Raw genomic sequence first — 57137 nt, 5'->3', positions numbered from 1 at the left:
GATGCCGGGCTGGAGGTGCTCAAGAGCCTCACGCCGGATCAGGTCGAGGCGGCCAAGGGGCTGCTGCCCACCATAGAGGTGGATGTGAAGGATGTGCCCGACGTGCTCTACGCCGAGGTGCTGGCCGAAGTGGAGGGGCACAGCGCCCGGGTGGTGATCTGTACCGACCACACCCGCATCGTGCTGATGGAGAAGGATGGCGAGGTGCTGATGGTGCAGGACAGCGCCCCCGGGGTGCAGATCCAGCCAGCCAAGGCCGGCAAGCCCGCCATGACCCTGAAGGAGATCGTGGCCTTCGCCCTGGAGGTGCCGCTGGCCGAGATCGACTTCATCCGCGAGGCGGCCACCATGAACCAGGCGCTGGCGGACGAAGGGCTGCAGGGCTATGGCCTGCGCATCGGCAAGATCCTCACCGACCAGGTGGAACGCAAGCTGCTTTCCGACGATCTGATGACCCTGGCGATGCGTTTGTCGTCTGCCGCCTCCGATGCGCGGATGGATGGCGCCATGCTGCCCGCCATGTCCAACTCTGGTTCCGGCAACCAGGGCATTGCCGCCACCATGCCGGTGGTCGCCGCCGCCCGCTTCCTCAAGGCCGATGACGAGCAGCTGGCCCGTGCCCTGGTGATGAGCCACCTGGTGGCCATCTATATCAAGGCCTACCAGAACAAGCTCTCCGCCCTGTGTGCAGCCAGTACCGCCGCCATGGGATCGGGGGCCGCCATCACCTGGCTGCTGGGGGGCCAGTTCGAGCAGATCAGCCACTGCATCAACAACATGATTGGGGATGTTTCCGGCATCATCTGCGACGGCGCCGGCAGCGCCTGCTCCATGAAGGTCTCCACCTCAACCTCGGCGGCGGTGAAATCCTCGCTGATGGCCATCAACAATCTGCGCGTGCCCCAGAGCGAGGGGATCGTCTCGGACGATGTGGACCAGACCATCGCCAACCTGGGTCGCCTCTCCAGGGAGGGGATGCTGGATACCGACATCGAGATCATCAACATCATGCGGGCCAAGCAGCAGGGTAAGCACCAGTGACCCCGGAGTGCCGCCGTCGGCCATAAAAAAACCGGAGCCAGTGGCTCCGGTTTTTCATTGTCCGTTCGCTACTCAGCCGCGACCGAGACGGTTGTCCGGGTAGTTTTTGGCCAGCACTTCTCGGGCATGCTGGGCCAGGGTCGGCATCTTCAGGGTGTCATAGGCGTTGACCATGATCTCCAGCGCCTTCTCGGTTTCCATCGTGTCGGGATAGGTCTCGACGATCAGCTTGGCGCGGTTGGCGGCGGCGATCAGGGCGTCACGCTTGACGTAGTACTCGGCTACCCCCAGGTCATAGCGGGCAAGACGGTTCTTCAGGCCGATCATGCGGGCACGGGCATCGGCTGCATAGCTGCTGTTGGGGTAGTTCTGCAGCAGGGTCTTGAAGTCCTGGAAGGCCTGACGGGCGTAGGAGGGGTCCTTGTCATCCCGATTGATGCCGAGGAAATCCTGGAAGAAGTTGTAATCCGCCGCCATGTTGGTCAGGCCGCGCATATAGAAGACGTAATCGATGTTCTTGTGCGCCGGGTTCAGGCGGATAAAACGGTCGATGTTGGCGATCGCCTGGGCGGTATCATCCTGCTTGTAGTAGGCATAGATGAGATCGAGCTGAACCTGGTTGGAGTAGGCACCGAACGGGTAACGAGAGTCCAGCGCTTCCAGCAGTTCGATGGCATTGAGGTAGTTGCCGGTATCCAGTTTGATGCGGGCTTTCTGGTACAGAACTTCCGGCGGTTCGTCGGGAACCTTGGGTTTGGTGCTGGAACAGCCAGTGATCAGGGTAGCGACCAAGGCGAGCGACATCAGCAGGTGAGACTTCTTTCCCATCAACAACATCCGGTCCATTTCCACGAAATTGGCAAAGTATCCGTTATGCTTGGCTAAAAGAAAAGCTAGAATACCCGGATTATTTCGAATTGATACCCCCGCTCAAGAGACCATACATGAGCCAGCATATTGAACTGACAGGCGAATTTCAGGATCACCAATTCGGGCAACGACTCGACCAGGCCCTGGCCGAATTGTTTCCCGACTACTCCCGGACCCGCATCAAGGAGTGGATTTTACAGGACAGAGTGACCCTGGACGGTCAGGTTGCCAATACCCCGCGCGAGAAAGTGGTGGCCGGGCAGCAGGTACATGTGAATGTGGAACTGGCAGACGACACCCGCTGGGATGCCCAGAACATCGAGCTGAACATCGTCTATGAAGATGAACACATCCTGGTGATCGACAAGCCGGCCGGCCTGGTGGTTCACCCGGGCGCCGGTACGCCGGACGGCACCGTGCTCAATGCCCTGCTGCACCGCTACCCCGGCATCGCCGAGGTCCCCCGCGCCGGCATCGTGCACCGTCTGGACAAAGACACCACGGGGTTGATGGTGGTGGCCAAGACCATTCCCGCCCAGACCCACCTGGTGGAAGCCCTTCAGGCACGCCAGATCACCCGTGAGTACGAGGCGATTGCCATCGGTCACATGACCGCCGGCGGCACCGTCGATGCCCCCATCGGTCGTCATCCGACCCAGCGTACCCACATGGCAGTGGTGCCCAACGGGCGCGAGTCCGTCACCCACTACCGGGTGCACGAGAAGTTCCGTGGTCACACCCGTCTGCGGTTGCGGCTGGAGACCGGCCGTACCCACCAGATCCGTGTCCACATGGCCCACATCAAGCACCCGCTGGTGGGGGATCCCGCTTACGGTGGCCGTCTGCGTCTGCTGCGCAACGCCACCCCCGAGCTGACCGAGGCCCTGCGCGGTTTCCACCGTCAGGCGCTGCACGCCACCATGCTGAAGCTGGCGCACCCCATCACGGGTGAAGTGATGGAGTGGCACTCCCCCACGCCGCAGGATATGGTGGCGCTGATGGAAGTGCTGCGGGCGGATACCCTGGCCAATCCGGACGATCTGGTCTGGAACTGATCCCGGGGGCGGCCTTGCGACGATTCCTGCCGTAACCTGCCCATGATCTGATGCGGGGCCCCTTGACTGGTTGCAGCCAAGGGGCCTCGTTTTCATATGAACGAAAGGAGCCACAGATGAACTGGATCGCACCCGACTGGCCCGCACCGGGCAATGTCAGGGCTCTCTCGACCACCCGGGACGGCGGCATCAGCGAAGGGGTCTTTGCCGGCCTGAACCTCGGGGCCCATGTGGGCGATGCACCGGCCAGGGTCGAGGCCAACCGCGCCCGACTGCAGCAGGTGGCGGGGATCCCCGGCACTCTCAACTGGCTCAACCAGGTACATGGCATCGCCGTCCATCCGGTGAGCGACCGTTATGAGCGCGTACCGGATGCCGATGCCGCCTGTGCGCATGAGGCGGGGCAGGCCTGCATCGTGATGACCGCCGACTGCCTGCCGGTGCTGTTCTGCGATCGGGCAGGCACCGTAGTGGCGGCGGCCCATGCCGGTTGGCGCGGACTGCAGGGGGGCGTATTGGAGGCAAGCATCGCCGCCATGGGCTGCGAGCCTGGCGAGATCCTGGCCTGGCTGGGCCCGGCCATCGGTCCCGCTGCGTTCGAAGTGGGTGGCGAAGTGCGTGAGGCCTTCATGACGGAGCAGGCGGAAGCGGCGACGGCATTCGTGCCATCCCTCAACGAAGGGAAATGGCTGGCGGATATCTACCAGCTGGCCCGGCTGCGCCTCGTCCGCGCCGGTGTCACCGCCATCTATGGCGGCGAATACTGCACCTTCAGCGACAGCGAGCGCTTCTACTCCTATCGCCGCGACGGACAGACGGGTCGCATGGCCTCCCTTGTGTGGCTGGAAAAATAGCCGAAGAGGCGCTCGCGAGTGGCCGCAAGCGCCTCTTCACTCCCTGGTGATGGCCCTTTGGCGGCCATGTCTTGCTGCCGAGCAGGCTCAGGGTGCAGGCTGCCATTGCGAGGTCGTTTTCCCCCGGTCACTGCTATTGAGGAAAAAACAAACAGCCACCCCTTGAAATTGCCCTTCAAGACCACATCTTCCTTGTCAGAAAGCGATGTTGTTGCCGCGCATGCGGCGTCTGTCTTGAAGGGGGAGTGCAATGCGCCTCGATCGCCTGACCAGCAAATTCCAGATTGCCATTTCCGATGCCCAGTCTCTTGCACTGGGTCGTGACCACCAATTCATCGAACCCGTCCATCTGATGAGCGCCTTGCTCAATCAGGACGGCGGATCCATTCGTCCGCTGCTCACCCTGACCGGGCTCGACATCAATACCCTGCGCTCGCGCCTCGGCGAGGAGCTGGATCGCCTGCCCCGCGTCAGCGGGGTGGAAGGGGACGTACAGCTCTCCAACGGCCTCGGCCGCCTGCTCAACGTCTGCGACAAGCTGGCCCAGCAGCGCAAGGATCAGTTCATCTCGTCCGAGCTGTTCGTGCTGGCGGCCCTGGACGAGAAGGGGACGCTGGGCGAGCTGCTGCGTGCCCAGGGGCTGACCAAGGAAAAACTCGAGGCAGCCATCGACAAGGTCCGTGGCGGCAAGAAGGTGGAGGATGCCAACGCCGAGGAGAATCGCCAGGCGCTGGAGAAGTACACCATAGACCTCACCGAGCGGGCCGAACTCGGCAAGCTCGACCCGGTGATCGGCCGGGATGACGAAATTCGCCGCACCATCCAGGTGCTGCAACGCCGCACCAAGAACAACCCGGTGCTGATTGGTGCCCCCGGCGTCGGCAAGACCGCCATCGTCGAGGGTCTGGCCCAGCGCATCATCAATGGCGAAGTGCCGGAAGGGCTCAAGAACAAGCGGGTGCTGTCGCTCGACATGGGGGCCCTGGTGGCCGGAGCCAAGTATCGCGGCGAGTTCGAGGAGCGGCTCAAGGCGGTTCTGAACGATCTGGCCAAGGAGGAGGGCAGCGTCATCCTCTTCGTGGACGAGCTGCACACCATGGTCGGCGCCGGCAAGGGCGAGGGCGCCATGGATGCGGGCAACATGCTCAAGCCCGCCCTGGCCCGCGGCGAGCTGCACTGCGTCGGGGCCACCACCCTCGATGAGTACAGGCAGTACGTGGAGAAGGATGCCGCCCTGGAGCGCCGTTTCCAGAAGGTGCTGGTGGAGGAGCCCTCGGTGGAGGACACCATCGCCATCCTGCGTGGCCTGAAGGAGCGCTACGAGCTGCACCACCATGTACAGATCACCGACCCCGCCATCGTCGCGGCGGCCCAGCTCTCCCACCGCTACATCGCGGATCGCCAGCTGCCTGACAAGGCCATCGACCTCATCGACGAGGCGGCGGCCAGCATCCGGCTCCAGATCGACTCCAAGCCGGAATCCCTGGACCGGCTCGAGCGGCGCATCATCCAGCTCAAGCTGGAGCAGCAGGCGCTGATGAAGGAGGACGATGACGCCAGCCGCAAGCGCCTCGATCTGCTCAATCAGGAGCTGACGGAAAAAGAGCGGGAATACAACGAGCTGGAAGAGGTGTGGAAGGCCGAGAAGGCTGCCCTCGCCGGGACCCAGCACATCAAGGCTGCGCTGGAGCAGGCCCGTCAGGATCTCGAGGTGGCGCGCCGCGCAGGGGACTTGGGCCGCATGTCCGAGCTGCAGTACGGCCGCATCCCGGAGCTGGAGAAACAGCTGGATCTCGCCACCCAGGCCGAGATGCAGGAGACCAGCCTGCTGCGCAACCGGGTCACCGACGTGGAGATCGCCGACGTCCTGGCCCGCTGGACCGGCATTCCGGTGGCCCGCATGCTGGAAGGAGAACGGGAGAAGCTGCTGCGGATGGAGGATCAGCTGCACAGCCGGGTGATCGGCCAGGAAGAGGCGGTGGACGCCGTCTCCAACGCCATTCGCCGCTCTCGTGCCGGGCTGTCCGACCCGAACCGCCCCATCGGCTCCTTCCTCTTCCTCGGCCCCACCGGGGTGGGCAAGACCGAGCTGTGCAAGGCGCTGGCGGAGTTCCTGTTCGATACCCAGGACGCCATGGTGCGGATCGACATGTCCGAGTTCATGGAGAAACACAGCGTGGCCCGTCTGGTGGGGGCGCCTCCGGGATACGTGGGTTATGAAGAAGGCGGTTATCTGACCGAGGCGGTGCGTCGTCGCCCCTACTCGGTGATCCTGCTGGACGAGGTGGAGAAGGCGCATCCCGATGTCTTCAACATCCTGTTGCAGGTGCTAGACGATGGCCGCCTGACCGACGGTCAGGGGCGTACCGTGGACTTCCGCAACACCGTGGTGATCATGACCTCCAACCTCGGGTCTGATCTTATTCAGGAGCACCACTCCGAGAAGGATTACGACGAGATGAAGACCATGCTGATGGAGGTGCTGACCCGCAGCTTCCGGCCGGAGTTCATCAACCGGATCGACGAGACCGTGGTGTTCCACCCGCTCGGTGAGGAGCACATCAAGTCCATCGCCCGTATCCAGCTCAAGAGCCTGATGAGCCGTCTGGAGTCCCAGGGCTTCGAGGTGGAGGTGAGCGAGGAGCTGCTGACCAAGCTGGTTCACGCCGGGTTCGATCCCGTCTACGGGGCGCGCCCCCTCAAGCGGGCGATCCAGCAGAAGGTGGAGAACCCGCTGGCCCAGGCCCTGCTCAGCGGTCGGGTCATCCCGGGCAAGACACTGCGGCTGGGGGCCGACAGCAACGGCCTCACCATGACCCAGTAATGGGATTGTCGATGAAAAACGCAGGCCTCGTGCCTGTGTTTTTTTATGGGCGTTCGCAATTCGTCAGGGGGATCCTGTGCCCTGTTGCGGCATGTCACCCGACCCATTCAATGTGCTCCAGCCTGTTGTGTGGCACGGCGTCGGTCAGCCAGCGGCGCAGGCTGTCGATATGCTTGCGCCGGGTGCTGTGTCTGGGCCACACCAGGTAGTATCCATCCGTGGTGGCGACGGCTTGGTGGAAGGGCAGTGCCAGCAGCCCGTTTGCGATGGCCTCCTGGCTCAGCAGCAGATCCCCGACCGAGACGCCGTGGCCGCTGATGGCGGCCATGTTGCCCTGCTCCAGGGTGTCGAACACCTTGCCACTGGCCAGATTGAGCCCTGGCCTGGCGCCGGTTCCCTTGAGCCACCGCCGCCAGTCACGGCGATCCGGCGAGGGGTGGATCAGTTCGCACGCCGCCAAATTCCTGCGGGCGGTTTCCACCAGGGCCGGGGCACAGAGGGGGATCAGCCACTCTTCGAACAGCAGGTGACACTCGGTGTCATCCCCGAAATGGCCGTTCCCCAGCAAGATGGCGCAGTCATAGGGCTCGCGGTGAAAATCGACGCCGTCTATGTCCATCCAGACGCTGGAGGCCAGGATCCTGGGAGTGGGGTGATGTTCACGGAACGTGCCGAGCACATCCAGCAGCCAGCGCATGGTCAGGGTCGAGGGCGCCTTGAGTCGCAGTTCCTGGCCGTTGCGGCGAAAGGTCTGACACGCCATCGCCAGGCTCTGGAACCCCTCCGTCAACTGTTCCGCCAGGGCGCGGCCGGCTTCCGTCACCTCGACCCTGGGGCCATGGCGGTGAAAGAGTTCGCACTCGAACCAGGCCTCCAGGGTCTGGACATGGCGACTGACGGCGCCCGGCGTCACGTGCAGAGAGGCTGCCGCCTTGCTGAAGGAGCCGAGCCGGGCCGCGGCTTCAAACGCACGCAGCGCGTAGAGAGGAGGAAGGGTCATCGTTCGATATCAATGTGAGCTTTACTCACATTCAATGGGAGTTTTATCCGTTTTTCAAGGGCCGGGCCCCGTTGAATAATGCAGCCAACCCCGGGGCTGGTTGAGCATGACTCATCATGCCAGTCCTGGCTAAAGGCGGACATGGCGGTATCAACGAAGGAGGAAAGACGGAATGAACATGATGTTGCTGGGGGCCTACACCTTGTCGGTCGTGCTCCTGTTGTTGACTCCGGGGCCCGTCGTGGCACTCGTCACCGGCACGGCGGTTCGTCATGGTTATCGCCAGGCCTGGATGACCCTGCTCGGCACCAACGGGGCCTCCCTGGTGCTGATCCTGATGGCGACCCTGATCCTGGCCGGCGTGATCTCTCTGCCACCCTTGTGGCTCTATCTGCTGGGCGGGGCGGGGTCACTCTACATCGGTTATGCGGCCGTGGGCGGTTTGATGGCAGGGGTGAGCCGGGATACCGGGCCCGGTGCGCCTGTCCTTGCAGGTGGTGGCTTTACGCAGGGCTTCATGACCGGCGTGGCCAATCCCAAGGACATTCTCTTCTTCGTCGCCTTCTTCCCGCAGTTCATCGCGGTGACACCGCACTTTGGCACCAGCATTCTGACTCTCTCCATGGTGTGGATCTTCTTCGATCTGCTGGTGCTGAGTCTCTATGTCCTGCTGGTGAAGCGTTGGATGCCGACCCGGCACAGCCAGCATATCGCATTGATTTCATCTTTGTTTTTGCTCGCAGTTTCACTGTTCGGGGTTCTGTACAATGGGGTGAAAGTCACCCTGATGCTGGCGTGACCAGGGGTGAGACAAGGGAGTCAGACATGTTTCTATTCGTGTTCTATCTGGGCGGCAACGCCGGCCAATCCAATATCGAGGTCCACGACATCCAGTTTGTGGCGGCGCAGACCCCCGAGGGGGCCTGGCCTGCACTGCGGGAGGCCTGGTTCGGCGATCCCGACAAGGTGCATATCGACGGTTACGCCAGGCTGCTCTGGGCGGATGGCTATTCGGTGCATCTGCGGGAGACGCCTCCTGAGAAAGAGGCTCCCCGCCTCTACTTTGTGAACATGGGTGGTTATCACCCAGACTCCCTCGCGGAGCTGCATGCCTTCGATTTCTTTGTTGCAAAGGATGCAAAGGAAGCAAAAGCCAGGGGGCTCGCATCCTTGCTAAAGGGGGTCAGGCACCAGTACAAGGACAACCTGAAAGAGGTGGACGACTGCCTGCTGCTGGAGACGGTGAGCGGTCTGTACGTGCACCTTGTGCCCGACTCCGAAGGGAGCCCCTTCAGGCCGCAATGGCAGGGATATCAGCCCATCGGCCGCTGAGCGTGACGGTTGCAGGTGGGAGATAAAAAAAACGGCAATCCGAAGATTGCCGGGAGGAATGTATTCGATGCGATCTGACGTGGGTTGAGCGGATCGCAGGGGCAAGCCCCAGGGTCGGCAGGCACAGTCAGCGACCATGCCCGCCTTACAGTCAGTCGGGATACGCTCTCCACCCCGGCTGACCAGCTTCGCTATCGCGTCTGTCCCGCGCCGTGTTGCCGCGATAGGAGGACAGATGCAATCAAATCAATTCGTTACAGCATGTCTGGGATGGCAGCCTTCATTTCAGATGGCCAGACGCCGACCTGGACCTGACCGATGTGCTCTTTTTGCAGCAGCAGCATGGCCAGACGGGATTGGCCGATGCCACCGCCGATGGTCTGCGGCATCCGTGCAGCCAGCAGATCCTGGTGCCAGTCGTACTGCAGGCGATCCTCGTCGCCGGTGATGGCCAGCTGGCGGCGCAGCGCCTCGGCGTCGACCCGGATCCCCATGGAGGAGATCTCGAAGCTGTCCTGCAGTACCGGGTTCCACACCAGAATGTCACCATTCAGACCCGCCAGCCCCAGCTCGCTCTCGCTGCTCCAGTCGTCGTAGTCCGGGGCACGGACGTCGTGGCGTTCGCCGTGGGAGAGGGCGCCACCGATACCGATGAGGAAGACCGCTCCCAGCTCTTTGGCGATGGCGCGCTCGCGTCCCTTGGCATCGAGGTCCGGGTAGCGGGTCAGCAGCTCTTCACTGTGCAGGAACTGAATATCCGCCGGCAGGAAGGGGGTCAGGTCGTGCTCGGCACAGACCGCGCGCTCGGTGGCCTTGATGGCGACCCAGATGCCGCGCACCGTCTCCTGCAGATAGGTCAGATCCCGGCGCTCGCCCGGCATCACCTTCTCCCAGTCCCACTGGTCGACGTAGACGGAGTGAATGGGGCTGAGACGTTCCTCGTCCGGACGCAGTGCCTTCATGTGGGTGTAGATGCCTTCACCCGGGCCGAAACCGAAGCGACCCAGAGTCTGGCGCTTCCACTTGGCCAGGGAGTGGACCACTTCATAGCTGTGCTCCGGCAGGGTTTTCACCTTGACCTGCACTGCATGCTCGCAGCCGGAGAGGTTGTCCTGGGTGCCGTCACCGACCCGGCTCAGAATGGGGGCTTGTACCTCCATCAGGCCGAGTTGCAGTGCGAGTTGGCGGGAGAACATCTCTTTGACGAAGCTGATCTGCTGTTGGCTGCGGATGTAGTGCTGTTTCATGCTGAATTACCTGTCGTGAATCCGTTGAATGCGGTGATTCTTCAACAGAATGCCAACTAAATTCAATATTCGATAATTGAAATAGGCTTTGTTTGTTTTTTTCTTCAAAATAAGCCATCAATTAATGATGAATCATTAAAAGGAGCGCAAAAAAGTGTCAGAAAATTATCGGATCGATAATCTCGATCAGGCCATCCTCTCCGCCCTGATGGAGAATGCGCGCCTGCCTTACGCCGAGCTGGCCAAACAACTGCTGGTGAGCCCGGGCACCATCCACGTGCGGGTAGAGAAGATGAAGCAGGCGGGCATCATCGAGGGAACGCGGGTGCAGGTGAACCCCAAGAAGCTGGGCTACGACGTCTGCTGCTTCATCGGGATCAACCTCAAGAGCGCCAAGGATTACCCGTCGGCCCTGGCCAAACTGCAGGCGCTGGACGAGGTGGTGGAGGCCTACTACACCACGGGCCACTACAGCATCTTCATGAAGGTGATGACCCGTTCCATCGACGAGTTGCAGACGGTACTGATCCACAAGATCCAGACCATCGACGAGATCCAGTCCACCGAGACGCTGATTTCGCTGCAAAACCCGATCCTGCGGGATGTGAAGCCTTGAGTCGGGTGGTCTGAGGGGGGCGTAGAGACCCCTCTCCCGTGATAGACCCTGTCCGCGCTGCAGAATTCGACCCTGTGGGAGATGACACCCTGACTGGTGGGTCAGGGTTCGATATAGGGGATGCCGTATTTGTCGTAGAGGGCCTTGAGCCGGCCGTCCCGCTTCATGTGCAGCAATTCGGCATCATAGGCGGCCATCAGGGCCGGGGTGTCGGCATCGGCCCGGGAACGGGTCCAGGCATTGAAGTAGGGGCTGGTCTTGAGGGGTTTTGGCAGGTAGTCGAGCTTGCCTTCCAGTCCCTCCTCTCTTATCTGGGTGAAGGCGGTGACCAGGGACATGGGCACCACGTCGATACGACCGGCAATGAGTTTTCGCAGTTGCAGCTGGTTGATGGGGATCTCCTGGAAGTGATAGCTCGGGTCTGTCATGGCTGCCGCGAGCTCGGGGGTATAGGAGAAATCCCGGGTGACACCGATACGCCAGGGTTTGAGATCCGTCAGATGGTCATAGTGGATCAGGCCTGCGGACTCCTTGCGTATGAAGAAGTGCCAGCTATGGAGCATATGGGCCTGTTTGGGGTAGAGCAGATAGGCCTCCCGCTCCGGTTTGTAGGAGTGGGCCAGCAGCAGATCATAGAAGCCGCTTTCGGCATTGCGGGTGAGCCTGGCTCCCGAATCGATGAGCTCAATCCTGATGGGGGTATGGAGCGTGCCGAAGATGGCGGTGACGAGATCCACATCCAGCCCGCGAGGGTGTCCCTGTGCATCCAGCCACTTGAGAGGGGGCTCCTGGATGCCACCAATGACCAACTCCCTAGCTGACAGCCAGCAGGGCAGCAGAAAGCAGAATACGAGCAAGCGTCGCACGTTACATCTCCTGAGCATTGGGGACGGGGTCGCATCCGGCAGGGACTGTGACCGATACCTATCTAACTAGAGACGACCACGGATGGCAAACCCTGAAATGGGGAGGGGACAAACGAACGGTGCCGGTGGGAGGGGGGCGGGCTGCCTCGACAGGCCGCCCCGTGGCAGAGTCGGGCGGGATGGACCAGCCACTCGCCGGCTGTGGGCGGGAGGGTAGTCGGCATGAAACGTGTGCGAGGTGGCCTGCCTCAGGTTGCCTGACACTGTTTCATCTGGGTGTTGAGGGCCTGCATCACCTGACGACGGCTGATGATGCCCGTCACCTTGCCTCCCTCCATTACCGGATAGACCTTGGGTCTGGCCCCGGCCATCTGGCGGGCGAGATCCACGATGTTGTCATCAGGAGAGACGAACAGCGGGGTCCGGCTCATCAGATCTTCGACCAGAGTACGGGTGTCGCAGTGATAGCTGCCCGTGAGCAGGGCGGGAATGCAATCCTGCTCGGAGAGAAATCCGACGAGGTGCTGATGGTCATCCAGTACCGGCAGGCCCCCCAGGTTTGCCCGATGGAGTCTGTCCAGCGCCTCGGCCAGACCGAGGCCGGGGTGCAGTGAGTGGGTCAATGGCTGCATATGATCGCGAATTTGTAGCATGATGGTGGCTCCATGGGGGTCGATGGGGCCACTATGCCCGGTGGCTGTGACACGTGGCCAATGGGTTTTGCCTCGGACATCGATAGGTCATGGCCGATGAATGGGTCCTCCGTGCGATCCTGCATGGATCGGGGAGGGCGACAACCACAAGGAGAGGGTATGCGTGCATTGGTAACGGGCTGTGGCCGTCGCCTGGGATTCTATCTGTGTGAGCGGCTGGTGGCCGCTGGCTGGCAGGTGACGGGCAGCTATCGCAGCGAACGGCCCGAGCTGGATCGTCTGCGAGACGTGGGCGTCGAGCTGGTACAGGCGGACTTCACCCGGGAAGAGGAGGTGGGCGCCGTGGTGACGGCGCTGGCGGCCCATGAGGATCTTGCCCTGATCATCCACAATGCCTCCGCCTTCGAGCCCCAGGCTGCGGATCCTGCGGTGCAGCTGGCCCAGTTTGATCAGTTCTACCGGGTACACATGGCGGCTCCCTTCCAGCTCAACCGGGCGCTGGCCCCCGCCCTTGCCCGCCAGCCCAACGGGGGCATCATCCACATCACCGATATCTACATCCATGCCCCGGCGCCCCAGTTTGCCGCCTACGTGGCCACCAAGGCGGGAGCCCATTCCCTGGCCATGAGCTTTGCCCGCGAACTGGCACCCGCCGTGCGGGTCAACACCATAGAGCCTGGCCCCATCCTGTTTCTCGACGAGCACGGGGATGACTGGCGCCAGCAGGTGCTGGCGAAGACGCCGCTGGCGCGGGAGGGGGGTCTGGAGCCCATCTGGCAGGCGGTACAGATGCTGATGAAGAACGACTACATGACCGGGGCCAGCATCCGGGTGGACGGAGGGCGCGCCCTCGCCGCCATCTAGGGCAAGGCGGGCCGCCATGACATGAGGCGCCTTTGGGCGCCTCATGTGTGTGAACGGCTCAAGGGTGCCGGATGGCGGCGTGCCGGGAAGGGGGGCCGGGGTGGCCGTTGCCGGGAAGCAGGGCCTCGTCTTGCTGGCAGAGATGGATGGGGGCCTGGCCGATGCGCTGTTTCGCAAACACCTTGCTGCCCGGCAGGCCGAGGGTCACCTTGCCGGAGTCCACACTGCCGCCCTGATACATCTCCGCCAGCAGATCCCCCAGGTAGGCATCCACCCCGGCCTCGGCGAAGTCATCCCGTTCGCCGCAGGCCAGTATGTCGATGTCCAGTGGCCTGTCCGCCACCTTGCACAGGGGGTTGTTGCGATCCCGACCATGGGCCAGCTCCATGGTGACAAACTCGGCCTTGAGCTGGACGGGGGAGAGGTCGCTCTGGACGACGAACAGGCAGTTGAGGAAGTCGTGGCGCGAATGCATGCCCACGGGTTTGGTCTGGATGACGGAACTCAGGTGAAGGCGACCAAAGCGGGCCAGCAATTCGGCGACGACCTGACTGACGTGCAGGGCGGGGTCGAGATTGGATCCAATGCTACAGAGGTAAAACATGCTTTCCATTCCTTGGGTTGGGCTCGTCTGAAATATATACGCAGCTCACGGTTATGGGATTCACTATGAATTAACATGTCGTTATCTGTTGTGATCCAACGCTGATTGGCAGAAAGGAGGTTTGCATGAGCGTAGAAATGAAATGGGCACTGTTGGCCGCGTCAGGGGCCCTTGCCATGATCATTGTCATCTGTGTGGCGTCCGTCGGCCTGGCGTGAATCCGGCCTCGGTGAGCAATCAAACCGGCTTTATGGCCGGTTTTGCTTTTTGGGGCAGTGCGGATATGCTGGCTCCCCCATGACGAATCGAGACCGCAGAAGATGACCAAGGTTCGGCCCCGCTCCCTGCTCCAGGTAGTACTGATGGGCTTCGTGCTGGTGCTGATGCCCCTGGGGGGCATGATCTGGCACGACAGTCAGGCGCTCTCCCACCTGGGCCAGCTCACCAGCGACGAGATGGAACGTGCGGTGCGGGACACTCGCCGGGCGACGCTGCTCTCCACCCAGGCCATCGATCTGGAGCGCACCCTGCGCCGCTATGCGGTCCTGGGTGATGACCGCATCCTGGCCAGCTATCGGCAACAGCTGGTGCGCTACCGGGAACTGCTCGCGACCCATCAGGACTCCATTCCGGATGCCGAGGTCTACGGAGATCTCGAGGCGACGCTGGTCTGGCTCGACGGTCTGCAGGATCTGCGCAAGGCCAGGCAGGAGGCGACCAGCCCCCGTTTCACCGACTTCAACGAACTGAACCAGCAACTGGAAGTGGTCACCCGCAGCCAGGTGGATGATCACGTGACCCGCATGCGGGGCGCCATCGTGGAGCTGAAACAGCAGATCTGGTGGGTCAGCGGCTTCGTGGCCGGGCTCAGCCTGCTGCTGGTGTTGCTCTTTACCTACCTCATCATCCACCCGGTACGTCAGATTGAGTCGCGGATCCTGAGTCTGGGCGCAGGTGTCGAGCCGGATCAGCGCCCGGTGGATGGCCCGGCCGAACTGGTGCTGCTGGGGGAGCGGATCAGCTGGCTGCACGACAAGCTCAAGGAGCTGGAACAGCAGAAATACCAGTTCCTGCGCCACGTATCCCACGAGCTGAAAACCCCCCTTGCCGTGCTGCGGGAGGGGGCTGATCTGCTCTCGGAGCAGCTGGTGGGGCCCCTCAACGGGGATCAGCAGGAGATCTGCCAGATGCTGGAGGAGAACAGCCGCCGTCTGCAGACCCTGATCGAGCGGCTGCTCGACTTCAATCGCCTCAGCCAGCAGGAGGTGTTCACCCTGTCCGAGGTGCCCCTGGCGCCCTTGTTGTCAGACTTGTCCGAAGAGTACCGGCTCGCGCTGGAATCCAAGCAAATCAGTGTACACTTGCCGCCCGAGCCCATCAGCCTGCGGGCAGAGCCCTACCGCCTGCGACTCATCCTCGACAATCTCTTTTCCAACGCGGTCAGCTATGGCGCCAGGGGCGGACAGATCTGGATCCGCGCCGGGGCGGGAGCGGGTGGCGGCTGGCTGGAGGTGGCCAACGAAGGGCCTGTCATCCCGCCAGACGAGCGGGAGCGCATCTTCGAGCCCTTTGAACAGGGCAGCATAGTGCGCCAGGGATTGCTGAAAGGCTCCGGCATGGGCCTCTCCATTGCCCGTGAGTCTGCCATGAGTCTGGGCGGCGAGCTCAGGCTGATCGAGGATGCCCAGGCGGATGTCTGTTTCCGGCTGGATTTGAACGTGCGCCCGAGCTGACGGGCGTGGCGGCGACCCCGCAGGTGCGGGTGGCGCCTTGACACCGAATATTGAGAGGAGCGGGCAGGTGCCTGTTCCCCACCAGGATCTGAAGTGACATTCAAGATGAAACGATTTGTGATTCCCGTATTGATGATAGGCCTGCTCGCTGGCTGTTCCCTGCTGCCTTCTACCAGCCTCACCGAGCCTTCCCAGGAGGCGATCGCCAGGCGGATGGAGTTTGCCAACAAGGAGATGCAGGTGCGCCTGCAATACTCGGACTGGCTGCTGGCCAGCCATCCCCAGCAGCGGATGCAGGAGCGCCAGCGACTGGCCGGCGCCACCGACCTCGAGAGCCGGGTCAGCCTGGCCATGGTCAACACCCACCCGTCCGAATCGGTGGCCAGCCGCCGGGCCGGGCTGGATCAGCTGAAGGCTCTGTTGCCGGAGCTCGGTCTCGATGCCCAGGCCTTCCTGCGCAGCTGGATCGCCCTCGGGGAGGAGCTGCTGGTGCGAGACAGCCGCCGCGACGATCAGAGTCAGGAGGTGAAGCGTCTGCGCCAGCAGATAGAGCAGCTCTCCGCCATCGACGAGCAGCTCAACCAGCGTAAGCTCAATGGGGGAGGTCAGCCATGACAGCTCCGGACCGCGCCGCAATGACCGCGTTTTTCGCCAAGAGGGGGTGAGAGCATGAGCCGTATTCTGCTGGTGGACGATGATGCCAGCCTGCTCAAGCTGATGAGCATGCGCCTGCGCAGCCAGGGTTACGAGGTGGATACCGCCGACAGCGCCGAAGGAGCGCTGGACAGGCTGCGCCAGCAGCGGGCCGACCTGGTGCTGAGCGATCTGCGCATGGGGGGCATGGACGGGCTGGCGCTGTTCGAGCGGATCCAGTCCCAGTGGCTCGGCATGCCGGTGATCATCATGACCGCCCACGGCACCATTCCCGACGCCATCCAGGCGACCCGCTCCGGGGTGTTCAGCTTCCTCACCAAGCCCATCGACAAGGACGAGCTGCTGGTCACCATAGAGCATGCTCTCAGCCTGACCCGTCCGAAGCAGCAGCAGGAGTGGCAGTCCCTCATCCAGACCCGCAACCCGCAGATGGAGCAATTGCTGATCCAGGCGAGCAGCATCGCCACCATGGACGTGCCCGTGCTGATCCTGGGTCCCTCCGGCGCCGGCAAGGGGGTGATGACCCAGGCGCTGCACCAGGCCAGCCACCGCCGCGACAAGCCGCTGCATACCATCAACTGTGCGGCTCTGCCCTGGCCCGCGCTGGACTTGCAGCTGTTTGGCGAGGATGGCCAGTCCGGCCTGTTTGCCGAGGCCAAAGGCGGCACCCTCTTCCTCGACGAGATAGGGGATCTGTCGGAGTCACTCCAGGCCAAGTTGCTCCAGGTGCTGGCGGAGTATGGTCAGGGTACCCCCGAGGTGCGGGTCATCAGCTCCAGCCATCAGGATCTGGTGACCGCCATGGAAGAGGGGCGTTTTCGCGAGGATCTCTTCTACCGCCTAAACGTGGCCAACATCACCCTGCCGCCTCTGAGCGCCCGCAGCGAGGACATCCCCCTGCTGGCCCGTCAGGCGCTGGACGATTACCGCAACCGTCACCCCGATTGCGCCGCCCTCGGCTTCTCGCCGGAGGCGCTGGCCCTGCTGGCCGCCGCGGCCTGGCCGGGCAACGTGCGCCAGCTCTGCGGGGTGGTGGAGCAGCTCGCGAGCCTCTGCTGCAGCCCGGTGATAGGCGCGGCCATGGTGGAGTCTGCCCTGAGTGGCGGCGGTGGCGGCATTCCCTCGTTCAACGAGGCGCGGGCCGAGTTTGAAAAGGAGTACCTGATCCGGTTGCTGCGCACCACGGAAGGCAATGTGACCCTGGCGGCCAACATGGCGGGGAGAAACCGCACCGATTTCTACAAGCTGCTGAATCGGCACGGCATCGAGGCGGCCAACTTCAAGTCGAAGGGATAAATGACAGAGGGGCGGCCGTCGATGACGGGCCGCCCCTCTGGTTCCGACCAAATCGGTTACCTTGTCAGGCTCAGGCTCAGGCTCAGGCTCAGGCTCAGGCTCAGGCTCAGGCTCAGGCTCAGGCTCAGGCCGGGTCGCTGACGCCGCCGGTGGAGAGGGTCTTCTGGGAGAGCCAGAGGCCGCTCGCCTTCATCAGATAGCCAAACAGGGCGCCGATGATGAGGGAGGGCAGAATGAGCCGCCACTCGCCTGCGGCGCCGAAGGTGGCACAGCACCCGGCGAAGGTGCCGGGAATGTAGGCGAGCCACTGCTGCCTGGCCTGCACGCACATCAGGGTGGCCACCACCCCTGTCATCAGATAACCCGCCATGCCGGCCCCCCACCAGGTCTCCCCGTGGATCAGCAGGAGTGCCCACAGCATGCCGGTGGTGTTGCACAGCAGGGTCTGCAACAGCGCCTTGTAACCGCCACTCGAGGCGAAGTAGCTGGTGCAGCCGAGGAAGCCGACCCAGGAGATGAGACCGAGTGCGGCGGCCAGTCCACCCCAGACGGCGGAGAGGATCCCGGTCGTGATGGCGATGGCGAACAGTGGGCTCATGGCGTGACTCTCAGTGGTTGAATCCGGAAAAGGAGGCAGCCTACTCCGCGGTAGAGCGGCAGCAAGCGGGGGCCGGATTGTGTGTGATCCCGGTCACTCTTTGCAACTCTGGAATACGCTTGCGCTCGCGAAAAAAATTCATTGGAGGCGCCGCAGACCTTGTTCCATAGTTAGAGGCCCTGTCCTGCTCATGGAGTGAGTCTGATGGTGCCAAACGTGATCGTTCCTCTGCTGGTGTTCGTAGTGCTCTTCCTGGCCGGTACCATGGCCAAGGCACTGCCCCTTTACCAACTCATGTAATTCTGTGTGAAATAAAACTCGGCCGGGGCGGGTCTTATGGTTGTCAACCTCATCGTCCCGGGAGTTTTTTCATGTTGATCAAGCGCCGTACTTCTCATCACCCCACCGAACAGGATGTCACGCCGGAAACCGTCTATCAGGATCGTCGCCGCATCCTGAAAGGGCTGGGCCTGGGCGTCGGTGCCGCCACCCTGGCGTTTCCGGTGAAGGCCAGCCTGCTGGATCTCTTCGCACCGGACAAGCTAGCCACCGTGGCCCCCACCAGACCCCTCGACATCCGTGCCGCGACCCGGCCAGAGGGATTGATCCTCACCCCGGAGGAGAAGGCCACCACCCACAACAATTTCTACGAGCTGGGGACCGACAAGGGGGATCCGGCCCGCAACGGCCATTACCTCAGGCCCGAGCCCTGGACCCTGAAGGTGGAAGGGGAGGTGGCCAAACCCTTCACCCTGGATGTGTGGGATCTCATCAACAAGAGCACGCTGGAGGAGCGCATCTATCGGCTGCGCTGCGTGGAGGCCTGGTCCATGGTATTGCCCTGGAGCGGCATTGCGCTGGCGGATCTGATCCGCCGTGCCGAGCCCACCAGTCGCGCCAAGTTCGTGGCCTTCGAGACGCTCTATGATCCGGAACAGTTGCCGGGGCAGGCCTCCCGAGCCCTGGGGGGCGGCATCGATTATCCCTATGTGGAGGGCTTGCGCCTCGACGAGGCCATGCACCCCCTCTCCTTCCTCGCCATGGGGCTCTATGGCAAGACCCTGCCCGCCCAGAACGGAGCTCCCATCCGGCTGGTGGTGCCCTGGAAGTACGGCTTCAAGAGCATCAAGAGCATCGTCTCCATCCGCCTGGTGGAGGAGATGCCCCCCACCACCTGGAACCTGCTGGCCCCCAACGAATATGGCTTCTACGCCAACGTCAACCCGAGCGTGGATCACCCGCGCTGGAGCCAGGCGAGCGAGCGTTTCATCGGCGAGGGGGGCATCTTCGGGGCCAAGCGCCAGCCGACCCTGATGTTCAATGGCTACGGCGACGAGGTGGCGTCCCTCTATCAGGGGATGGATCTGCGTAAATGGTATTGAGACTGACGCGCTGTCCGACTGATCTCTTGCCCCCTTCTCCCCTGGTGGGAGAGGGGATGAGAAGCGGGAAAAACATGACGGGAACTGCAATATGATGCCGAGACTGAAAACAGCCCATGTCAACGGCTTGCGGGCGCTGGTGCACCTTGGTTCGCTCGGCTTTCTGCTCTGGCTGGGCTATGCTGTGCCAGCCGGGCTGCTGGGGGGGGATCCGGTCCAGGGGCTGACCCATTACCTTGGCAATGGGGCCCTCCACCTGCTGTTGCTGACCCTGCTGGTGTCGCCGCTCGCCAAGCGCTGGCGCCAGGGGCAGCTCATCAAGTTGCGCCGCCCCCTCGGGCTCTGGTGCGCCGCCTGGGCGTCCCTGCACTTCATGGTCTGGCTGGGGCTGGATCTGCAGTTCGACTGGGGGCTGATTGGCGGCGAGCTGGTGAAGCGCAGCTACATAGTGGTGGGCATGGTGGCGCTGCTACTGTTGCTGGCGCTCGGCATCACCTCGATCCCGGCCCTGTTGCGGCGCATGGGGCCTGCCTGGCAGAAGCTGCACAACTGGATCTACGGGGTGGCTCTGCTGGTGCCGGTACACTACTGGTGGTCGGTCAAGAGTGGGTGGCAGGAGCCCCTCATCTATCTGGTGCTGGCCTGCGCCCTGCTGTGGCCCCGTCGGGAGAAACTGCTGCGCCCCTGGCGCAAGCGCCCGCAAGTGGCCAGGAGGGGGGCGGCGCAACAGCCGTCACGCCCATAGCAAAAGAGGCCTATTCGGCCTCTTTTCTGGTGATCTCGCCGGTGTTGGCATCGACCTGCAACTGGACGCGCTGATCGTCGGCATTCAGGGTATCGACCTCGAATTTGTCCCCTTCCAGCTCCACTTCCCGAATGTCGTGATACCCTTGTGCCAGCAACAACTTGACCAGTCCGGCCATGTCGAGACGTGTCTGCGCCGCCCAGCCAAAGGTGGAAAAGAGGCACAAGATCAGCAGGATACTGCGTGGGATCATAATTCCGGATTCATGGCTGGCACACTATAAACGGCATTATGTTAGGTTTTGAGAGATGAATCACCCATGAATAGCGCGCTGCCCCTGCTTGGATTGCTGCTGCCGATGCTGGTTCAGGCGGCCCAGCCGAACGAGGCCTTGCTGCAACAGGCGGTCAGCGAGGGGCGGGTCCGTCCTTTTCATGAGCTGATGGCGGTGGCCTCCCGCCTGCCGGTGCGGGTGCTGCGGGTCGATCTGGGTGAGGAGGATGGCGTCTGGCTCTACGAGCTCAGGCTCATCGACGAGGAGAACAGCGTCATCAAGGTGGGCTACCGGGCTGACAACCTGGAGATGGTGTGGCTCAAGGGCCACCATCTGGAACGCCTGTTCGCTCCGCGCCCGCCCCCGGAAGAGGAGTAACGGCGTGAGTCCGCGAACGTACCGCCATCCGGTTCGTCCCCCCAACCGTTGCCGGTGCTGGCACAACCCTGTTTTGGATACCCATGTATGCGCATTCTGATAGTTGAAGATGAAAAGATCCTCGCGGGCCAGCTGGCGGAACAGCTGCGTCTGTCCGGTTTCGTCACCGATCTCTGCCACGATGGCAACGAGGCGGGCTTTCTCGGCGAGACCGAACCCTATGACGCCATCATCCTGGATCTCGGCCTGCCCGGTCGCGACGGCCTGAGCGTACTGAAGGAGTGGCGCAGCAAGGGGATGGACACCCCGGTGCTGGTGCTGACCGCCCGTGGCCAGTTGCACGAGAAGATTGAAGGGCTCAACGCCGGGGCGGACGACTACCTCACCAAGCCCTTCCAGGTGGCGGAGCTGGTGGCGAGGGTGCAGGCGCTGGTGCGCCGGGCGGCGGGGAACGCCAGCTCCATCCTCGAGATCGGTGGCGTGCGTCTCGATATGGCGGCTTCCCAGGTGTGGTACGAAGGGACCCCCATCAAGCTCACCGCCCACGAGTTCCGGGTGCTGGGCTACCTGATGCAGCACAGGGGCAAGGTGGTGTCGCGCAGCGAGCTGATCGACCACATCTATGCTCAGGATTTCGATCGCGACTCCAACACCGTAGAAGTGTTCATCGGCCGCATTCGCAAGAAGACCCACGCCGATCTCATCGAGACGGTGCGCGGCCTCGGTTACCGGATCAACGAATGACACCCATCGCAACCGATGGCGGGGTGGGTTGAATGAGGTTGGTACGCACCCTGCGAGGTCGGCTGGTGGTGATCGCCATGGTCTGGTGCGGTCTCTTCCTGTTCGCCACCGGCTTCAGCCTGCAGACCATGATGCGCAACTACTGGCAGGAGGCGGAGGCCGATGGCCTGCGCCTGCAGCTCTACGATCTGCTCTCCCGCCTCGAGATCCAGCCGGACGGCATGCCGGTGGTCACCGAGCCCATGGCCGACCCCCGTTATCGCCAGCCCTACTCCGGCTACTACTGGCAACTGGAGCTGGGGGAGACGGTGGTCAGTCGCTCCCGTTCCCTGTGGGATGCCCATTTGAGCGCCCACGGCCTGAAGTCGGCCTTCGGCGATCCGGACCTCTTCGTCGGCAAGGGGCCCAACAAGGAGCCCCTGCTCATCATGACCCGTACCGTGCTGCTGCCGGGGTCTGATCGGGTCTTCACCCTGGTGATGGCCAAGGACAGCAGCGCCCTGACCCAGACCCTGAAGAAGACCCGCATCAGCCTGTTCCTCGGCCTCGGCTTCGCCGCCACCGGCCTGGTGCTCGGCTTCATGTTCCAGATCCTCTACGGCCTGCGCCCGCTGCACCTGCTGCGTCGCGAGCTGAGCCGCGTCCATCAGGGTCATCAGGAGGGGTTCCGGTTGCGTTACCCCCTGGAGATCCAGCCGCTGGTGGAGGACATCAACCGCCTGCTGCACCACTATGGCGAGCTGCTGCAACGAGCCCGTTCCCACACCGGCAACCTGGCCCACGCCCTCAAGACGCCGCTCAGCATCATGCGCAACCAGGTGACCCAGTTGCCGCCGGAGGATCAGGCCGCCCTCGGCGAGCAGCTCGACCAGATCCAGCGCCACATCGACTACCACCTCGGCAAGGCGCGGGTGACCGGCGCCGCCAAGATCCTCGGGGTGTCGACCCCGGTGCGGGCCCGGGTGGAGTACATCTGCCGCGCCTTCTCCCGCCTCTATCCCGGCAAGACGGTGGACTTGCAGGTGCCGGTCAATCTGGCGGTCGGGGTGGAGGAGCAGGACTTCGACGAGATGGTGGGCAACCTGCTGGAGAACGCCTTCAAGTGGTCCGCCAGCGAGCTGCGCATCTCCAGCGCCGAGCTGGGGGGCTGGATCACCCTGCGCATCGAGGACGACGGTCCCGGCATGAGCGAGGATCAGATCGCCAAGGCGGTGCTGCGGGGGGTGCGCCTCGACGAGAAGGTGCCGGGCTCCGGGCTCGGTCTCAACATCGTCTCGGATCTCGCGGAAGCTTATCGCGGCAGCCTCATCATGGGGCGGGCCGAGCTGGGGGGGCTCGCCGCTTCCCTCTCCCTGCCCAAGGTGGCCAGGGTCGAGTGACGGGGCTCCCCGTCGGGGGGCCCCTTTTGTGCCGCCGTGCTGGCAAGGGTGCGGCACCCGGCATAAGATACGTCTCTTGTTTCAGGTGTAGGAAGGGTAGCAATGACTGACGATCCTTGGGCTTTGTGCCATCTCGATGATTCGTTCGATGCCTCGGTGCTGGGCACCAAGGGGGCCCAGATCCAGTGGTTCGAGGACAGGGATGCCCTGATCCAGTTCCTGCTGGAGGACTTTGTCGACCTGCTGGCCGACGTGGGCGAGCTGGACGAGGATCAGACCGAGAGCGCCCGCGAGCGCTTCACCCTGCTGGTGGAGCAGAGCCTGGATGATCGCACCCTGATGGATGCCATCAACGATCTCGCCTCCGGCCTGCGCCGCATTGCCTGGCTGGGGCCCCTCTCCGAACTGGCGGAGTTGAGCGACGACTTCGCAAGCGGGCTGCGTGCCTTCTTCTGGAGCCAGTATGACGGTGACGAGGATGACCCCGAAGCCTGGGTGCCGGAAGATCTCTGGCCCCAGCTGGTGGAGTGTGCCGAAGAGTACATGGTGGAAGGAGACTTCTGATGCTCCTCCCGTACACCTTTCATTCCAGAGAATAAAGACGGCGCCTTCGGGCGCCGTCTTTATTGGCGGGAACGGAGGGGCCTGAGGGTGATCGGGCAGGAGGCGTGCGGGACGGGATCTGGGGTGGGCAGGGCTGCCCCGGAGCAGTTGGCCATGTGTATAAGCAAGCATCGGGTCATTATGGGAAAAGCCATAAGTTAAATTTATGCAGGGTGATCAGGCCCCTCAGGGGGCCCGTGAGCCGAGTCAGCCTCCCCGCAGGGGGATTACCCGCGCCTCCCCATGGCTGCCGAGGGTCATCCTTGCCAGCCCGGAATAAAAACGGCGCCTCTATGGCGCCGTTTTGTCTGCATGCAACCGCCTCAGCCGTTGGCCGGTACCTCGTGCGCCGTGTTGGCGAGCACTGGCCCGATATATTTCTCTATCTGCAATTGGGCCATGTGGCCGCAGTTGCCCTGGGCCAGACTGGACGAGCCCTCGTCGAAGGTGAGGCAGTTGACGTTGCCGTTCTTGCAGATGCTGCCCGCTTCGCCCGGCTTGGCCGGGTCATACCAGGCCCCTTCACACACCCGCACTACCCCGGGCCGGATATCGGCGGAGATCAGGGCCCCCACCAGGATCTGGCCGCGCTCGTTGAAGGCCCGCACCAGATCGCCATCCTGGATGCCGCGCGCCTTGGCGTCGTCTGGATGGATCAGGATCGCCTCCCGATCGGCGATGGCGAACTTGTCCCGCAGCGGGGTGTTGTCGAGCTGGGAGTGCAACCGCTGGGTCGGGTGGGAGGTGTTGAGCGACAGCGGATAGCGCGCCGCCACCTCGCTCTTCACCCACTCCTTGGGCTCATACCACTTGGGATGACCGGCGCAGTCGGCATAACCCATCCCCGCCACCGTGTTGGAGAAGATCTCGATCTTGCCGGACGGGGTACCGAGCGGGTTGAGCAGCGGGTTCTCGCGAAAATCGGCGTGACGGATCCACTGGCGGTTGGCCTCCGGGATCGGGAAGCGGATGTAGTTGTTGGACTCCCAGAACATGTTGAACGGCGGCAGCGCCACACGTGCGCCACGGGCCTGCGCCGCCATGCCGTCGTACATCTGCTTGAGCCACAGCATCTCGTCCTTCCCTTCGGTGTACTGCTCCTGCACGCCCAGCTTGGCGGCGATGGCGCTGAAGATGTCGAAGTCGTTGCGGGCTTCAAACTGGGGGGGCACGCACTGGTGCATCGGGAAGACGTAGCGCTGGGAGTAGTCGCCCCCCATCTCCAGGTCGTTGCGCTCGTAGCTGGTGGTGACCGGCAGCACGATGTCGGCGTGTTTGGCAGTCGCCGTCCAGTAGGGCTCGTGCACGATCACGGTCTGCGGCTTGCGCCACGCCTTAACCAGGTTGTTGGTGTCCTGATGGTGGTGGAAGGGGTTGCCCCCCGCTACGTAGACCAGCTTGATGTCCGGATAGGTCACCTTGCGGCCGTTGAAGTCGATGGTCTTGCCCGGATTGGCGAGGCAGTCGGCGATGCGGGCCACCGGGATCGGTGCCGGGCTGTTCTTCGGTGCGTTGCCGGCGGAGATCCCCGCCAGAATGCCGCCCTTGGCGGTGGGGCTGCCACCGGAGGAGTAGTGGTAGCTGAAGCCGTAGCCGCCCCCCGGCAGGCCGATCTGGCCCAGCATGGCAGCCAGAGTGACCAGCATCCAGTTGGGCTGCTCCCCGTGGTGCTGACGCTGCATGCCCCAACCGGCCATGATCATGGTGCGCTTGGCGGCCATGTCGAGGGCCAGCTGGCGAATCACCTTGGCCTCGACGCCGCAGATGGCGCTCGCCCACTCGGCGCTCTTGGGCTGGCCGTCCTCCTTGCCGAGCAGGTAGGCGAGGAAGGTGTCGAAGCCCACGGTGTAGCGATCGAGGAAGGCCTGATCGTGCTTCTTCTCGCTGTAGAGGGTGTGGGCCACCCCCAGCATCATGGCCACGTCTGTGTAGGCGTTCGGGGCAATCCACTCGGCGCCGACCAGCTTGGCGGTCTCGTTGTAGACGGGATCGATGCTGATGACCCGGGTGCCTTTCTCTTTCAGCGCCTTGAAGCCCGCTTGACCTTCGTGATCCGGCATGTTCCAGCTGTTCTTCAGGGTGACCTGGGCGTTGACCCCCCAGAGCACCACCAGTTCGGCGTGCTCCACCACGTTGGGCCAGGCGGTCTGCTGCTCGTACACCTCGATGGAGCCCATCACGTGGGACATGATCACCTGAGCCGCGCCGGTTGAGTAGTCACCGGCATAACCGGTGAAGCCGCCCGATAGGTTCATCAGGCGGTGCAGCAGGGTGCGGCTGTTGTGGAACATGCCGACACTCTTCCAGCCGTAGGAACCGGCGTGGATCGCCTGCGGGCCGAAATCAGACTGGACGCGCTGGATCTCGCCGGCCACCAGGTCGATGGCCTTCTCCCAGCTCACCCGTACCCACTCGTCGGCTCCGCGCAGCTCCGGTCTGGCGCCCGGGCCGTGCTCCAGCCAGCTTTTGCGCACCATGGGGTACTTGATGCGGTTCTTGGCGTGGACCTGGAACGGCGCCATGTCGATGAGGTCATTCGGTGCCGGATCGTCGGCCACCGGCTGGACCCGCACCATGCGGCCCTCGGAGACGATGGCCTCGAAGGCTCCCCAGTGGGCGCCGGTCAGGATGCCCTTCTGGGCGGGCACCAGGGTGGGGAACTGCTCAAGGGCCGTGCTGACGGCCTTGGCCAGGGCGCTTTTCGGGAAGAGACCAGCCAGCAGGGGCAAGGCGGCACAGGCCCCCAGCCCCTTGAGCAGAGTACGGCGGGAGAGGTTGGTCTGTTGGTCATTGAAAAAAGTCATGGGAGAGTCCTCTGTTCCTGCCTTAATGGGCCGCGCTCATGTCGCTGGCGTGTTTCTGCACGTATTGGGTGAGCATGCGCGCCTGCTCCGGGGTGAGGGAGGTACGAGACTCCATCCCCTTGATAACGCCGATCCACTGGTTGGCGTTGAAGTGATCCAGCGCGGTGAGGCCGTGACAGCCGGTGCAGTTGTTGGACATCAGGGTGGAGGCGTATTGCCACAGCTTGCCCTGGTCGCCGATGAGCTGGCTCTGGTCGACCCAGGCGGTCAGGCTGACCTGATGCCAGGTGAGGTTGGTGGCGCTGTCGGTTTCGCTCTTGCCGGTCACGAGGGCTTTTCTGGCGGCTTCGCCGACCAGCACGCTCAGGATCCGTTTGCCGGGGGCGGCGTAGAACACCTCGCTCACACCGTCCTGCTGCCAGCCGTCGATGCGCACCTGGGTGCGGCCGTTGTCGTTGGCCAGCACTTCCACCTGGGTGGAGGGCATCAGGGTGCCTTCGTCAGTCTTGGCGCCGGCATCCAGATAGAGCGGGGTGGTGGCGATGGCATAGCGGGTGGTGACGGTTACCGGGGTCTGGGCCGCGGCGGCGGCCAGTTCGCTGGCACCGGCGGCGGCCAGGCCGCTCATGTCCGGCATGATGTGGGCAACGCCGCGGTGACAGTCGATGCAGGTCTGACCCTCCTTGATGGCGACCGGGTGCTCGGCGCGGGCATTGGGGCGTTGGGCCAGGATGTCCATGGCGGCGTAGCTGTGGCAACTGCGACAGGTGGCGGAGTCATTGGCCTTGAGCTGATCCCACACGGTCTGGGCCATGCGCAGCTTGTGGGCCTCGTATTTCTCCGGGGTGTCGAGGGTGCCGATCGCCTCGTGATAGATGTCCTTCACGGCGCGGATCTTGGTCCAGAGATAGGCGGCGGGTTCACTGGGGATGTGGCAGTCGGCGCACTCGGCGCGGATCCCCTTCACGTTCTGGAAGTGGACGCTGCCCTGATATTCGGCGAGTGGGGTCTGCATGGAGTGGCAGGAGACGCAGAATTCGGTGGAGCTGGTCTTGTGCAGCACGGTGACGGTGACGCCCAGTGCGGCGATCCCCAGCAGGGCCCCGAGCAGCAGAAGCCAGAACCAGGTCTTTCTCAACAGTTTTCCAAGCATGGTGACGGTGTCCTTCGAATTCGGGTATTACCAATATAGTAGTAGTCCCAAGATTCAAAGGGTTGACCTCGGTCATGATTTTTATTTCGACATGTAAGTAATTTTTGGTTTTGTTTTTTGTTTGGACATGCTTTTTTGAATTTTAATCGCACTTTTACCCTTCAACGGGAGCGGGATGTGCTGTGGTGGGGGCGATGCCCAAGCCGGGGCGGGGAGGCCGCGCACCACCCCGGGGCTTGGGGTTTGCGGTGAGAGGATTGTATACTGTTCACATATACAGTATTCAGGTGTATCCATCATGCGACTCTTTATCGCCGAGAAACCCAGCCTTGGCCGTGCCATCGCCGATGTCCTCCCCAAACCGCACAAGAAGGGGGATGGTTTCATCGAGACGGCGCAGGGAGACGTGGTGACCTGGTGCATCGGCCACCTGCTGGAGCAGGCCGAGCCCGATGCCTACGATGCCGCCTACAAGCAGTGGCGCATGGAATCCCTTCCCATTGTCCCGACCCAGTGGCAGCTGGTGGCCAAACCCAAGACCAAGGCCCAGCTGGCCGTCATCAAGGGGCTCATCAAGCAGGCGGACTGCGTGGTCAACGCCGGTGACCCGGACAGGGAAGGGCAACTGCTGGTGGACGAGGTGATCGACTTTCTCGGCTATCCCAAGACCAAACCGGTTCAGCGCTGCCTCATCAGCGATCTCAATCCCCCCGCCGTGCGCCGCGCCCTCGACAAGCTCAGAGACAACAAGGAGTTCGTGCCGCTGGCGGTGTCGGCGCTGGCCCGTAGCCGTGCCGACTGGCTCTATGGCATCAACATGACCCGGGCCTATACCCTGCTTGGCCGCAAGGGGGGCTGCAGCGAACTGCTGTCGGTGGGTCGGGTACAGACCCCCTTGCTCGGTCTGGTGGTGCGCCGGGATCTCGAGATCGAGGCCTTCGTTCCCAAGCCGTTCTACGAGGTGATGGCCCATCTGTTGACCCAGGGCAACGAACGCTTCACCGCCAGGTGGCTGCCATCGGAGGCCTGTCTGCCCTGGCAGGATGAGGAGGGACGGGTGCTCAACCGGGCGCTGGCCGCCAAGGTGGTGGAGCGGATCCAGGGGCAACCCGCCCGGGTGGAGGCGGTGGAGGAGCAGGCGCGCAAGCAGGCGGCGCCGCTCCCCTACAACCTCTCCAGCCTGCAGATCGACGCGGCCAAGCGCTTTGGCATGGATGCCAAGCGGGTGCTGGATATCTGCCAGAGCCTCTACGAGCGGCACAAGCTCATCACCTATCCCAGATCCGACAGCCGCCATCTGCCGAGCGAGCACTTCAACCGGGCCGGCCAGGTGCGGGAGGCCATCGCCAGCACGGCCCCTGCGCTGGCCAGGGCGGTCGCCGAAGCGGATGGCAGGATCCGCAGCAAGGCGTGGAACGACAGCAAGGTGGATGCCCACCACGCCATCATTCCCACCGAGAAGAGGGGGAACGAGGGGAGCCTGGGGGCCGACGAGGCGAAGCTTTACGGCCTGATTGCCCGCCAGTATCTGCTGCAGTTCTACCCGCCGTTCGAGTACAACGACAGCAAGGTGTTGCTGCGCATCGCCGGAGGGCTGTTCCAGGCCAAGGCGCGCCGCATCCTCAAGGCGGGCTGGAAGGTGCTGCTCGGAGTGGAAGAGGATGACGAGGAGGAGGCGGGAACCCTGCCTGCCCTGAAAGAGGGGGAGGAACTGCTGTGCGAGCGGGGGGAGCTGCTGGAGAAGATGACCCAGCCCCCCAAGCCGTTTACCGATGCCACCCTGCTTGCCGCCATGACCGGCATCGCCCGTTATGTGCAAGATCCCGAGATCCGCAAGACCCTACGGGAGACCGACGGTCTGGGCACCGAGGCGACCCGGGCCGGGATCATCGATCTGCTGTTCAAGCGCCGCTTCCTGGTGCGCCAGGGCAAGAGCATCAAGGCCACCCCGACCGGGCGAGCCCTGGTCCAGGCGCTGCCCACGACCGCCACGACACCGGACATGACGGCACTGTGGGAGCAGAGTCTGGGTCAGATCGCCGAACGTCACGGCAGCTACCAGCAGTTCATGGGGCCGCTCACCGAGCAGCTCAACGGCCTGATCGAGGGGGCGCGGCAGGATTCCGGCGCCAGCTTCAGCGCGCTGCCCAAGGCGGCGCCCGGTGACAGCAAGCAACGCTTTGCCCGCCGCAAGCGGACTGGGTCCACCGCCGCACGCCCCCGCACGAGCACGGGCACGGGCAAGAGTGCTCGTGCGGGGAAGAGCCCTGGAAAGAGCACTGGTAAGGGGACGACCAGGGGCAAGGCTGCCTGAGGCTGGCGAGCGCTGTGATCACATAAAAATAAGAAGAGGGGTCAGTGGCCCCTCTTTACATGGATGGAGCGGCTTACCCCGTGTAGACGCTTTCTTCCGGATAACGGATGCGGGTCTCCACCGGGCGGGCCAGCATGATCGCCAGGGTGAGGGGTCCCAGACGGCCGCAGATCATCACCAGCACCAGGATCAGTTTGCCCGGTTCGCTCAGAGAAGCGGTGATGCCGGTGGACAGTCCCACGGTGGCAAAGGCCGAGATGGTCTCGAACATGATCTTGTCGAATGATTGCGACTCCGTGAGCATCAGCAGGAACATCGCCAGCATCAGCACCATGGTACTGACGATGATGATGGCCAGGGAGCGGGTCACTATCTGGGGTGACAGGGTGCGGCCGAAGGCGGTGACATGGGGGCGCTTGGTCAGAAACGCCCGGGTCGCCAGCAGGACGACGGCAAAGGTGGTGACCTTGATACCGCCCCCAGTCGAGGTCGCCCCGGCACCGATGAACATCAGCATCATCATGAACAGCAGGGAGGCCGGTACCATCTGGCCGATATCCACCGTGTTGAAGCCCGCCGTGCGCGCTGTGGCCGACTGGAAGAAGGCTGCCAGCCACTGGCTCCCGAAGGAGGCGTTGCCCAGGGTGCCCGAGTTGTTGTGCTCCAGCAGCCAGAACATCAGGGTCCCCAGCAGCAGCAGGGCAGGGGTCATCAGCAGCATCAGCTTGCTGTGCAGTTTCAGCTTGCGCCAGCGGCGGTTGCGCACCAGGTCGACGATGACAGTGAAGCCTACGCCCCCCAGGATCAGCAGAGCCGGTATGGTCAGGCTGATGAGGGGGTCATCCCGGTAGTCCATGAGGTTGTTGGCAAACAGCGAGAAGCCGGCGTTGTTGAAGGCCGACACCGCGTGGAAGAAGCTGACGTAGAGGCCGTGGCCCCAGCCCATGTCGGGCACCCAGCGAATGGCCATGATGGCGGTGCCGATCAGCTGGGCAATCAGGGCGAACAGGACGATGCGCTTCACCAGCTGGACGATGTTGACGGACCCCTCCTGGCCAAGCGCCTCCTTGGCCAGCACCTGTTGGCGCAGCCCGACCCGCTTGCTGAACATGGCGATGAGCAGCAGTGTCATGGTCATCTGGCCGAGACCACCAATCTCCATCAATATCAACAGGATGATCTGCCCCTGCAGGGTGAAGGCGGTGCCGGTATCCACCACCCCGAGGCCGGTCACGCTGATGGCGGAGGTGGCGGTGAACAGGGCGTTGATGACGGTGACCTCACCCTTGTGGCTGGAGGGCTGGACCAGAAACAGGGTGCCAACCAGCAGGATGATGAGGAAACTGCCCAGGATGAGCTTGGCCTCGCTCCAGCGGGAGTTGTCTTCCCGATGCAGGGTGAAGGCGTAGTTGCTGCGCCAGTTGATCATAGGGTGTCGAGCCAGTGATCGATGGCGTGCTTGTTGCCGGCCAGGATCAGGATGTCACCGAGTTGCAGCTCCATCTTGCCGGTCAGGACGTTGTGCAGCACCTCACCCCGCTTGATGGCCAACAGCTGGAAATCGCTTTGCTGCAGCAGGCGCAAGTCGGCCAGGGTGCGGGTGTTTTGCTGCAAACCGATCACGAACTCGGTCAGCACCATGTCGTGACCCAGCTCCAGGTAGTCGAACAGCCGGTTGTCCAGCATGCTCTGGGCCACCCGGCGGCCCATGTCCCACTCCGGGTTGATCACCTTGTCCGCGCCCACCTTCTGCAGGATCTTGGCGTGGAACTTGTCGCGGGCCTTGACCCAGACCTTCTTCACGCCCGCCTCTTTCAGCACCAGCGTGGTCAGGATGCTGGTCTCCAGGTTGTCGCCGATGGCGACAAAGACGATGTCGAAATTCGCCAGGCCCAGTTCGGCGACCGTGGCCTCGTCGGTGGCATCGGCCACGATGACGTGGTTGCAGAGGGTGGCTATCTGGCGGGTCTTGCTCTCGTCGATGTCGATGGCCAGTACCTCGGCATTCTGGCGCTGCAACTCTTCGCACAAGGCGCTGCCAAACAGGCCCAGGCCGATGACGGCGAATTGATTGTTCATGCATGCTTCCTCAGCGGGATGAAGGGGTTACTCTACTCCAGAGCCCTGAGTCCGAAAAGTGTCCGGGTTTTTTGTCCCGGGGGATCTGGGGTAAACTGCGCCCTTGTCCTTGTCGGAACACACAGATGAAACTCACCCCCCACGCCTCCCTGTCGACCCTCAATACTATGGGCCTGGACGCACACTGCCTCTGGCTGGCCGATGTGACCCGGCCGGATGATCTCGCGCAACTGCGGACCAACCCGGAGTTGTCCACCTTGCCGCGCCTGGTGCTGGGAGGAGGAAGCAACATCCTGTTCTGCGATGACTTTGCCGGTCTGGTGGTCCACAACGGCCTGAAAGGGATCACGCTGCACGAGGAGTCCGAGCACTGGCTGCTACACGTGGCGGCAGGTGAAAACTGGCACGAGCTGGTATGTCACGCCCTGCAACAGGGCTGGCACGGGCTGGAGAATCTGGCACTCATTCCCGGGACGGTCGGGGCGGCCCCGGTACAGAACATCGGTGCCTACGGGGTCGAGCTGGCCAGCGTCTGTGCCTACGTGGAGGCGTTCAACTGGCAGAGTGGCGAGGTTGAGCGCATCGCGGCGGCCGACTGCCGGTTCGGTTACCGTGACAGCATCTTCAAGCACGACTATCAGGACTCCCACTTCATCACCGCCGTCGGTCTGCGCCTGTCCAAGGCATGGCGCCCGGTCGCCGGTTATGGCCCGCTGGCGGCGCTGGGAGATGCCCCTTCGCCACAGGCCATTTTCGACACCGTCTGTGCTACCCGCATGGCCAAGCTGCCGGATCCGGCGGTGCTGGGCAACGCGGGCAGTTTCTTCAAAAACCCTGTGGTGCCCGCCGCCCTGGCCGAGACCCTGAAACAGCAATACCCGCAGATGCCCTGCTACCCCGCAGCAGAAGGGCAGGCCAAGCTGGCGGCTGGCTGGCTCATCGATCAATGCGGTCTCAAGGGGTTTGCCATCGGTCGTGCCGCCGTCCATCAGGAGCAGGCGCTGGTGCTGGTGAATCTGGGGGGCGCCAGCGCCATGGAGCTCATCGCGCTGGCGGCCCACGTCCGCGACAGCGTGGAGCACCAGTTCGGTGTGGTGCTGGAACACGAGGTGCGCTTCATGGGGCGCAGCGGTGAAACCTGGCTCGACGAGGTACTGGCATGACCCTGACCCCCGTCAGACAGACCCTGATCACCCTGCTCAGCGACGGCCAGTTTCATTCCGGCGAGCAGCTGGGCGAGCGCCTTGGCATCAGCCGGGCGGCGGTGAGCAAGCACATGGCCGCGCTCAAGGATCTGGGGCTGGATCTCTTCAGCCTGACCGGCAAGGGCTATCGGCTGGCGGTGCCCATGGCCCTCTATGACGAGGGGTGGCTGCAGGCAGAGGCACCGATGGCACCGGTGCACTGCTTCCCTGTCATCGACTCCACCAACCAGTACCTGCTGGAGCGGGTCAACACCCTGAGCTCCGGGGAAAGCTGTCTGGCCGAGTGCCAGACCGCCGGGCGGGGACGTCGTGGCAAACCCTGGGTTTCTCCCTTCGGTTGCCAGCTGATCCTGAGCATGTACTGGCGGCTTGAGCAGGGCATGGCGGCCGCCATGGGACTGAGTCTCGCGGTCGGCGTGGCGGTGGTCGAGGCGCTGGAGTCCCTCGGTTATCCCGGGGTGGAGCTCAAGTGGCCGAACGACCTCTATTACCAGGGCCGCAAGCTGGCGGGCATCCTGGTAGAGATGAGCGGCAGTGCGGGTGCCAGCTGCCATCTGGTGATCGGGGTCGGCCTCAATCTGGCGATGCCGAGTCGGGAGGGGGAGAAGATCGATCAGGCCTGGTCCGAGCTGCGCCATATCCAGCCCGAGCTGGTGGATCGCAACGAGCTGGCCGCCTGCGTGCTGCTGCACCTGCAGCAGGCCATGCAGACCTTCGAACAGACGGGACTGGCGAGTTTCGTCGAGAGCTGGAACCGGCTTGACCACTTCGCCGGCCAGCCGGTGAAGCTGCTGATGGGAGAGCAGGTGATCCGCGGGATTGCCCGGGGGATCGACGAACGCGGAGCCCTGCGTCTGGAGACGGAAGAGGGGCTCAAGCTCTATCTGGGAGGGGAACTCTCCCTGCGGCGGGGTGACTGACCTCGTACGCTCATGAGGACTGAATGAAAGAGGGGGCCTGCGGGCCCCCTCTTTCATGTATGCACTGCGACAGTGGTCACTTGCGCAGCTTGATCTGCTCGATGGCGTGCTCGTTGCCCTTGGTGAGGATGAGGTTGGCCCGCTCCCGGGTCGGCAAGATGTTCTCTTGCAGGTTCAGGTAGTTGATATCCTGCCAGATGTTGTTGGCGATCTCGGTCGCCTCGCTCTCGGCCAGCTTGGCGTAGTGGTGGAAATAGGAGTCGGGATCCGAGAAGGCGCCGCTGCGGAATTTGAGAAAACGATCGATGTACCAGGTGCGCAGCAGCTCGGCATCGGCATCCACATAGATGGAAAAGTCGACGAAGTCCGACACGAACACGCGATGAGGGTCCTGGGGATAGTCCATGCCGCTTTGCAGCACATTGAGCCCTTCCAGGATCAGGATGTCCGGCTGCTCCACCACCTTCTTCTCGTCGGGCAGGATGTCATAGATGAGGTGGGAGTAAACGGGGGCCTCGACCTTCTCGTGGCCGGCGCGGATATTGGCGACAAACTCCACCAGATGGCGGATGTCATAAGACTCGGGGAACCCCTTGCGGCGCATCAGGCCACGGGCTTCCAGCTCCTTGTTGGGAAACAGGAAGCCGTCGGTGGTGACCAGCTCCACCCTGGGGTGCTCCGGCCAGCGCTCCAGCAGTGCCTGAAGGATACGGGCCGTGGTGCTCTTTCCCCCCGCCACGCTGCCGGCGATACTGATGATATAGGTGCCCTTGCCGCGGGACTGACCGAGAAACTGCTCCAGCACCCGGCTGCGGCGCTGCTTGGCCTTGACGTAGAGATTGAGGAGACGGGAGAGGGGCAGATAGATCTCTTCCACTTCCCGCAATGACACCTTCTCGTTGATCCCGCGCAGGGTCTGCAGATCGTGCTCGGTCAGGGTCAGGGGGACCGCATCGCGCAATAACGCCCATTGTTCGCGGGTGAATTGCAAATAGGGGTTATGCTCTGTCGTCATGGTGTCATCACTGTTTCTTGGGCAGGGCGACCATACACCAAGGGATCGGGAGCGACAAGGGACGCGTCCGGTCGGGACGGAGAAGGAGCGTTTTTTTGCCTGTATCCCGGCATAAATGCACATTTTGCAAGGTGCAATGGTTGCATCCCCAAAATCCTTACCATAAAATGCGCGACGCTTGGATGTCTGTCGTCTATTTGCCCAGCAAAAGCGACAAAAACAACGGGTGCAAGCAGAATTACCGTTGTGGCATTTATGCAACTGGAGGGGTTCCCGAGCGGCCAAAGGGATCAGACTGTAAATCTGACGGCTCTGCCTTCGAAGGTTCGAATCCTTCTCCCTCCACCATATTTCTCTGCGGTTTGAGTTCTTTGGGTTAGAGAAATGCGGGCATCGTATAATGGCTATTACCTCAGCCTTCCAAGCTGATGATGCGGGTTCGATTCCCGCTGCCCGCTCCAAGATGCTGATATGGCTCAGGTAATTCTGAGAGCCACACCTTAGGGTGAGTTCGGCAATCGAACCAGCCTGTCAGCACCAACCTCTCTACTCCCCTTGATTCAAATCCATCATATAAACTGTTCTGTGGTTAGCTTGCCACCGCGTACTCAGCGTTAGTTTAGAGGGACGATCATGTCTAAAGAAAAATTTGAGCGTAATAAACCGCACGTTAACGTGGGTACCATCGGCCACGTTGACCACGGTAAAACCACCCTGACCGCCGCCATCACCAACGTGCTGGCCAAGCACTTCGGTGGTAAAGCTTTCGCCTTCGACCAGATCGACAAGGCACCGGAAGAGCGTGAGCGTGGTATCACCATCAACACCTCCCACGTAGAATACGACACTGCTACCCGCCACTACGCTCACGTAGATTGCCCGGGTCACGCCGACTACGTTAAAAACATGATCACCGGTGCTGCCCAGATGGACGGCGCAATCCTGGTAGTAGCAGCGACTGACGGCCCGATGCCGCAGACTCGTGAGCACATCCTGCTGGGTCGTCAGGTAGGCGTTCCGTACATCATCGTGTTCATGAACAAGTGCGACATGGTAGATGACGAAGAGCTGCTGGAACTGGTCGAGATGGAAGTTCGCGAACTGCTGTCCGAGTACGACTTCCCGGGTGATGACCTGCCGGTAGTCCGTGGTTCCGCACTGAAAGCGCTGGAAGGCGAAGCTCAGTGGGAAGAGAAGATCCTGGAACTGGCTGGCCACCTGGACACCTACATTCCGGAGCCGGAGCGTGCCATTGACCAGCCGTTCCTGATGCCTATCGAAGACGTCTTCTCCATCGCAGGCCGTGGTACCGTAGTTACCGGTCGTGTAGAGCGCGGTATCGTCAAGGTTGGTGAAGAAGTGGAAATCGTTGGTATCAAAGATACCACCAAGACCACCTGTACCGGCGTTGAAATGTTCCGCAAACTGCTGGACGAAGGTCGTGCAGGTGAGAACGTTGGCGCACTGCTGCGTGGCGTGAAGCGTGAAGACGTAGAGCGTGGTCAGGTACTGGCCAAGCCGGGCACCATCAAGCCGCACACCAAGTTTGAATCTGAAGTGTACGTGCTGTCCAAAGAAGAAGGTGGTCGTCATACCCCGTTCTTCAAGGGCTACCGTCCGCAGTTCTACTTCCGTACTACCGACGTGACCGGTACCATCGAACTGCCGGAAGGCGTAGAGATGGTAATGCCGGGCGACAACATCAAGATGGTTGTTACCCTGATTGCGCCGATCGCGATGGACGACGGCCTGCGTTTCGCCATCCGTGAAGGTGGCCGTACCGTAGGTGCTGGTGTTGTAGCCAAAGTTATCGCTTAATCTTGGCTTACATAAATAAAGCAAAGCCCCTATAATAGGGGCTTTCTTATGCAGGGGCGTAGTTCGAATTGGTAGAACAGCGGTCTCCAAAACCGATGGTTGCGGGTTCGAGTCCTGCCGCCCCTGCCATATACCTCGTCTCGTACGGGGCTTTTGTGTCTTTGGTTACGTCAGATACAGGTGGGTTGTATGAGTGTTAGTTCTGAGGGTCAGGGCGGAAGCAAGGATACCCTGCTTTGGGGCCTGGTTTTCATCATCCTGGCGGCCGCTGTAGTGGGCAATTACCTGCTGAGCGACGTTATTGCTGCTGTCCGCGCCCTGGGTGTGGTCGTTGTCATCGCCGCTGCCGGTGCAGTGGCCCTGCAAACCACCAAGGGCAAGGCAACACTGGCGTTTGCCCGTGAGTCTCGCCTGGAAGTCCGCAAGGTCGTATGGCCGACCCGTCAGGAAGCCATTCAGACAACCCTGATTGTGCTGGCGGTGACTGCCGTGATGGGGCTGCTGCTGTTCGTGTTGGACGGCGCCTTGGTCTGGTTGGTCAACCTGATTACCGGTGTGTAAGGATAAGCCATGACTGAACAACGTGAACAGCGTATGAGATGGTATGTCGTGCAGGCATTTTCCGGCTATGAAGGCCGTGTTGCCAAATCCCTGCGTGAACATATCAAGATGCATGGCATGGAAGAGCTGTTTGGTGAAGTGCTGGTCCCGACCGAAGAAGTGGTCGAGATGCGTGCTGGCCAGAAGCGCAAGAGTGAGCGCAAATTTTTCCCGGGATACGTCCTGGTCCAGATGGTGATGGATGAAACCACATGGCACCTGGTACGCAATGTACCACGTGTAATGGGTTTCATCGGCGGTACCTCCGATCGCCCTGCTCCTATCTCCGATAAGGAAGCGGATGCCATCCTCAATCGTCTGCAAGATGCCCACGACAAGCCGCGTCCGAAAACCCTGTTTGAACCGGGTGAGATGGTCCGGGTTGCCGATGGTCCGTTCGCCGACTTCAACGGTACCGTTGAAGAGGTGGACTACGAAAAGAGCCGCGTGAAGGTCTCCGTACTGATCTTCGGCCGCTCAACGCCGGTAGAACTGGATTTTGGTCAGGTCGAAAAAGGCTGATTAATCTCTGTACGTTTAACGGTTGTCAGGGGCAGCGATTATCTCTATAATTCGCTGCCCCTTTATTTGTTGGGGAGCCGTTTGCAGGAGCATGTCTCCGAGGCGTTAGAACCCATTTTTGAGGTATTTTTGTAATGGCTAAGAAAGTCACAGCTTATATCAAGCTGCAAGTTAAGGCTGGCAGTGCTAACCCCAGCCCTCCCGTTGGTCCTGCTCTGGGTCAGCACGGTGTGAACATCATGGAATTCTGTAAGGCATTCAACGCCCGTACAGAAAAGCTGGAAAAAGGTTCTCCGACACCGGTCGTGATCACCGTTTACAGCGACCGTTCCTTCACCTTCGAAACCAAGACTCCGCCCGCTTCCTTCCTGCTGAAGAAAGCCGCTGGTATCCAGTCTGGTTCCGCCAAGCCGAACAAAGACAAGGTTGGTAAGGTGACTGTGGCTCAGCTGCAAGAAATCGCCAAGACCAAAGAGCCGGATATGACTGGTGCCGATCTGGATGCAAAAGTACGTTGCATCGCCGGTTCCGCTCGTTCCATGGGCCTGGTAGTGGAGGAGTAAGACAATGGCTAAACTGTCCAAGCGTATGCGCGTTATTCGCGAAAAAGTTGACGGTACCAAAGAGTACTCCATCAACGAAGCCATTGCCCTGCTGAAAGAACTGGCTACCGCCAAGTTCGTTGAAAGCGTTGACGTTGCCGTTAACCTGGGTATCGATGCTCGTAAATCCGACCAGAACGTACGTGGTGCAACTGTACTGCCTCACGGTACCGGTCGTGACATCCGTGTCGCCGTGTTCACCCAGGGTGCCAATGCCGAAGCCGCCAAGGCTGCCGGTGCTGAACTGGTTGGTATGGACGACCTGGCCGAGCTGGTCAAGAAAGGCGAGATGAACTTCGACGTCGTCATCGCATCCCCGGATGCCATGCGTGTTGTTGGTCAACTGGGTCAAATCCTGGGCCCGCGCGGTCTGATGCCTAACCCGAAAGTGGGTACCGTCACTCCGAACGTAGCCGAAGCCGTCAAGAACGCCAAGGCTGGTCAGGTTCGTTACCGTAACGATAAGAACGGTATCATTCATACCACTCTGGGCAAGGTCTCTTTCAACGAAGTTCAGCTGAAAGAAAACCTGGAAGCGCTGCTGGTTGCCTTGAAGAAGGCCAAGCCGTCCTCCGCCAAGGGTGTATTCATCAAGAAAGTCAGCATCTCCACCACCATGGGTGCCGGTGTTGCCGTAGACCAAGCTTCCCTGGAAGCTCAGGCCTAATTGATGGGTTTTACAAGGCGCAAAATTTAATCTATAATTTTGCGCCTTGATTGGTTGGGGGTTTCGACCTCCGTCCAAGACCGCAGGAGGCCGCAAAGCCTTAATTCTTCCTGCGTAGACGGTGCCGGAAACCCAGCGAGAAAGATTCTTTCTCTTCTGGAATCCTGCTACCGCATCGTTCCCCTCTGTTGTAAAGGTAGGGGGGATGTGTCAGTACTGGGTCAACAGACCCGGATTCAATCCAGGAGTTAAGCCAATGGCATTGGGACTCGAAGACAAAAAGGCAATTGTTGCTGAAGTCAACGAAGCTGCCAAAGGCGCTCTTTCTGCAGTTGTAGCCGATTCTCGCGGCGTCACTGTAGACAAGATGACCGTCCTGCGTAAGACCGCTCGTGAAGCTGGTGTGTACATGCGCGTTGTGCGTAACACCCTGCTGCGTCGCGCGGTAGAAGGTACCGAATACGAGTGCCTGAACGACGCATTTACCGGTCCTACCTTGATTGCTTTCTCTAACGAACACCCGGGCGCTGCCGCTCGTCTGTTCAAAGAGTTTGCCAAAGCGAACCAAAAGTTCGAAATCAAGGCTGGCGCTTTTAACGGTGAGTTTATCGCCGCAGCACAAATTGATCGTCTGGCCACGCTGCCGACTTACGAAGAAGCAATTGCGAAGTTGATGGCTACCATGAAGGAAGCCTCTGCTGGCAAGCTGGTTCGTACTATCGCTGCTGTTCGCGACCAGAAACAAGCTGCTGCTTGATTCTCGCCTATCTAGGCTGTTTGAGTTTATTCAACATCAGGAATTTTTGTCATGTCTATCACTAAAGACCAAATCATCGAAGCCGTTGCTTCCATGTCCGTAATGGAAGTTGTTGAGCTGATCGAAGCTATGGAAGAGAAGTTCGGTGTTTCTGCCGCTGCTGCCGTCATGGCCGGCCCGGCTGCTGCTGAAGCAGTAGAAGAGAAGACCGAGTTCGACGTAGTTCTGACTGCTGCTGGCGCCAACAAAGTTGCCGTCATCAAGGCCGTTCGTGGCGCTACCGGTCTGGGCCTGAAAGAAGCCAAGGACCTGGTAGAAGCTGCTCCGACCAATCTGAAAGAAGCCGTGTCCAAGGACGAAGCTGAAGCTCTGAAGAAAGAGCTGGAAGCTGCCGGTGCTTCTGTTGAGATCAAATAATCTGCATTTATGTAGATTAGCCTGATAAAACAGGCTAAGGCTGGTGAATCTTTATTCACCAGCCTTTTTGCGCTGTAGACTGAGAGTATTTCACACCGTTCACGACTCTCGGTGCACCAGCAATCCGGACCGCCTCATCGTCCGGGCCAACACAAAACGGTGTTGAGACAGAGCTGTCCCGTGGGGACAGAGTGGGTCACTTATCAGCGAGCTGAGGAACCCTATGGTTTACTCTTATACCGAAAAAAAACGCATACGTAAGGACTTCGGTAAGCGAGACCAGGTACTGGACACGCCTTATCTGTTGTCCATTCAGCTGGACTCCTTCAAGCAGTTCATCGAGGCTGACCCGGAAGGTGAGTACGGCCTAGAAGCCGCCTTCCGTAGCGTTTTCCCGATCACCAGTTACTCCGGTAGTGCTGAGCTTCAGTATGTCAGCTATCGCCTGGGTGAGCCGGTATTTGACGTAAAAGAATGCCAGATCCGTGGAGTGACCTACTCCGCGCCGCTGCGTGTCAAGCTTCGTATGGTTCTGTACGACCGTGAAGCAGCTGCCGGCACCGTCAAAGATATCAAGGAACAAGAAGTATACATGGGCGAGATTCCGCTCATGACCGAGAACGGCACCTTTGTCATCAATGGTACCGAACGGGTTATCGTCTCCCAGCTGCACCGCAGCCCGGGCGTCTTCTTCGACCACGATAAAGGCAAAACACATTCATCCGGTAAGGTACTGTATAACGCCCGCGTTATCCCCTACCGTGGCTCCTGGCTGGACTTCGAGTTCGATGCGAAAGACAACCTGTTTGTCCGTATCGACCGTCGTCGCAAACTGCCGGCCTCCATTATTCTGCGCGCCCTGGACTTCAGTTCCGAAGAAATCCTGGCCACCTTCTTCGAGACCATCGGTTTCGAGGTCAAGGATGGCAAGTTGATGATGGATCTGGTGCCCGAGCGCCTGCGTGGCGAGACCGCGACCTTCGACATCATTGCCAATGGCGCCGTGGTGGTTGAAACCGGTCGTCGTGTCACTGCCCGTCACATCCGTCAGCTGGAAAAAGACGGCATCACCCAGATCGAGGTGCCGGTAGAGTATGTTGTTGGCAAAGTTGCAGCCAAGAACTACGCGCACCCGCAGACTGGTGAGATGGTTGTCACTGCCAACCAGGCGCTGAGCCTGGAAGCGGTTGCCAACCTGTCCCAAGCCGGCTTCAAGCACTTCGAGGTTCTGTTCACCAACGAACTGGATCACGGTGCCTACATGTCCGAGACCCTGCGTATCGACTCCAGCTCCAGCCGCCTGGAAGCCCTGGTCGAGATCTATCGCATGATGCGTCCGGGCGAGCCGCCCACTCGTGAAGCGGCCGAGCAGCTGTTCGAGAACCTGTTCTTCTCTTCCGAGCGTTACGACCTGTCTACCGTAGGTCGGATGAAGTTCAACCGCCGTCTGGGTCGTGAAGACGAGACCGGCGTTGGCGTGCTGACCAAAGACGATATCGTCGAGGTCATGAAGCGCCTGATCGACATCCGTAACGGTAACGACGAAGTGGACGATATCGACCACCTGGGTAACCGTCGTATTCGTTCCGTCGGTGAAATGGCCGAGAACCAGTTCCGTGTCGGTCTGGTCCGTGTCGAGCGTGCGGTGAAGGAGCGCCTGTCTCTGGGCGATCTGGACACCCTGATGCCGCAGGATCTGATCAACGCCAAGCCGATCTCCGCCGCGGTCAAAGAGTTCTTCGGTTCCAGCCAGCTGTCCCAGTTCATGGACCAGAACAACCCGCTGTCCGAAGTGACCCACAAGCGCCGTATCTCCGCGCTGGGCCCGGGCGGTCTGACCCGTGAGCGTGCCGGTTTCGAAGTTCGAGACGTACACCCGACCCACTACGGTCGTCTGTGCCCCATCGAAACGCCGGAAGGTCCGAACATCGGTCTGATCAACTCGCTGTCCGTGTATTCCCGCACCAACGAGTACGGTTTCCTCGAGACCCCGTACCGCAAGGTGATCGACGGTGTGATCACCGACGAAGTGGATTACCTGTCTGCGATTGAAGAAGGCAAGTACGTGATCGCACAGGCCAACGCCGCGACCACCGAAGATGGCCGTCTGAAAGATGAATTGATCCCGTGCCGTCACAAAGGTGAATCCACCTTTATGAACGCCGACCAGATCCAGTACATGGACGTGAGCCCGCAACAGATCGTCTCTGTGGCAGCGGCCCTGATCCCGTTCCTGGAACACGATGACGCGAACCGCGCATTGATGGGTTCAAACATGCAACGTCAGGCTGTACCGACCCTGCGCGCTGACAAGCCGCTGGTTGGTACCGGTATGGAACGCGCAGTGGCCGTTGACTCCGGTGTGACCGTAGTGGCCAAGCGTGGCGGCATGATCGACTATGTCGATGCCTCCCGTATCGTTATCAAGGTCAACGAAGATGAGCTGCTGCCTGGCGAAGCCGGCATCGACATCTACAGCCTGACCAAATACACCCGTTCCAACCAGAACACCTGTATCAACCAGCGTCCGTGCGTGATGTTGGGTGAGCCGGTGATGGCGGGCGATGTACTGGCAGACGGCCCGTCCACCGATCTCGGTGAACTGGCGTTGGGTCAGAACCTGCGCGTCGCGTTCATGCCGTGGAACGGTTACAACTTCGAAGACTCGATCCTGGTGAACGAGCGTGTTGTTCAGGAAGATCGCCTGACCACCATCCACATCCAGGAACTGGCCTGTATCTCCCGTGACACCAAGCTGGGTCCGGAAGAGATCACTGCTGACATCCCGAACGTGGGTGAAGCCGCTCTGTCCAAGCTGGACGAGTCCGGCATCGTCTACGTGGGTGCAGAAGTGAAGGGCGGCGATATCCTGGTCGGCAAGGTGACTCCGAAAGGTGAAACCCAGCTGACCCCGGAAGAGAAGCTGCTGCGCGCCATCTTCGGTGAGAAGGCGTCCGACGTGAAGGACTCCTCCCTGCGTGTACCGAACGGTGTGTACGGTACCGTGGTTGACGTGCAGGTCTTTACCCGCGATGGCGTGGAAAAAGACAAGCGCGCCAAAGAAATCGAAGAGATGCAGTTGAAGGAAGCGAAGAAGGACTTGACCGAAGAGTTCAAGATCCTGGAAGACGGCATTTTCGGCCGTTCCCGCAACCTGCTGCTGGCCGCCGGTTACAGCGAAGATCGTCTGAACAAGCTCGATCGTTCCAAGTGGTTTGAGCTGGCCATCGAAGATGAAGCCAAGCAAATCGAGCTGGAGCAGATCGCTGAACAGCACGTTGAGCTGAAGGCCGAGTTCGACAAGAAATTCGAGAACAAGCGTCGCAAGATCATCCAGGGCGATGACCTGGCGCCGGGCGTACTGAAGATCGTCAAGGTCTATCTGGCCGTCAAGCGTCGCATCCAGCCGGGTGACAAGATGGCGGGCCGTCACGGTAACAAGGGTGTTATCTCCAAGATCTGTCCGGTCGAGGATATGCCTCATGACGAGTACGGCCGTCCGGTCGACATCGTACTGAACCCGCTGGGTGTACCGTCTCGTATGAACATCGGTCAGATCCTCGAAGTGCACCTGGGCCTCGCGGCCAAGGGCATCGGCGAGAAGATCGACCGCATGATCAAAGAACAGCGCGAGCTGCACGAGATGCGCGAGTTCCTGCAACAGGTTTATGACCTGGGCGAAAAGGACTCCCAGCAAGTGAACATTGCCGAACTGTCTGACGACGACGTGCGTACCCTGGTGGGTAACCTGCGTAAGGGTCTGCCGGTGGCTACACCTGTCTTTGATGGTGCCAAAGAGCGTGAAATCAAAGCCTTGCTGAAGCTGGCCGATCTGCCGGAATCCGGTCAGATCTCCCTGTTCGACGGTCGTACCGGTAACGCCTTCGAGCGCAAGGTCACCGTGGGTTACATGTACATGCTGAAGCTGAACCACCTGGTAGACGACAAGATGCACGCGCGTTCTACCGGTTCCTACAGCCTGGTTACCCAGCAGCCGCTGGGTGGTAAGGCGCAGTTCGGTGGTCAGCGGTTCGGTGAGATGGAAGTGTGGGCCCTGGAGGCTTACGGTGCGGCATATACCCTGCAGGAAATGCTGACCGTCAAGTCTGACGATGTGAACGGCCGTACCAAGATGTACAAGAACATCGTGGATGGCGACCACCGTATGGAGCCGGGCATGCCCGAATCCTTCAACGTATTGCTGAAGGAAATCCGCTCTCTGGGTATCAACATCGAGCTGGACGAAGAGTAAGAGCTCGCTCTTATTGTTCGAGAATTGACGTGGGCGCCCCGCTGTTTCGGCAGCCGGGGCGCCGAGGTTAGACTCCTGACAGGGGAAACACGTGAAAGACTTACTCAAGTTTTTGAAGGCTCAGACCAAGACCGAAGAGTTTGACAGTATCAAGATCGGTCTGGCCTCTCCTGACATGATCCGCTCCTGGTCATTCGGTGAGGTCAAAAAGCCTGAGACCATCAACTACCGGACTTTCAAGCCGGAGCGTGATGGTCTGTTCTGCGCCCGTATCTTCGGACCGGTGAAGGACTACGAGTGTCTGTGCGGCAAGTACAAGCGCCTGAAACACCGTGGTGTGATCTGCGAGAAGTGCGGTGTAGAAGTGACCCAGACCAAGGTCCGTCGTGAGCGCATGGGCCACATCGAGCTGGCCAGCCCGACTGCCCACATCTGGTTCCTGAAGTCCCTGCCGTCCCGTATCGGTCTGCTGCTGGACATGACCCTGCGTGACATCGAGCGCGTGCTGTATTTCGAATCCTATGTAGTGATCGAACCCGGCATGACCAACCTCGAGCGCAGCCAGATGCTGTCCGAAGAGAACTATCTGGACGCACTGGAAGAGTGGGGCGACGAATTCGACGCCAAGATGGGTGCCGAGGCCATTCTGGCTCTGCTGCGCGCCATCGATCTGGAAGGCGAAGTCAAAGCCATGCGTGAGGAGCTGGATCAGACCAACTCCGAGACCAAGCGCAAGAAGACCACCAAGCGTCTGAAGCTGATGGAAGCCTTCCTGCAATCCGGCAACAAGCCGGAGTGGATGATCATGACAGTGCTGCCCGTGCTGCCGCCGGACCTGCGTCCGCTGGTACCGCTGGACGGCGGCCGTTTCGCGACCTCCGATCTGAACGATCTGTACCGTCGCGTGATCAACCGTAACAACCGCTTGAAGCGTCTGCTGGACCTGGCTGCGCCGGACATCATCGTGCGCAACGAAAAGCGCATGCTGCAAGAGTCCGTGGATGCCCTGCTGGACAACGGCCGTCGTGGTCGTGCCATCACCGGTTCCAACAAGCGCCCGCTGAAATCCCTGGCCGACATGATCAAGGGTAAGCAAGGTCGTTTCCGTCAGAACCTGCTGGGTAAGCGTGTCGACTACTCTGGTCGTTCCGTTATCACCGTAGGTCCGACCCTGCGTCTGCATCAGTGCGGTCTGCCGAAGAAGATGGCACTTGAGCTGTTCAAGCCCTTCATCTACGGCAAGCTGGAATCCCGCGGTCTGGCGACCACGATCAAGGCCGCCAAGAAGATGGTGGAGCGCGAAGAAGCCGTCGTCTGGGACATCCTGGACGAAGTGATCCGCGAACACCCGGTTCTGCTGAACCGTGCACCGACCCTGCACCGTCTGGGTATCCAGGCGTTTGAACCGACCCTGATCGAAGGGAAGGCCATCCAGCTGCACCCGCTCGTTTGTGCCGCCTATAACGCGGACTTCGACGGTGACCAGATGGCGGTCCACGTACCGCTGACCCTGGAAGCCCAGCTGGAAGCGCGCGCCCTGATGATGTCCACCAACAACATCCTGTCGCCTGCCTCCGGTGAGCCGATCATCGTTCCTTCCCAGGACGTGGTCTTGGGTCTGTACTACATGACCCGTGCCCGTATCAACGCCAAAGGCGAAGGTATGGTGCTGTCCGGTCCTAAAGAGGCCGAGAAGGTCTACCGTGCCGGTCTGGCCGACCTGCATGCTCGCGTCAAGTGCCGCATCACCGAGTACGTGAAGAACGAAGCCGGTGAGCTAGTTGCCAAGACCGAGATGAAGAACACCACCGTTGGTCGTGCGATCCTGAGCCTGATCCTGCCCAAAGGCATGGAATACGCGCTGATCGACGAGCCCAAGGTACTGACTGCTGCAGAGCAGGCTGACCTGGACGCCAACCCGCAGAACTGGATCAAGTGCGTCTCCAACAAGGCGCTGGGCAAAAAGCTCATCTCCCGTCTGCTGAACACCTGCTATCGCAAGCAGGGCCTGAAGGATACCGTCATCTTCGCTGACCAGCTGATGTATACCGGTTTCCACTACGCGGCCCTGTCCGGTGCCTCTGTTGGTATCGATGACATGGTCATCCCGGATGCCAAGAAAGACATCATCGCTGCTGCAGAAGCCGAAGTTGCCGAGATCCAGGACCAGTTCCTGTCCGGTCTGGTGACCGCGGGCGAACGTTACAACAAGGTTATCGATATCTGGGCCAGCGCGAACGATCGCGTCTCCAAGGCCATGATGGACAACCTTTCCAAGGAGCGTAACGTCAACTCCCTGGGCGATGAGGAAGAGCAAGCCTCCTTCAACAGTATCTTCATGATGGCCGACTCTGGTGCGCGGGGCTCCGCCGCCCAGATCCGTCAGCTGGCCGGTATGCGTGGCCTGATGGCGAAGCCGGATGGCTCCATCATCGAGACGCCGATCGTGGCGAACTTCCGTGAAGGTCTGAACGTACTGCAGTACTTCATCTCCACTCACGGTGCTCGTAAAGGTCTGGCGGATACCGCACTGAAGACAGCGAACTCCGGTTACCTGACCCGTCGTCTGGTTGACGTGGCCCAGGACATGGTGATCACCGAGGACGATTGCGGCACTACCGACGGTCTGTGGATGACTCCGCTGATCGAGGGTGGCGACGTGGTCGAGCCGCTGCGTGAGCGCGTGTTGGGTCGTGTGGTGGCCGAAGACGTGATCAAGCCGGGTACCGAGGATGAAGTGCTGGTAGCGCGCAACACCCTGCTCGACGAGCAGCTGTGTGACCTGCTGGAGCGCAACTCCGTCGACCGCGTGAAGGTACGTTCTGCCATCACCTGTGAGACCGACTTCGGTAACTGTGCTCACTGCTACGGCCGTGATCTGGCCCGTGGTCACCTGGTTAACAAGGGTGAGGCTGTCGGTGTTATCGCCGCTCAGTCCATCGGTGAACCGGGTACCCAGCTGACGATGCGTACCTTCCACATCGGTGGTGCCGCGTCCCGAGCGGCTGCCGAGAGCAGCATCCAGGTGAAGAACACCGGTAGCATCAAGTTGCAGAACGCCAAGTTCGTTCTGAACAACTCTGACAAGCTGGTTATCACCTCCCGTTCTACCGAGCTGACCATCATGGACGAGATGGGCCGTACCAAGGAAAGCCACAAGCTGCCTTACGGTTCCGTGCTGGAAGTGAAGGATGGCGAAGCGGTGAACGCCGGTGATACCGTCGCGAACTGGGACCCGCACACCCACCCGATCATCACCGAAGTGGCGGGTCGCCTGCACTTCGAACACATGATCGACGGTGTGACCATCACTCGTCAGACCGACGAGCTGACCGGTCTCTCTTCCATCGTCGTGCTGGATGTCAACGAGCGTCCGAGCGCCGGTAAAGAGATGCGTCCGACCGTGAAACTGGTCGACCTGAATGGCAAGGATGTGATGATCCCGGGCACCGACGTTCCCGCCCAGTACTTCCTGCCGGGCAAGGCGATCGTGAACCTGGAAGATGGTGCCAACGTGGGCGTGGGTGACGCGGTTGCGCGTATCCCCCAAGAGTCCAGTGGTACCAAGGACATCACCGGTGGTCTGCCGCGCGTTGCGGATCTGTTCGAAGCACGTCAGCCGAAAGAGCCGGCCATCCTGGCCGAGATCTCCGGTACCATCTCCTTCGGGAAAGAGACCAAGGGCAAACGTCGTCTGGTCATCACCCCGACCGATGGTGGCGAGATCTATGAAGAGATGATTCCGAAATGGCGTCACCTCAACGTGTTCGAAGGTGAAAAAGTTGAGAAGGGTGAAGTGCTGGCGGACGGTCCCGAGTCTGCTCACGATATCCTGCGTCTGCGCGGTATCAGCCCGGTCGCCAACTACATCGCCAACGAAGTGCAGGACGTTTACCGTCTGCAAGGCGTTAAGATCAACGACAAGCACATCGAAGTCATCGTGCGTCAGATGCTTCGCAAGTGCGAGATCCTGAGCGCTGGCGACACCGACCTGATCGAAGGTGAACAGGTTGAAGTGGCCCGTGTGAAGATTGCCAACCGTAAACTGGTTGCCGAAGGGAAGACCCCGGCTACCTACCGTCATATTCTGATGGGTATTACCAAGGCGTCTCTGAGCACCGAGTCCTTCATCTCCGCGGCTTCCTTCCAGGAAACCACCCGCGTGCTGACCGAAGCGGCCGTGGGTGGCAAGCGCGATGAACTGCGCGGCCTGAAAGAGAACGTGATCGTGGGTCGTCTGATCCCGGCGGGTACCGGCTTTGCCTACCACCACAGCCGGATCAACCAGCGTGCCGCCGCAGCCCGTGCTGTCGGTGTGCCGCAGGTGACTGCCGATGAAGCTCAGCAAAACCTGGCGGATCTGCTCAACGCAGCCGGCAGTTTTGACGAAGAGTAATCTTCCGCTGCAGTGCTTGAAAAGGGCCCCTTCTAGGGGCCCTTTTTTTATTTCCCATCCGGCGCCCAGCGTGCACTGGGCTGGGGCAGGGGGATGATCCAGTGCAAGGTTATAGAGCAAAAAATCAAAAAAAGTTGACATTGCCCCGTCGCAACTGAAAACTCGGGAAAGTTGAATGGGTATTACAGGGGTAGAACATGGCTGTCGGTATCGAGGAAGTACTGCTTCCCGAAGAGCAACTGAGCGGTCGCGCTTTTACAGACGAAGACAGGGAGCTGTTGCGTTCATATGGGGGCCTTATCGAAGGCCTGGCCGATCTGTTCGGCAAGCACTGCGAGGTGGTGCTCCACTCCCTGGAAAATCTGCATGAGTCCGTGATCCAAATCGCGAATGGTTTCAATACGGGTCGAACTCTGGGGGCGCCGATCACCGATCTCGCCCTGCGGATGCTCAAGGACATCGAGAGCACGGGTCAGGATCACACCCAGAGTTATTTTGCCCGCAGTCGGACCGGTGCCTTGATGAAGTCGAGCACCATCGCCATCCGTAACCGCGACAAGCAGGTGATCGGCCTTATCTGCATCAATTTGCACATCAATGCGCCTTTCCACGAGTTCGTGGCCGAATTCTTCCCGACACCACAGCAGGTGGAGCGGCAATCACCGGAAACCTTCGCCAACAGCGTCGAAGAGCTGGTTGCCCAGACGGTGGACAACACCATCGACGAGATCAATCGTGATCCCTCCGTGGCCAACAATGCCAAGAACCGTTTTATCGTGACCCAGTTGTTCGAGAAGGGCATATTTGATATCAAGGATTCGATCAACCTGGTCGCCGACAAGCTGAATATTTCCAAACATACCGTGTATCTCTACATCCGACAGCGCAAGCAGGGTGAAGAAGAGAGCGAGTAAGCGCCATAGATAGGGGATAGATAACAATGGCTAAAGAAGTGATTGCAACCGACAAGGCGCCTGCCGCAATTGGCCCTTATGTCCAGGCTACCAAGCTGGGTGAGCTGGTCTTTACCTCCGGGCAGATCCCGCTCGATCCGGCCACCATGGACATCGTTGCCGGTGGCATCGAGGCTCAGGCAGAGCAGGTGATGAAGAATCTGGTCGCAGTCTTGAAAGCCGCAGGGGCCGATACCAGCAAGGTGCTGAAGACCACCTGCTTCCTGAGTGACATGAACAACTTCGTGGCCTTCAACCAGGTGTATGCCCGCTACTTTGGCGAATCTGCTCCGGCACGTTCCTGCGTGGAGGTCGCTCGTCTGCCCAAGGATGTGCTGGTCGAAGTCGAAGCCATCGCTTACGTCTGAGCCTGTTTCATTGGAAAAGCCCCTCCCAGGAGGGGCTTTTGCGTCTATGAGGTAGAATGGATGCACCGCTGTGCAGGAGTGCGATCATGAGTCTGAATTTTGCTCTGCTGGTCACCGGGCCCGCCTATGGCACCCAGACGGCCAGCACGGCCTATCGTTTTGCCCTGAGTCTGGTCGAGCAGGGACACCGCTTGTCCCACCTCTTCTTCTATCAGGAGGGGGTGTGCAATGCCAATGGCCTCCATACGCCAGCCAGCGATGAGACCGACCTGGTGGCGTTGTGGCGCGAGTTGGCCATCCAGCAGGGCATCCGCATCGATGTGTGTGTGGCTGCGGCCATGCGCCGTGGCGTGCTGGATGAGCAGGAGGCCAAGGGAATGGGACGGGAGCATTTCAATCTGGAAGCACCATTCTGCCTGAGCGGGCTCGGTCAGTTGGCGGAAGCCGCACTGACCGCTGATCGCTTCGTTCAGTTCTAGGGGGACAAAATGACCAGAATAGCGTTTATCTCACGGCGTGGTCCCCATGGTTCGGCGAGTGGTCGGGAGGGGCTGGATGCTCTGCTGGCCACCTCTGCATTGACGGAGTCCCTGGCACTCTTTCTGGTGGGGGATGGCGTGATGCAACTGGTGAGGGAGCAATCACCACATGCCATATTGCAGCGTCACTACGCCCCGACATTCAAGATGCTGGAACTGTATGACATCGAGGAGATCTATGTCTGTGCGGTGTCACTGGCTGAGCGAGGACTGACGGCGGCGGATCTGCTAATCCCAGTTATTCCGCTCTCTCCTGCGGAAATTCGCCGTAGCTGGGCGGGTTTCACCACCCACATCTGCTTCTGAGGTGCCCGTGATACAGCTGATATTGAACTCTCCCTTCATGAGCCAGGATCTCGAGTTGGCGTTGCGTTACCGCATGGAAGGGGATCTGGTGGTGTTGATGCAGGATGCCGTGATGGCGGCTGCTGCCCCCGGTTGGTGCGAGCGCTTGGCAGAGGTCCCCCTGTACGTCATGAAGGAAGACCTGCAAGCGAGAGGTTTGTCACCCGGGATGGGTATGGAACTCGATATGCCGGGTTTGATCAGGTTGATCGCCGAGCACGGATCACCGCAGACCTGGGGCGCTTAGGTTTGGTTTTTCCTTTTTATCTCAGTTGCTTAGCATAATGTCATTCGACTGTCATTTGCCATTTCGGTGTGCAAATTGTATAAATCTTGACTCCCCAGACAACAGGGCATAAAATTTCGCGTCCCCGTATCTGCGGGGAGGATTTTTCACACGTTTATGAAGTCATTATCAGGAGCCTTTTGATGGCAACTATTAACCAGTTGGTTCGCAAGCCACGCATCAAGCTCGTTGTGAAAAGCAACGTGCCGGCGCTGGAAGCGTGCCCTCAGAAGCGTGGCGTATGCACCCGTGTATACACCACCACCCCGAAGAAGCCTAACTCTGCACTGCGTAAAGTATGCCGTGTACGTCTGACCAACGGCTTCGAAGTCACCTCCTACATCGGTGGTGAAGGTCACAACCTGCAAGAGCACTCTGTTGTTCTGATCCGTGGCGGTCGTGTAAAAGACTTGCCAGGTGTTCGTTATCACACCGTTCGTGGTGCGTTGGACTGTGCCGGTGTTAAAGACCGTAAGCAGGCTCGCTCCAAGTACGGCGTGAAGCGTCCGAAAGCTTAATGGTTCTCCGTTAAGTAAGGCCAAACGTTAATTCGTTTCTAGTTAGATAACTTTCTAGTTTTGGGTAACCCCTGAAGTTACGGAGAATTTGAAATGCCAAGACGTCGTGTTGTTGGTCAGCGTAAAATCCTGCCGGATCCCAAGTTCGGATCAGAGCTGCTGGCTAAATTTGTCAACGTAGTAATGGTTGACGGTAAGAAATCTGTTGCAGAAGCCATCGTATATGGCGCCCTGGACATCATTGCCACCAAATCTGGCAAAGAGCACCTGGCCCTGTTCGAAGTCGCTCTGGACAACATTCGTCCGGCGGTCGAGGTTAAATCTCGTCGCGTCGGTGGTGCAACCTATCAGGTGCCGGTAGAAGTTCGTCCGGTACGTCGCAATGCTCTGGCAATGCGCTGGTTGGTTGATGCCGCTCGTAAACGTGGTGAAAAATCAATGGCTCAGCGTTTGGCTGGCGAGCTGCTGGATGCCGCTGACAATAAGGGTTCGTCTGTCAAGAAACGTGAAGACGTTCACCGTATGGCTGAAGCGAACAAGGCCTTCGCTCACTTCCGCTGGTAATCCGCTTGCGCAGGGTCTTCTGACTCTGCGCACCTTTAATTATCTGGGGACAAGCGCCCTAGTAAGAGGATGACAATGGCTCGTACAACCCCCATTGAGCGTTATCGTAATATCGGTATCTCCGCTCACATCGACGCCGGTAAGACTACTACTACCGAGCGCGTTCTGTTTTACACCGGTGTAAGTCACAAGATCGGTGAAGTTCACGATGGCGCCGCCACCATGGACTGGATGGAACAGGAACAAGAGCGTGGTATCACCATCACCTCCGCCGCGACCACCGCTTTCTGGTCCGGTATGGGTAAACAGTTCCAACCGCACCGTATCAACATCATCGATACCCCGGGCCACGTTGACTTTACTATCGAAGTAGAGCGTTCCATGCGTGTTCTGGATGGCGCCGTGATGGTGTACTGTGCCGTAGGTGGCGTACAGCCCCAGTCTGAAACCGTATGGCGTCAGGCTAACAAGTACAAGGTTCCCCGTATCGCGTTCGTCAACAAGATGGACCGTACCGGTGCCAACTTCCTGCGCTGCGTTGAGCACATCAAGACCCGTCTGAAAGGTAACCCGGTTCCTCTGCAACTGAACATCGGTTCCGAAGAGAACTTCAAGGGCGTTATCGACCTGGTCAAGATGAAAGCCATCAACTGGAGCGAAGCTGACCAGGGCGTATCCTTCGACTACGAAGACGTCCCGGCCGAGCTGCTGGAACAGGCGCAAGAAATGCGCATGAATCTGGTTGAAGCCGCTGCTGAAGCGTCTGAAGACCTGATGGAAAAATACCTGGGTGGTGAAGAACTGACTGAAGAAGAGATCAAGAAAGCTCTGCGTCAGCGTGTTCTGAACAACGAAATCATCCTGGTTACCTGTGGTTCCGCGTTCAAGAACAAGGGCGTACAGGCCATGCTGGATGCCGTGGTCGAGTACCTGCCGGCTCCGACCGACGTTGCTGCTATCGACGGTCTGAAGCTGGATGGCGAGACCAAGGACGAGCGTCACGCTTCCGATGACGAGCCGTTCTCTGCTCTGGCATTCAAGATTGCTACCGACCCGTTCGTGGGCAACCTGACCTTCTTCCGTGTTTACTCCGGTGTGGTCAACTCCGGTGACTCCGTGCTGAACTCCGTTAAAGAGAAGCGCGAGCGTTTCGGCCGTATCGTTCAGATGCATGCCAACAAGCGTGAAGAGATCAAAGAAGTTCGCGCAGGCGACATCGCTGCTGCCATCGGCCTGAAGGACGTCACCACCGGTGATACCCTGTGTGACGAAAGCGCACCGATCATCCTGGAGCGTATGGAATTCCCGGAGCCGGTAATCTCCATCGCCGTTGAGCCGAAATCCAAGGCTGACCAGGAGAAGATGGGTCTGGCTCTGGGCCGTCTGGCTCAGGAAGATCCGTCCTTCCGCGTATGGACCGACGAAGAATCTGGTCAAACCATCATCGCCGGTATGGGTGAGCTGCACCTGGACATCATCGTTGACCGTATGCGTCGCGAGTTCAAGGTAGAAGCCAACGTAGGTAAGCCGCAGGTTGCCTACCGTGAAACCATCCGCAACACCGTCAAGGACATCGAAGGCAAGCATGCCAAGCAGTCCGGTGGTCGTGGTCAGTACGGTCACGTCGTTATCGACATGTACCCGCTGGAAGAAGGCAAAGCCTACGAATTCGTCAACGACATCAAGGGTGGCGTGATTCCGGGCGAATTCATCCCGGGTGTTGACAAGGGTATCCGCGAGCAGCTGAAGTCCGGCCCGCTGGCAGGCTATCCGGTAATGGATCTGGGTGTGCGTCTGCACTTCGGTTCCTACCACGATGTCGACTCTTCCGAACTGGCGTTCAAGATCGCTGCTTCTCTGGCGTTCAAGGCTGGCTTCATGAAGGCCAACCCGGTACTGCTCGAACCGATCATGAAGGTCGAAGTCGAGACTCCGGAAGACTACATGGGCGACGTGATCGGTGACCTGAACCGTCGTCGCGGCCTGATCGAAGGCATGGAAGATGGCCCGTCCGGCAAGATCGTACGTGCGCTGGTGCCGCTGGCCGAAATGTTCGGTTACGCCACCTCCCTGCGTTCTGCTACCCAGGGTCGTGCTTCTTACGCCATGGAATTCGCCAAGTATCACGATGCCCCGACCAACGTCGCCCAGGCCGTGATCGAAGAGCGCAAATCCAAGTAATTTAAGATTCCCCGCCTACGACGGTAGGCGGGTTTAACCTAGAAGGACTACGTCGTGTCTAAAGAAAAATTTGAGCGTAATAAACCGCACGTAAACGTCGGCACCATCGGCCACGTTGACCACGGTAAAACCACCCTGACCGCCGCCATCACCAACGTGCTGGCCAAGCACTTCGGTGGTAAAGCTTTCGCCTTCGACCAGATCGACAAGGCGCCGGAAGAGCGTGAGCGTGGTATCACCATCAACACCTCCCACGTAGAATACGACACTGCTACCCGCCACTACGCTCACGTAGATTGCCCGGGTCACGCCGACTACGTTAAAAACATGATCACCGGTGCTGCCCAGATGGACGGCGCAATCCTGGTAGTAGCAGCGACTGACGGCCCGATGCCGCAGACTCGTGAACACATCCTGCTGGGTCGTCAGGTAGGCGTTCCGTACATCATCGTGTTCATGAACAAGTGCGACATGGTAGATGACGAAGAGCTGCTGGAACTGGTCGAGATGGAAGTTCGCGAACTGCTGTCCGAGTACGACTTCCCGGGTGATGACCTGCCGGTAGTCCGTGGTTCCGCACTGAAAGCGCTGGAAGGCGAAGCTCAGTGGGAAGAGAAGATCCTGGAACTGGCTGGCCACCTGGACACCTACATTCCGGAGCCGGAGCGTGCCATTGACCAGCCGTTCCTGATGCCTATCGAAGACGTGTTCTCCATCGCAGGCCGTGGTACCGTAGTAACCGGTCGTGTAGAGCGCGGTATCGTCAAGGTTGGTGAAGAAGTGGAAATCGTTGGTATCAAAGATACCACCAAGACCACCTGTACCGGCGTTGAAATGTTCCGCAAACTGCTGGACGAAGGTCGTGCAGGTGAGAACGTTGGCGCGCTGCTGCGTGGCGTGAAGCGTGAAGACGTAGAGCGTGGTCAGGTACTGGCCAAGCCGGGCACCATCAAGCCGCACACCAAGTTCGAATCCGAAGTGTACGTGCTGTCCAAGGAAGAAGGTGGTCGTCACACCCCGTTCTTCAAGGGCTACCGTCCGCAGTTCTACTTCCGTACTACCGACGTGACCGGTACCATCGAGCTGCCGGAAGGCGTAGAGATGGTCATGCCTGGCGACAACATCAAGATGGTTGTTACCCTGATTGCGCCGATCGCGATGGACGACGGCCTACGTTTCGCCATCCGTGAAGGTGGCCGTACCGTAGGTGCTGGTGTTGTAGCTAAAGTTATCGCTTAATCGATACTTTAAATACGCACATGAAAGGGGTGGCTTCGGCCACCCCTTTTACTTTTGGGGCTTTAAATGGCCTGTGAGATACTTTGCGAAATCATTGATAGAGGTCGTTTCTGTGAGCAAACCAGCCATTTTTCTGGATCGTGATGGTGTCATCAACGAAGACACCGGTTATGTCAGCAAGGTAGATGACTTCCACTTTTTGCCCGGGGTCATCGAAGCCCTGCAGCTGATGAAGAAGAAAGGGTATCTGCTGGTCGTTGTCACCAACCAGTCTGGTATCGCCCGCGGTTATTTCAGCGAAGATGATTTCATGAATCTGACCGAGTGGATGGATTGGTCATTGGCCGATCGCGACGTGGATCTCGATGGTATCTACTTCTGCCCGCATCATCCGGAGCATGGTGCTCCCTGTGACTGCCGCAAACCAGAACCGGGAATGTTGCTGCTTGCCAAGCAAGAACTGAACATCGATATGAGCCGCTCTTATATGGTGGGTGACAAGCCTTCCGATCTAAAAGCTGCCATCAATGCCGGGGTTGGTCACAAGATCATGGTCAGAACGGGCAAGCCGGTAACGGATGCTGGTGTCGAGCTGGCCGATGCCATCTATGACAATCTGCATGATTTTGCCGTAGCAGTCCCCACCGTGGGCTGATTTTGCTGGTTTTAAATGCTTTTTGGTGGCTTTGTGAGCGGTTGAATGATGAAAGCCATCTTTTTGCAATTATCTGCTTGCCAGAACGAACTCACTCCCTATAATGCGCCTCCATCGACACGGCAAGCGGCAATGCAAAGCCTAAGTCGGTAACCTCGAAAAGCCTGTCAAAATAAGGCTTGACTCGAGAAGGCGGTTGAGTAGAATGCCACTCCCGCAGCAGCCAAAAGCTGCGTCGCTCTTTAACAATTTGAATCAAGCAATCTGTGTGGGCACTCGCAGCATCGAGCATCAAAAAACAATTTTTGATTTTCAATGTCTGATGAAGTGACCAAAGCAACGAAAGTTGCAGCAGT

54 protein-coding genes and 3 tRNA genes (1 of these 57 running past the window's edge) are annotated in these 57137 nt (G+C 60.4%); 43 read left to right on the top strand and 14 right to left on the bottom strand.

What is annotated here, in order from left to right; genetic code table 11:
- Positions 1-1041, top strand: the 3' portion of a protein-coding gene (locus PG892_RS05955; RefSeq protein WP_049636093.1) for an L-cysteine desulfidase family protein. 267 nt of this gene lie to the left of the window's left edge; the window shows 1041 of its 1308 coding nt (coding positions 268-1308); its start codon lies off the left edge, out of view; it ends in the stop codon at positions 1039-1041.
- A gap of 72 nt (positions 1042-1113) precedes the next feature.
- Here the strand turns inward: PG892_RS05955 and PG892_RS05950 are convergent, their stop codons facing one another.
- Complete coding sequence (locus tag PG892_RS05950; protein ID WP_029314864.1) at positions 1114-1869, bottom strand: outer membrane protein assembly factor BamD; 756 nt, start codon at positions 1867-1869, stop codon at positions 1114-1116.
- 116 nt (positions 1870-1985) lie between these two features.
- Here PG892_RS05950 and rluD point away from each other — a divergent pair, with 116 nt between their 5' ends.
- The 3 genes from rluD (at position 1986) to clpB (ending at position 6644) form a co-directional block, all read left to right on the top strand.
- Positions 1986-2966 carry a 23S rRNA pseudouridine(1911/1915/1917) synthase RluD gene (rluD, locus tag PG892_RS05945; RefSeq protein WP_010675991.1) on the top strand — a complete coding sequence of 327 codons (981 nt, stop codon included), beginning with the start codon at positions 1986-1988 and terminating at the stop codon, positions 2964-2966.
- A 116-nt stretch (positions 2967-3082) separates the two neighbouring features.
- Positions 3083-3820, top strand: a complete 738-nt coding sequence (pgeF, locus tag PG892_RS05940) for a peptidoglycan editing factor PgeF (RefSeq protein WP_264787034.1) — start codon at positions 3083-3085, stop codon at positions 3818-3820.
- 250 nt (positions 3821-4070) lie between these two features.
- Positions 4071-6644, top strand: a complete 2574-nt coding sequence (clpB, locus tag PG892_RS05935) for an ATP-dependent chaperone ClpB (RefSeq protein WP_041211934.1) — start codon at positions 4071-4073, stop codon at positions 6642-6644.
- Positions 6645-6738: 94 nt separating this feature from the next.
- Here clpB and PG892_RS05930 read toward each other — a convergent pair whose 3' ends face one another.
- On the bottom strand, positions 6739-7644 hold the full coding sequence (locus PG892_RS05930; protein ID WP_264787033.1) for a LysR substrate-binding domain-containing protein: 906 nt from the start codon (positions 7642-7644) through the stop codon (positions 6739-6741).
- A 172-nt stretch (positions 7645-7816) separates the two neighbouring features.
- On the opposite strand from PG892_RS05930, the gene PG892_RS05925 reads away from it, so the two are divergent.
- On the top strand, positions 7817-8443 hold the full coding sequence (locus PG892_RS05925) for a LysE family translocator (protein WP_264787032.1): 627 nt from the start codon (positions 7817-7819) through the stop codon (positions 8441-8443).
- A gap of 26 nt (positions 8444-8469) precedes the next feature.
- Positions 8470-8976, top strand: a complete 507-nt coding sequence (locus PG892_RS05920) for a DUF1543 domain-containing protein (RefSeq protein WP_264787031.1) — start codon at positions 8470-8472, stop codon at positions 8974-8976.
- A 254-nt stretch (positions 8977-9230) separates the two neighbouring features.
- Here PG892_RS05920 and asnA read toward each other — a convergent pair whose 3' ends face one another.
- The gene (gene asnA / locus PG892_RS05915; RefSeq protein WP_113978594.1) at positions 9231-10223 is read right to left on the bottom strand and encodes an aspartate--ammonia ligase; all 993 of its coding nucleotides are present in this window, start codon (positions 10221-10223) and stop codon (positions 9231-9233) included.
- A gap of 154 nt (positions 10224-10377) precedes the next feature.
- Here asnA and asnC point away from each other — a divergent pair, with 154 nt between their 5' ends.
- Positions 10378-10839 carry a transcriptional regulator AsnC gene (asnC, locus tag PG892_RS05910; protein ID WP_041214272.1) on the top strand — a complete coding sequence of 154 codons (462 nt, stop codon included), beginning with the start codon at positions 10378-10380 and terminating at the stop codon, positions 10837-10839.
- A gap of 101 nt (positions 10840-10940) precedes the next feature.
- On the opposite strand, the gene PG892_RS05905 is transcribed toward asnC, so the two are convergent.
- Together PG892_RS05905 and PG892_RS05900 are read right to left on the bottom strand one after the other, a co-directional pair.
- Complete coding sequence (locus PG892_RS05905) at positions 10941-11723, bottom strand: substrate-binding periplasmic protein (RefSeq protein ID WP_202395283.1); 783 nt, start codon at positions 11721-11723, stop codon at positions 10941-10943.
- Between the two features lie 230 nt (positions 11724-11953).
- Positions 11954-12358, bottom strand: a complete 405-nt coding sequence (locus PG892_RS05900) for a CBS domain-containing protein (RefSeq protein ID WP_029314862.1) — start codon at positions 12356-12358, stop codon at positions 11954-11956.
- A 159-nt stretch (positions 12359-12517) separates the two neighbouring features.
- Between PG892_RS05900 and PG892_RS05895 the strand changes: the two genes are divergently transcribed.
- On the top strand, positions 12518-13222 hold the full coding sequence (locus PG892_RS05895) for an SDR family oxidoreductase (RefSeq protein ID WP_052816176.1): 705 nt from the start codon (positions 12518-12520) through the stop codon (positions 13220-13222).
- Positions 13223-13280: 58 nt separating this feature from the next.
- Here PG892_RS05895 and folK read toward each other — a convergent pair whose 3' ends face one another.
- On the bottom strand, positions 13281-13826 hold the full coding sequence (folK, locus tag PG892_RS05890; RefSeq protein WP_042864786.1) for a 2-amino-4-hydroxy-6-hydroxymethyldihydropteridine diphosphokinase: 546 nt from the start codon (positions 13824-13826) through the stop codon (positions 13281-13283).
- Between the two features lie 125 nt (positions 13827-13951).
- On the opposite strand from folK, the gene cydH reads away from it, so the two are divergent.
- The 4 genes from cydH (at position 13952) to PG892_RS05870 (ending at position 17509) form a co-directional block, all read left to right on the top strand.
- Positions 13952-14044 (top strand): cytochrome bd-I oxidase subunit CydH, encoded by a 93-nt coding sequence (gene cydH, locus PG892_RS05885; protein ID WP_010675981.1) that lies wholly within the window; start codon positions 13952-13954, stop codon positions 14042-14044.
- Positions 14045-14146: 102 nt separating this feature from the next.
- On the top strand, positions 14147-15559 hold the full coding sequence (locus tag PG892_RS05880) for a sensor histidine kinase (protein ID WP_010675980.1): 1413 nt from the start codon (positions 14147-14149) through the stop codon (positions 15557-15559).
- Positions 15560-15664: 105 nt separating this feature from the next.
- On the top strand, positions 15665-16174 hold the full coding sequence (locus PG892_RS05875; protein ID WP_039039694.1) for a hypothetical protein: 510 nt from the start codon (positions 15665-15667) through the stop codon (positions 16172-16174).
- A gap of 54 nt (positions 16175-16228) precedes the next feature.
- A complete protein-coding gene (locus tag PG892_RS05870) occupies positions 16229-17509 on the top strand; it encodes a sigma 54-interacting transcriptional regulator (RefSeq protein WP_010675978.1) in 1281 nt (426 codons plus the stop codon).
- Between the two features lie 124 nt (positions 17510-17633).
- Here the strand turns inward: PG892_RS05870 and PG892_RS05865 are convergent, their stop codons facing one another.
- A complete protein-coding gene (locus tag PG892_RS05865; RefSeq protein WP_042014355.1) occupies positions 17634-18107 on the bottom strand; it encodes a DUF1097 domain-containing protein in 474 nt (157 codons plus the stop codon).
- 371 nt (positions 18108-18478) lie between these two features.
- On the opposite strand from PG892_RS05865, the gene msrP reads away from it, so the two are divergent.
- Positions 18479-19489, top strand: a complete 1011-nt coding sequence (gene msrP / locus PG892_RS05860) for a protein-methionine-sulfoxide reductase catalytic subunit MsrP (RefSeq protein ID WP_264787030.1) — start codon at positions 18479-18481, stop codon at positions 19487-19489.
- Positions 19490-19580: 91 nt separating this feature from the next.
- Entirely contained in the window at positions 19581-20234 is a 654-nt protein-coding gene (locus PG892_RS05855) for a protein-methionine-sulfoxide reductase heme-binding subunit MsrQ (RefSeq protein ID WP_264787029.1), read from the top strand.
- 10 nt (positions 20235-20244) lie between these two features.
- Here PG892_RS05855 and PG892_RS05850 read toward each other — a convergent pair whose 3' ends face one another.
- Positions 20245-20487 carry a PepSY domain-containing protein gene (locus PG892_RS05850; protein WP_270825221.1) on the bottom strand — a complete coding sequence of 81 codons (243 nt, stop codon included), beginning with the start codon at positions 20485-20487 and terminating at the stop codon, positions 20245-20247.
- Positions 20488-20553: 66 nt separating this feature from the next.
- Between PG892_RS05850 and PG892_RS05845 the strand changes: the two genes are divergently transcribed.
- From PG892_RS05845 to PG892_RS05830, 4 genes are all read left to right on the top strand, one after another.
- A complete protein-coding gene (locus tag PG892_RS05845) occupies positions 20554-20886 on the top strand; it encodes a PepSY domain-containing protein (RefSeq protein WP_041211926.1) in 333 nt (110 codons plus the stop codon).
- Between the two features lie 87 nt (positions 20887-20973).
- Positions 20974-21630, top strand: coding sequence for a response regulator transcription factor (locus PG892_RS05840; protein WP_005332666.1), 657 nt, complete (start codon positions 20974-20976; stop codon positions 21628-21630).
- 32 nt (positions 21631-21662) lie between these two features.
- Positions 21663-23009 (top strand): sensor histidine kinase, encoded by a 1347-nt coding sequence (locus PG892_RS05835; protein ID WP_010675971.1) that lies wholly within the window; start codon positions 21663-21665, stop codon positions 23007-23009.
- A gap of 102 nt (positions 23010-23111) precedes the next feature.
- Positions 23112-23573, top strand: a complete 462-nt coding sequence (locus tag PG892_RS05830) for a hypothetical protein (protein WP_010675970.1) — start codon at positions 23112-23114, stop codon at positions 23571-23573.
- A gap of 362 nt (positions 23574-23935) precedes the next feature.
- On the opposite strand, the gene torA is transcribed toward PG892_RS05830, so the two are convergent.
- Complete coding sequence (torA, locus tag PG892_RS05825) at positions 23936-26416, bottom strand: trimethylamine-N-oxide reductase TorA (protein WP_270825220.1); 2481 nt, start codon at positions 26414-26416, stop codon at positions 23936-23938.
- Between the two features lie 22 nt (positions 26417-26438).
- A complete protein-coding gene (locus tag PG892_RS05820; RefSeq protein WP_041211923.1) occupies positions 26439-27569 on the bottom strand; it encodes a NapC/NirT family cytochrome c in 1131 nt (376 codons plus the stop codon).
- 298 nt (positions 27570-27867) lie between these two features.
- Between PG892_RS05820 and PG892_RS05815 the strand changes: the two genes are divergently transcribed.
- A complete protein-coding gene (locus PG892_RS05815; protein WP_264787027.1) occupies positions 27868-29883 on the top strand; it encodes a DNA topoisomerase III in 2016 nt (671 codons plus the stop codon).
- A gap of 73 nt (positions 29884-29956) precedes the next feature.
- Here the strand turns inward: PG892_RS05815 and PG892_RS05810 are convergent, their stop codons facing one another.
- Positions 29957-31312: a TrkH family potassium uptake protein gene (locus PG892_RS05810; protein WP_264787026.1), complete on the bottom strand. Its 1356-nt coding sequence runs from the start codon at positions 31310-31312 to the stop codon at positions 29957-29959.
- On the bottom strand, positions 31309-31962 hold the full coding sequence (locus PG892_RS05805) for a potassium channel family protein (RefSeq protein WP_010675965.1): 654 nt from the start codon (positions 31960-31962) through the stop codon (positions 31309-31311). Before PG892_RS05805 ends, PG892_RS05810 begins: the two co-directional genes overlap by 4 nt.
- Positions 31963-32087: 125 nt before the next feature.
- On the opposite strand from PG892_RS05805, the gene murB reads away from it, so the two are divergent.
- Both murB and birA read left to right on the top strand, forming a co-directional pair.
- On the top strand, positions 32088-33125 hold the full coding sequence (murB, locus tag PG892_RS05800; protein ID WP_270825219.1) for a UDP-N-acetylmuramate dehydrogenase: 1038 nt from the start codon (positions 32088-32090) through the stop codon (positions 33123-33125).
- Positions 33122-34087 (top strand): bifunctional biotin--[acetyl-CoA-carboxylase] ligase/biotin operon repressor BirA, encoded by a 966-nt coding sequence (gene birA / locus PG892_RS05795; RefSeq protein ID WP_201985301.1) that lies wholly within the window; start codon positions 33122-33124, stop codon positions 34085-34087. Before murB ends, birA begins: the two co-directional genes overlap by 4 nt.
- 76 nt (positions 34088-34163) lie before the next feature.
- Here birA and coaA read toward each other — a convergent pair whose 3' ends face one another.
- Complete coding sequence (gene coaA / locus PG892_RS05790; RefSeq protein ID WP_029314861.1) at positions 34164-35102, bottom strand: type I pantothenate kinase; 939 nt, start codon at positions 35100-35102, stop codon at positions 34164-34166.
- A gap of 263 nt (positions 35103-35365) precedes the next feature.
- Between coaA and PG892_RS05785 the strand changes: the two genes are divergently transcribed.
- The 22 genes from PG892_RS05785 (at position 35366) to gmhB (ending at position 56781) form a co-directional block, all read left to right on the top strand.
- Positions 35366-35450, top strand: a tRNA-Tyr gene (locus PG892_RS05785).
- 38 nt (positions 35451-35488) lie between these two features.
- Positions 35489-35563: transfer RNA gene (locus PG892_RS05780), tRNA-Gly, on the top strand.
- A gap of 172 nt (positions 35564-35735) precedes the next feature.
- Positions 35736-36920, top strand: a complete 1185-nt coding sequence (gene tuf / locus PG892_RS05775) for an elongation factor Tu (protein WP_005306325.1) — start codon at positions 35736-35738, stop codon at positions 36918-36920.
- Between the two features lie 52 nt (positions 36921-36972).
- Positions 36973-37049: transfer RNA gene (locus tag PG892_RS05770), tRNA-Trp, on the top strand.
- Positions 37050-37109: 60 nt separating this feature from the next.
- Positions 37110-37481, top strand: coding sequence for a preprotein translocase subunit SecE (gene secE / locus PG892_RS05765; RefSeq protein ID WP_010675960.1), 372 nt, complete (start codon positions 37110-37112; stop codon positions 37479-37481).
- 9 nt (positions 37482-37490) lie between these two features.
- Complete coding sequence (nusG, locus tag PG892_RS05760; RefSeq protein WP_010675959.1) at positions 37491-38042, top strand: transcription termination/antitermination protein NusG; 552 nt, start codon at positions 37491-37493, stop codon at positions 38040-38042.
- A 134-nt stretch (positions 38043-38176) separates the two neighbouring features.
- On the top strand, positions 38177-38605 hold the full coding sequence (gene rplK / locus PG892_RS05755) for a 50S ribosomal protein L11 (RefSeq protein WP_005306313.1): 429 nt from the start codon (positions 38177-38179) through the stop codon (positions 38603-38605).
- Between the two features lie 4 nt (positions 38606-38609).
- Positions 38610-39311 (top strand): 50S ribosomal protein L1, encoded by a 702-nt coding sequence (gene rplA / locus PG892_RS05750; RefSeq protein ID WP_010675958.1) that lies wholly within the window; start codon positions 38610-38612, stop codon positions 39309-39311.
- A 256-nt stretch (positions 39312-39567) separates the two neighbouring features.
- Entirely contained in the window at positions 39568-40068 is a 501-nt protein-coding gene (gene rplJ / locus PG892_RS05745) for a 50S ribosomal protein L10 (protein ID WP_005339895.1), read from the top strand.
- A 51-nt stretch (positions 40069-40119) separates the two neighbouring features.
- A complete protein-coding gene (rplL, locus tag PG892_RS05740; protein WP_010675957.1) occupies positions 40120-40485 on the top strand; it encodes a 50S ribosomal protein L7/L12 in 366 nt (121 codons plus the stop codon).
- Positions 40486-40708: 223 nt separating this feature from the next.
- Complete coding sequence (gene rpoB, locus PG892_RS05735; RefSeq protein ID WP_010675956.1) at positions 40709-44737, top strand: DNA-directed RNA polymerase subunit beta; 4029 nt, start codon at positions 40709-40711, stop codon at positions 44735-44737.
- Between the two features lie 91 nt (positions 44738-44828).
- Positions 44829-49133, top strand: coding sequence for a DNA-directed RNA polymerase subunit beta' (gene rpoC, locus PG892_RS05730; protein ID WP_010675955.1), 4305 nt, complete (start codon positions 44829-44831; stop codon positions 49131-49133).
- A 197-nt stretch (positions 49134-49330) separates the two neighbouring features.
- The gene (locus tag PG892_RS05725; protein WP_010675954.1) at positions 49331-50047 is read left to right on the top strand and encodes a helix-turn-helix transcriptional regulator; all 717 of its coding nucleotides are present in this window, start codon (positions 49331-49333) and stop codon (positions 50045-50047) included.
- 26 nt (positions 50048-50073) lie between these two features.
- Complete coding sequence (locus tag PG892_RS05720) at positions 50074-50454, top strand: RidA family protein (RefSeq protein WP_010675953.1); 381 nt, start codon at positions 50074-50076, stop codon at positions 50452-50454.
- An 86-nt stretch (positions 50455-50540) separates the two neighbouring features.
- Positions 50541-50933, top strand: a complete 393-nt coding sequence (gene tusD, locus PG892_RS05715) for a sulfurtransferase complex subunit TusD (protein ID WP_043153907.1) — start codon at positions 50541-50543, stop codon at positions 50931-50933.
- A gap of 9 nt (positions 50934-50942) precedes the next feature.
- The gene (tusC, locus tag PG892_RS05710; protein ID WP_029314860.1) at positions 50943-51299 is read left to right on the top strand and encodes a sulfurtransferase complex subunit TusC; all 357 of its coding nucleotides are present in this window, start codon (positions 50943-50945) and stop codon (positions 51297-51299) included.
- Between the two features lie 7 nt (positions 51300-51306).
- On the top strand, positions 51307-51585 hold the full coding sequence (gene tusB, locus PG892_RS05705; RefSeq protein WP_201873115.1) for a sulfurtransferase complex subunit TusB: 279 nt from the start codon (positions 51307-51309) through the stop codon (positions 51583-51585).
- Between the two features lie 182 nt (positions 51586-51767).
- On the top strand, positions 51768-52142 hold the full coding sequence (gene rpsL, locus PG892_RS05700; protein ID WP_005306278.1) for a 30S ribosomal protein S12: 375 nt from the start codon (positions 51768-51770) through the stop codon (positions 52140-52142).
- A gap of 93 nt (positions 52143-52235) precedes the next feature.
- On the top strand, positions 52236-52706 hold the full coding sequence (gene rpsG / locus PG892_RS05695; RefSeq protein ID WP_010675949.1) for a 30S ribosomal protein S7: 471 nt from the start codon (positions 52236-52238) through the stop codon (positions 52704-52706).
- Between the two features lie 75 nt (positions 52707-52781).
- Positions 52782-54887: an elongation factor G gene (fusA, locus tag PG892_RS05690; protein ID WP_010675948.1), complete on the top strand. Its 2106-nt coding sequence runs from the start codon at positions 52782-52784 to the stop codon at positions 54885-54887.
- A gap of 54 nt (positions 54888-54941) precedes the next feature.
- Positions 54942-56126: an elongation factor Tu gene (gene tuf / locus PG892_RS05685; RefSeq protein WP_005306325.1), complete on the top strand. Its 1185-nt coding sequence runs from the start codon at positions 54942-54944 to the stop codon at positions 56124-56126.
- A 112-nt stretch (positions 56127-56238) separates the two neighbouring features.
- Entirely contained in the window at positions 56239-56781 is a 543-nt protein-coding gene (gene gmhB, locus PG892_RS05680; RefSeq protein WP_168968340.1) for a D-glycero-beta-D-manno-heptose 1,7-bisphosphate 7-phosphatase, read from the top strand.
- A 91-nt stretch (positions 56782-56872) separates the two neighbouring features.
- Here gmhB and PG892_RS05675 read toward each other — a convergent pair.
- On the bottom strand, positions 56873-57137 hold a 265-nt coding region (locus PG892_RS05675), incomplete at its 5' end, for a hypothetical protein (RefSeq protein WP_270825218.1).

The sequence above is a fragment of the Aeromonas sp. QDB68 genome (genome assembly GCF_027707405.1).
Classification (GTDB): Bacteria; Pseudomonadota; Gammaproteobacteria; order Enterobacterales; family Aeromonadaceae; genus Aeromonas; species Aeromonas caviae.
The sequence above is the reverse complement of the archived record's forward strand: the minus strand, read 5'-3'. Positions and strand labels throughout refer to the sequence as shown.

Bases quoted from the DNA above. Each gene is read 5' to 3' on its own strand.
- coaA (WP_029314861.1), bottom strand. From the start codon at position 35,102: ATGACGACAGAGCATAACCCCTATTTGCAATTCACCCGCGAACAATGG.
- PG892_RS05865 (WP_042014355.1), bottom strand. From the start codon at position 18,107: ATGAGCCCACTGTTCGCCATCGCCATCACGACCGGGATCCTCTCCGCC.
- fusA (WP_010675948.1), top strand. From the start codon at position 52,782: ATGGCTCGTACAACCCCCATTGAGCGTTATCGTAATATCGGTATCTCC.
- PG892_RS05850 (WP_270825221.1), bottom strand. From the start codon at position 20,487: ATGATCCCACGCAGTATCCTGCTGATCTTGTGCCTCTTTTCCACCTTT.
- PG892_RS05840 (WP_005332666.1), top strand. From the start codon at position 20,974: ATGCGCATTCTGATAGTTGAAGATGAAAAGATCCTCGCGGGCCAGCTG.
- nusG (WP_010675959.1), top strand. From the start codon at position 37,491: ATGACTGAACAACGTGAACAGCGTATGAGATGGTATGTCGTGCAGGCA.
- PG892_RS05830 (WP_010675970.1), top strand. From the start codon at position 23,112: ATGACTGACGATCCTTGGGCTTTGTGCCATCTCGATGATTCGTTCGAT.
- rpoB (WP_010675956.1), top strand. From the start codon at position 40,709: ATGGTTTACTCTTATACCGAAAAAAAACGCATACGTAAGGACTTCGGT.
- rpsG (WP_010675949.1), top strand. From the start codon at position 52,236: ATGCCAAGACGTCGTGTTGTTGGTCAGCGTAAAATCCTGCCGGATCCC.
- PG892_RS05920 (WP_264787031.1), top strand. From the start codon at position 8,470: ATGTTTCTATTCGTGTTCTATCTGGGCGGCAACGCCGGCCAATCCAAT.
- PG892_RS05950 (WP_029314864.1), bottom strand. From the start codon at position 1,869: ATGGGAAAGAAGTCTCACCTGCTGATGTCGCTCGCCTTGGTCGCTACC.
- PG892_RS05925 (WP_264787032.1), top strand. From the start codon at position 7,817: ATGAACATGATGTTGCTGGGGGCCTACACCTTGTCGGTCGTGCTCCTG.
- PG892_RS05900 (WP_029314862.1), bottom strand. From the start codon at position 12,358: ATGCTACAAATTCGCGATCATATGCAGCCATTGACCCACTCACTGCAC.
- PG892_RS05835 (WP_010675971.1), top strand. From the start codon at position 21,663: ATGAGGTTGGTACGCACCCTGCGAGGTCGGCTGGTGGTGATCGCCATG.
- rpsL (WP_005306278.1), top strand. From the start codon at position 51,768: ATGGCAACTATTAACCAGTTGGTTCGCAAGCCACGCATCAAGCTCGTT.
- rplJ (WP_005339895.1), top strand. From the start codon at position 39,568: ATGGCATTGGGACTCGAAGACAAAAAGGCAATTGTTGCTGAAGTCAAC.
- cydH (WP_010675981.1), top strand. From the start codon at position 13,952: ATGAGCGTAGAAATGAAATGGGCACTGTTGGCCGCGTCAGGGGCCCTT.
- rplK (WP_005306313.1), top strand. From the start codon at position 38,177: ATGGCTAAGAAAGTCACAGCTTATATCAAGCTGCAAGTTAAGGCTGGC.
- rplA (WP_010675958.1), top strand. From the start codon at position 38,610: ATGGCTAAACTGTCCAAGCGTATGCGCGTTATTCGCGAAAAAGTTGAC.
- tusC (WP_029314860.1), top strand. From the start codon at position 50,943: ATGACCAGAATAGCGTTTATCTCACGGCGTGGTCCCCATGGTTCGGCG.
- clpB (WP_041211934.1), top strand. From the start codon at position 4,071: ATGCGCCTCGATCGCCTGACCAGCAAATTCCAGATTGCCATTTCCGAT.
- rluD (WP_010675991.1), top strand. From the start codon at position 1,986: ATGAGCCAGCATATTGAACTGACAGGCGAATTTCAGGATCACCAATTC.
- PG892_RS05820 (WP_041211923.1), bottom strand. From the start codon at position 27,569: ATGCTTGGAAAACTGTTGAGAAAGACCTGGTTCTGGCTTCTGCTGCTC.
- PG892_RS05720 (WP_010675953.1), top strand. From the start codon at position 50,074: ATGGCTAAAGAAGTGATTGCAACCGACAAGGCGCCTGCCGCAATTGGC.
- asnA (WP_113978594.1), bottom strand. From the start codon at position 10,223: ATGAAACAGCACTACATCCGCAGCCAACAGCAGATCAGCTTCGTCAAA.
- PG892_RS05930 (WP_264787033.1), bottom strand. From the start codon at position 7,644: ATGACCCTTCCTCCTCTCTACGCGCTGCGTGCGTTTGAAGCCGCGGCC.
- rplL (WP_010675957.1), top strand. From the start codon at position 40,120: ATGTCTATCACTAAAGACCAAATCATCGAAGCCGTTGCTTCCATGTCC.
- msrP (WP_264787030.1), top strand. From the start codon at position 18,479: ATGTTGATCAAGCGCCGTACTTCTCATCACCCCACCGAACAGGATGTC.
- PG892_RS05845 (WP_041211926.1), top strand. From the start codon at position 20,554: ATGAATAGCGCGCTGCCCCTGCTTGGATTGCTGCTGCCGATGCTGGTT.
- PG892_RS05805 (WP_010675965.1), bottom strand. From the start codon at position 31,962: ATGAACAATCAATTCGCCGTCATCGGCCTGGGCCTGTTTGGCAGCGCC.
- PG892_RS05905 (WP_202395283.1), bottom strand. From the start codon at position 11,723: ATGCTCAGGAGATGTAACGTGCGACGCTTGCTCGTATTCTGCTTTCTG.
- murB (WP_270825219.1), top strand. From the start codon at position 32,088: ATGAAACTCACCCCCCACGCCTCCCTGTCGACCCTCAATACTATGGGC.
- PG892_RS05895 (WP_052816176.1), top strand. From the start codon at position 12,518: ATGCGTGCATTGGTAACGGGCTGTGGCCGTCGCCTGGGATTCTATCTG.
- PG892_RS05875 (WP_039039694.1), top strand. From the start codon at position 15,665: ATGAAACGATTTGTGATTCCCGTATTGATGATAGGCCTGCTCGCTGGC.
- PG892_RS05810 (WP_264787026.1), bottom strand. From the start codon at position 31,312: ATGATCAACTGGCGCAGCAACTACGCCTTCACCCTGCATCGGGAAGAC.
- PG892_RS05855 (WP_264787029.1), top strand. From the start codon at position 19,581: ATGATGCCGAGACTGAAAACAGCCCATGTCAACGGCTTGCGGGCGCTG.
- birA (WP_201985301.1), top strand. From the start codon at position 33,122: ATGACCCTGACCCCCGTCAGACAGACCCTGATCACCCTGCTCAGCGAC.
- pgeF (WP_264787034.1), top strand. From the start codon at position 3,083: ATGAACTGGATCGCACCCGACTGGCCCGCACCGGGCAATGTCAGGGCT.
- tuf (WP_005306325.1), top strand. From the start codon at position 35,736: ATGTCTAAAGAAAAATTTGAGCGTAATAAACCGCACGTTAACGTGGGT.
- tusD (WP_043153907.1), top strand. From the start codon at position 50,541: ATGAGTCTGAATTTTGCTCTGCTGGTCACCGGGCCCGCCTATGGCACC.
- PG892_RS05880 (WP_010675980.1), top strand. From the start codon at position 14,147: ATGACCAAGGTTCGGCCCCGCTCCCTGCTCCAGGTAGTACTGATGGGC.
- torA (WP_270825220.1), bottom strand. From the start codon at position 26,416: ATGACTTTTTTCAATGACCAACAGACCAACCTCTCCCGCCGTACTCTG.
- secE (WP_010675960.1), top strand. From the start codon at position 37,110: ATGAGTGTTAGTTCTGAGGGTCAGGGCGGAAGCAAGGATACCCTGCTT.
- PG892_RS05815 (WP_264787027.1), top strand. From the start codon at position 27,868: ATGCGACTCTTTATCGCCGAGAAACCCAGCCTTGGCCGTGCCATCGCC.
- PG892_RS05725 (WP_010675954.1), top strand. From the start codon at position 49,331: ATGGCTGTCGGTATCGAGGAAGTACTGCTTCCCGAAGAGCAACTGAGC.
- folK (WP_042864786.1), bottom strand. From the start codon at position 13,826: ATGTTTTACCTCTGTAGCATTGGATCCAATCTCGACCCCGCCCTGCAC.
- PG892_RS05870 (WP_010675978.1), top strand. From the start codon at position 16,229: ATGAGCCGTATTCTGCTGGTGGACGATGATGCCAGCCTGCTCAAGCTG.